The sequence below is a fragment of the Myroides gitamensis genome, assembly GCF_029894455.1.
In the GTDB taxonomy this organism is placed as follows: domain Bacteria; phylum Bacteroidota; class Bacteroidia; order Flavobacteriales; family Flavobacteriaceae; genus Flavobacterium; species Flavobacterium odoratum.
Window position 1 is genome coordinate 3,920,348 of the sequence record NZ_JARYHN010000001.1, and the last position, 57,671, is coordinate 3,978,018.

A 57,671-nucleotide genomic window follows, 5' to 3' on the forward strand; every position below is an offset into this window, starting at 1 on the left:
GTAATTATGCAGCACGAATACGATCACTTGAATGGTATTTTGTTCACAGATCGAATTGAAGAACAAGAACAGCGCAAGTATGAGGATGCAACTTTAGAAACACCTTTGGTGTATGAAGTATAGCTGGTACCAAATAGTTTGGTTGATTTGGTTAGTAGGACTAGGAGTGACGGGATTTGCTCAAGAAACTCCTACGCATACTGACGTAATACTGTCTTGTCCAACGGACAACCAAGAAGTTAATACCTTGTATGAAATGGGTTTTTCTGCTTTAGAAAAACCGGAATACTACAATACGGCAGGAAGGATATTCTTTCAGATTATTCAACTCGATAAAAGCTTGTGTGATGCTTATTATTACACAGGAGTATCCTTGACCAAACAGGACAAAGACGATGCCGCTTATACCTATTTGTACTATGCGGATAGTTTAGCTACTCAGCCTACCTTGCCGTTTAAAATAGCTTTAGCAGAATCAGCTTTGCGTATTGGAAACGTTGGGTTAGCCCGAAAAAAATACGAAGAAATTAAAAGCGACTTTCCCAATAGCCCAGAAGGATATTATGGATTAAGCTTAACTGCCACTTCTATTGGTGATCTCGTAGAAGGATTGGTCAATACAGATCGAACTTTATTAAAATACAAGAATGCAGGTGGTTTAACGCCAACAAGAGAGCAAGAAATCTACCTTATTAAAGCAATTCTACTGCGTATGAATACGCAGTACGACAAGGCCATTGAATATTTTGAAAAGAGCAAGGAGCATTTTGGTACTACAACCGATTATCTAGCCAATTATGCGTTGACTGCTTATGAATTATATAAACAAACAAAGGAAGATCAATGGAAACAAAAAAGCCAACAAGCCTTGCTTCAAATCCAAGATAAAACCACTTTAAAAGACGATTTCTTTCAACAGTTCAGCTACGATTAACGCGCTAAGTTAATTTTAAAACCCACTCCGCGGATACTGCTAATCTGTATATTATCATCATCTGATAAATATTTGCGCAGGCGCGTTACAAATACATCTAAACTTCTTCCATTAAAATAATCTGCCGTTTGCCAGAGTTGATTCAAAATGACTTCTCGTTCCAAAATAGATTGGTCATGTTGGATAAAGAGCAAAAGCAAATCTCTTTCTCTTTCTGTTAGTTGATAGACTTTCTTTGCATGTTCCAAACGCAATAGAGTCGGGTTAAAGCTATAGATTCCCAAGTGATAGACAGTTGACGTTTCAATGGGTGTATGGCGCATAATATTGTCAATACGCAGTTTTAGTTCTTCGGGATCACAAGTTTTTGCAATATAATCTGCTGCACCTAATTTTAAACCCAGTAGACGATCAATATTTTGGTTTTTAGCCGTCAGAAATAAAAAAGGAATATTGGGGTGATTTTGATGTATTTCCTTGGCTAAAGTAAAACCATCTTTAATCGGAAGCATAATATCCAAAATAGCCAAATGAAAATGATGTTGTTGCAATAATTCAGCTACCTCTGTCGAAGAGGGTGTCCAAATCACATTAAAACCGCTAATTTCTAGATACTGTTTCACTACAGTGCCATAGTCTATATCATCTTCAACAAGGAGAATATTATGCATAAGGAATACAAATAATAAAGGTTGTTCCTACTGTTAATTTACTATTTACTTGAATACTGCCTTGGTATTTTTCAACGATTTGTTTCACTTGATATAAACCAATACCTAAGCCCAATGTATTGTGTACATTGTTGTGTATAATGCGATAGAATTTTCGGAAAATAAGGTTTAGTTCCTTTTTTTCAATTCCAATCCCATTATCTGAAACTTCAATATACAACTTATTTTCTTTGTGTTGAATGGCACAAGTAAGCTGCGTACCACCATATTTAATTCCATTTTCGACAAGATTCAATATCATCGTTTCCATGGCTGTTTGAGGCAATTGAATTTCTTCATCTGCCTGCCATGAAATTTTAAAATCAATCGCTTGATTTCTCAGTTTTAAATCTTCAATGAGCTGGGTGAAATTTGCATGAGTAAAAGGAAGTTCATCCGTGTCAGATACCACGCCCAATTGATTTTGTAAACGCTCTAGGCGATCAATTTGTCTTTGGATTAATGCTACAGTAGGAGAATCATACTCTTGTTTGAGGTTGTTGCATCCGTATTTTAAAGTAGCAATCGGTAGTTTAAATTCATGGGAAACATTGTCTACCATATTGTGTAAACTTAGCACTTCTTGTTCCTTCTTCTTAATTGTTTTATACGTAATGAAGTATAGAATTAAAATAAACATGCAGATGAAAAATGAGGCTAGTAATAGCGGAGCGAGTTCACGCAATGCAATACTATTGAAATTAAGTACTTCAATATACTTTTCTTGCTTTACAATAAAGTGATTGGAGTAATCTTCAGGGCAATCTACACAAGGTTCATCGGATTTATTTTTGCTGCTTTCTTCCACTTCCCATTCAGAAGAATTCACGCGATGCGCATGGCCAATTTTTTGCTCTGTTTCTAAGATTGTGACTGGAGCATTTAGAACATTTTCTTTGGTTGAATTAAGAATGACATGTGTCAAGTCAATTCGATAAGCCATCTTATAGCCCAAATCAGCAAAAGCACTATCTATTTTATGTGTAGCATCTTTGCTTGTCGATACAAAATAAGAAGCATGTTGTTCTTTAATTTCTTCTATAGTGGCTTTTTTCTGTAATAAGTCTAATACAGCATGATAAAGTACATTATCCTTTTTCTTTGTTTTTTTCTCAAAAGCAAGAAGGCTTTCTATTTCGTCAATTTTATCATGCGCAATTTTGTGCACTTCTTTTCTCTTCAAATCCAATACTTGAAGAAAATAGAAGACCATTATTCCAATCAAAAAGAGATAGAATAAACTAAAAGCGATGAGATAATACTTTGGTTTAGAATACTTCATACGTACAAATTTAGGTTAAAAATGTGGATAACAATTGCTCTAATTGCCATTAACCGTTCGTTAACCGTTCATTAACCCGCATCCAATTCCTTTTCCCTCATCTTTGCTTGAAAATAAAAAGTATATGATACGTATTGTTGTATTGTTTTTCTTATTGATGATGAGTATACTCGTTCAAGGACAGTCATCTACAGTTGTGAGAAAAGGTAAAGTAGTCGATGCTAAACAAGAGGAATTAGCTTTTGTTACTGTGTTATTAAAAGATGAGGAAGGACGTGTTGTTACTTCTTTTTATACCGATGACAAAGGAGAGTATCAAGTTGATTCAAAAGAAAATTTTAGTGTAATTGAATTTCAGTATGTTGGTTTTCAATCTCAAGTATTCCCTTTGACGGAAGGATTGCCTGCAATTGTCCATTTAGTTGAAGATAATGCCCTTTTAGAGGAAGTCGTTATCACAGCAAAAAGACCAACAATCAAACGCGAAATCGATCGTTTAGTGTTTAATGTACAAGATACGCCTTTGGCGACCACAAATGCGTGGGATATTGTCAAACAAACCCCAGGCGTCAATGCAATTGGAGATAACTTGAGTATCAGAGGAAGTCAAAGTATTTTGGTTACAATTAATGACAAGAAAGTAATGCTTTCAGGAGATCAATTGAAATCACTATTGGAGGGAACTGATGGTACACAAGTAGAAGCAATCGAAGTAATTACCAATCCACCAGCGAAATACGAAGCTCAAGGAAATGCAGTGCTTAATATTAAGCTAAAAAAGAATAATCTATTCGGATATAAAGGGAGTATTGGCGAACGTTTCAAGCAAACGACGTATGCCTATAATACGCTGAGTACACAACATACCTATACAGGAGAAAAAATTAATGTTTCGGGGAGCTACTCTTTTGGCAATGGTACTGGAGTGCGTTACAATGAAGATAATGTGTTTTATGAAAATGGAGAGCGATGGAGTAGTGTGATGACACGTAAAAACAAAATAAATGGACAACATAGTTTTCAAGCGGAAATGGATATCAAAGTGGATACCACATTTACACTTACATTTGGAGGAAATGGCTATATCAATGAAAAAAGCAAAGGCGATTATGAGATTCCTACCTCAATTTATAACCCAGAAAATATAATCGAATCATCATATACCACGCTCAATAAGAAACGATCAAATATGGATACCTATACAGGATATGCATTAGTGGAAAAGAAATTCAGTCCTTCAAAAAATTTGCTATGGTCCTCTTATTTTACGTATGATAATGAGAAAGACAATCAAGATGTACTGACAAAATTAAATTTCAAAGATCAACCTGAAGATCAGCGTTTCTTTGGTACCAAAGACAGACAACGTACGCGTTTGGCAGTTTCAGGTCTTGACTATAGTGTAGATAAGGAATCAACAAAATGGGAGTTAGGAGGAAAGTACAGCATTGTAAAAGCAACGTATTTATTAGACTTTTTTGATGGAGAAGTAGACGATTTTTCCCATAACCCAGAGAAAAGTAATGTTTTTGATTACCAAGAAATTAATTGGGCGGGCTATACCTCTGTAACAAAACAGTGGAAGAAATGGCAAGCAAAAGTGGGGTTGAGAGGAGAATATACGGGTATCCAAACCAGAAGTACAGGAATGGGAGCCAATAATCAATCGTATTTTAAATTATTTCCTACCGCTTATGTAAAATATGACCTCACAGATCAACAGCAATTGAGTTTGTCGTATAGTAAGCGCATTGATCGCCCTTCTTATTCGTGGATGAACCCAGCAAAAAGCTACTATAATTTATTCTCTTACTTTCAGGGAGATCCTGATTTGAAAGCAGCGATTAGCCATAACTTTAGTTTGAATTATACCTTTGATCAATTGAATATTGAGTTCTTTTACAACAAAGAGATTCATCCATCCATGGAAATTTCATATCAAGAAGATGCAACAAATATGTTGATTTATCACTATACAAATATTGATAAACGCCAATTAATGGGGATGGTTGCCAACTATTCCTATCAGATTTTACCCCGTTGGTCCGTTAGTTCTTTTCTCTATTTACAACAACAAGAAGATTATTTCTATGGAGTAGATAAAGAGTTACATAAAAATGATGCCTTTGTTTTTGGAGGTCGATTGAATACAACGGTAAATCTGGATAAAGAAAACAATTGGAAGGCGATGTTGACCTATAATTTTTACACGCCTACGGTACAAGGTTCTTTCAAAATTAGCGGTTATCAACGCACTGATTTTATTATGAGTCGAGAGTTTAATCAGAAGAAATGGTCCGCGAATTTATATGTCTATAATATATTTGGAAGTGACCGACAGATTATAAAAACACAATATGCTAATCAGTATAATTATTTCAAAGATTATATGGATACACAAGGAGTTGCCATTGGATTGCGCTATAATTTGGGGAATCAAAAGGTAAAATACAGCAGTAAAGAACTAGATATGCAAGAAAAAGATCGCTTGTAAATTGAATTAGTAAGGGAAGAAGGAAAGTCGTAAAGACTTTCCTTTTTTTATGTTGTTTTATTCGGGTTGATTTATGAAAAATATAAAGAACTTTATTTGTGTAATTGTTAAAATAAATTTCAGTTAGTTATTTCGTAGCTTTGTAAGGAAAATTGAACGCTATGGAATTTGATTACTTTGACCAGATTCGAAAAATACGAACTGGGATTCGCTTTTATAGTGAATTGTTAATAGAGGCCTCTTGGAATGTATGGAATATCAAAACACGTGTTGGTATTTTTTTCTTTTCCTTGCTCCTTGCTTTTCTTGGTACTTATTTCTTGACGCCAGATGTTTTTTCTGAGGCACAGAAGTATACCTTTTTTATTCTGATATTCTCGATTTTACTATGGGCTACTGAGGCGATTCCACCTTTTGCTGTGGGAATTATGATTATTGGTTTCTTAGTCTATACAATGGGAAATATAGAAGGAGCCACCATCTCTCCACAAGAGATTTCCTCTACCTGGTCTGATAGTGTAATCTGGATTTTCTTAGGAGGGTTTTTCCTCAGTGAAGGAATGCGAAAAACCAACCTCGATTTATCCTTATTTAAAAAAACGATCGCCTTATTTGGTTCGAATCCCAATAAATTAGTCCTCGGAATTATCTTAGTTACTTCGGTATTATCACTTATTATTTCAAATACTGCTACGGCAGCGATGGTTTTGGCTTCAGTTATGCCTTTAATTGAAAGAGAAGGAAAAGATTCGCCTATGTCTAAAGCCATTTTAATTAGTATTCCCGCCGCTGCAACTTTTGCAGGAATGATCAGTATGGTTTCTACTCCTCCTAATTTAATCGTTGTAGATGTGTTGAAAACCAAAGGCTTTACTGTAAACTTTACGCAATGGTTATTTTTAGGATTGGTTCCTGCAGTAATCTTATTAGCTGGGTTTTGGTGGGCAGTAGTGAAAAAGTACACTTCAAAAGTGAAAGGTTTAGACGTGTCTTTTGTCAATCAAGCGTTGGAAATGACGAATAGTATGCGCTTACAGCGTTTAGCTGTCATTGTAATTTTGGTGATAACTGTTGGTATGTGGATGTTTGGAACAAAGTACCATATTCCTACAGCAGGGGCAGCCATGATACCTATTATGTTCTTGCCGATGTTGGGAATCATCACAGCAGAAGATGTCCGTAAATTACCGTGGGATACCTTGATGCTTGTAGCAGGTGGTTTATCCCTGGGGATTGCAATTAAAGAGTTATTGGCTCCTTATTACTCCCAGTTTTTAGCAGGTGCAGAATTTAATGTGGTAATGATGATGATTGTTTTTGCAGTTATTACAGTTTTATTTTCCAATATTATGAGTAGTACCGCAACGGCAACGATTTTAATTAATATTGCTGCCATTGTATTACCTGCTGATCAATTATTACCTGTAGGGTTAGTTGTGGGACTTTGTGCATCTTGTGGATTGTTTTTACCCGTTTCTACTCCGCCAAATGCTATTGTATTTGGTACCGGTATGTTGAAACAAAAAGATTTTAGGTTAGGAGGTATGTTCGGCGCTTTTGTCGGAACGATTGTTATTATTCTATGGGTGCTGTTCCTACAAGAATTTACTAATTTTTTTGAGTATTTAAAGTAAATAGGAAATTCCTATTTTTTTAGTAGATAAGAACTAAAGCGCAAGGGATTCTATTCCTTGCGCTTTTTTTTTGAATAAAATCAATAATCCTGAAATAGATAGCTTTCAAGGAAACAAGACTTATTTCTATCAATAATCGAAGAAAGTAGTGTAATTACATATTCAAATCAAATATAGATCGCTTTTCCTCTACATTACGGTTTACTTTTTGATACTAAGATGAATACATACGTTTGGATTATGGTATGCTAGTTATACCCTTTTGGGCTTTTAAAATAAGAAAGTTATCCTTGTTTTTTTTAAACAGAATAAGGGCTCTTGCTTAGGTGATTTCAGATTTTATCGTGTAGCGTTATTAACTAAGTTCGTCAAATTGAATCACCAATAAGAGAATAAAAAGATCATTGCAATTGAGGTTTTAGGGTATCAAAGTCATTTTATCCATTCGTGTTATTTTATTAATCATTCAACACATAATACGCAATGAAGGATATGTTTTCAACATATACGGAATCGACAGAAGATTCTTTGTTTTCGACTAAACCCCTCAATAATAATAGTAATGCAACAGCAATTGCCAAACACTATATACCTGGGATACATCAATTAGTAGAGGTCAAATTTATAGTAGAAGGGAAAGAGCTGATTAACTATAAAAACTTTGAACTTACACAAAGTACACAGACACATCATGCGTTTACAGTATCGTTTAGTTCTGATTGCTTGGGAAACAAAGAAACGTATCAGATGGAAGAAGCCCAAGAATTATTAGGTAAAAATCTTTTGGTTTCTATTTGCTACAAGCATTTGGTAGACAAACCTGAGCGCTTTTTTTCGGGGGTTATTATGCAAGTAAGCTTTGACCAAGACCATGGAAATGAAGGATATTTGATTCTCAAAGGCAATAGTCCGACTATTCTTTTGGATCAAGCTCCCCATATGCAGAGTTTTGGAGGAATAACTCCTGTTTCATTGGATGATATTATCAATGAGATTCTCAATCAAGGGTATCATCAGAATCGATTTTTTCAGTCTGAAATAAAATTATCTAGGGGGATTCGTACGGCCTATAGTTGTCAGTATAATGAAACGGCCTATAATTATTTGGTGCGTTTAGCTGCTATGTATGGGGAACAGTTTTTTTATGATGGAGAAATTCTTCATTTTGGGGAGTTACCTCATGGAGGAAAACCTATTTCTCTAATTTATGGACGTGATGTTAGTCAGGTCGAAATACGCATGCAAGCTCGTCATGTCAATCGTGATTTTTATGGATATAACAGTTTTAATGATGAACACTTACATGCTGAAACTGAAACAGATTTAGACGTAAAAGGCACATTGGCTAAGTCGTCTTATGCGAGATCTAAAGAAATTTTTAAAGCTCCTTCATTACAACAAGCTCCATTGAAAGCTTCTACAGATCAAGATGTTTTATACGCACAACGAGGGGCAATTGGCAGTGAAGGAATTCAGGTATTTGTCACGACGGGAGTTACGACGATTCCTTTTTTATTTCCTGGGTGTGTAGTGGAATTAAACATGTTGCACCCCAATAAAAAAGTGAGTCGCCATTTCACAACTTTAGTTATTACGGATATTGAACATACCGTAGATGCTTTAGGGCAATATACTGGAAAGTTTAAAGCAGTAGATGCACAAACAGGGTATATTCCACAGGCTTTTTTTACTATGCCAATCACGGAGTAACAAATAGGTACCGTAGTTAGCAATGATGATCCCGAAGGGAAGGGACGGGTACAAGTGCAGTTTAACTGGCAAGACGCTAGTCAACAAACCGATTTCATTCGAGTAATGAGTGGAGATGCGGGGAGTAGTACTGCAGTCAAAAGAAATCGCGGTATGGTTTTTATTCCAGAAAAGGGTGATCAAGTCATGGTTGGTTTTGTCAATAATCACCCGAATCGTCCTTTTGTTCTAGGAAGTTTATTTCACGGTGGAACTGCTGCTGGCGGTGGACCAAATAACCAGATCAAGAGTATTCAAACGCGTAGTGGTCATACAGTAAAGTTTACAGAAGAGGAATCCATCGAAATTTTCGATGCCAGTGGAAATTGTATCGTACTTGATACTACTGGAAAAAGCATTACAGTATCCGCACCAGAAAATATCCTCCTTACGGCAAAAAATATTCAATTGCATGCCAGTGACAATATCTCAGCTACTGCAGGTGAGAATATTGTTTTACAAGCAGAACACAATATAGAACAGACCGCTGGTAGTGGGTTTAGTCTAACGGCTAAAGATAGTTATACCCAGATCAGTGCTCGCACAAGTTTAGAAACCAAAGAGTATTTCGTAACAAGTAAAGTAGGTCGCATAGAGGCAACCGCTGATAATTTACAACTATCCTCCAGTTTTGAAGTAGAAGTGCTCAGTACTAAAAAAGTAAAAATGTTTTAATGGCTACGGATAGGAATGTACAGGTGTATTTTTCTTTTTTAGATAAGGAGATAAAATATGAAGTTTTGAATCAGATTGTCCAAGGTAATAAACGACAAGCGATTCGCTATACTACAGCAATCAAAAAAGTAGAAGGATGGTTTGATACCCATTATATCATTACGCGAACGCCTCAAGTTCTCTCACCAATAGTAGATAATCCTTATATGGAAGCTATCATGTTGACGAGTTCATTATGGGATGAGTTAAAGCTCTCCATAAATAGGGATGGAGAAATAAAGAAAATTGTCAACCTTCAAGCAATACAAGATTATTGGACTACGGTATTAAAGTTTAAGCTTCTACAGATGTATACAGGTACCCGTATTTTGGGGTTAGTTGCCCAATTAGAGCAAGTTCTTATGAATGAAGAGCTGTTTCGTGCAAAAATTAATCAAGATTCCTTTTTTTATTATTGGATCAAGCACAATATAGGTGAGTACGTAAAAAATTACAATACGGGAAAATACACAAAAGTGGGAAAAACTAATCATCAGTATCAGATTGAACAAACAGAAAAAGGCAGAACGATACAAGGTAAAGGCAAGAAAACAGCTGCTGAACTAGACGAAATAAAGAGGAAATGGAAGTTGAATATAGAGGAAGAACTCGACTATGAAGAACAATGTGACAGTGTGTATGATTGCAATCAAGCGCTTGTTCAACTTGTCCAAAAAGAAAGATATACACAGGGAAGTAGTGTGCTATATGAGTCAACCATAATAATCACCAAAGTATAACGTAAGGAAATCTACAGCTAGAAGAAAAGAAAATAACCATGAAAAATGACAATAGAATTACTGTAGGGAAATCCGATCAAGATGGCCCAATGCAGCCTATTCCCTCCGATGACGGTGTACAAGCACAATATGTGGTTTGTAAAGGTGCTACTTGTAGCTGTGATGGGAATCCCTCCGCCAAGGGAACCTTGATGGTAACTTCTCAAAAGAAGTACAGCATCAATGATAAGGGAGCTGACAAGGTAGTCGCTACGGTTGAAGATACTGCGTTTGAAGAAGGTGTTTCTCCTTTTATTACGTGTAGTTATAAAAAAGGCACGGATAAAACTTGTACCTATGCTGCTCAAGGGAATTGGATGGTGCCTAATAATACCAAATTTCCAGAAGTAGCAGGTAAAGCTATCCTTACGGAAACTGGAACGTTGTGCTGTACCCTTGGCGGAACGTTGACTTTTATGACCCATGGTCAAACTGTCGATGTAGATGGTGATGAGGTACAAGAAGTAGAAGATGCTTTTGTTGATATGCGTGTGATTAATGTTTTGCTGAGTTATGAGGAACTACCATTAGAAGAACAAAAATACCCCGAAGAATATGTCAGTGATGTAGCTCAACTAGAATACATACCTAGTGAGGATGTTGTACTAACCCCAATGAGCGAAGGGAATACTCGCGCTTTCTATGTATTGAAAGGACAATTTGTCGAGTTTAGCGCTACAACAAAGGTCAACACAGCGGATCCACACAAGCGAAGAGGAGAAAATATCAGCTGGGGACTTACCGAAATACTAGAGGATGGAGTGTTTGCAGCAAGACAAAGTTCAATTTCGAAGACCTATAAGCTCCCTCCAACAGATCAAGAGAAGGTATTTTATCAAGGGTATAAACGCGTGGCTAACCCCTTTGGTTTTGTCTTTACCAAAAGTGGTCACTATATTATTGATGCGAGCTCCCGAGAGAAAATTGCAGGCACAACCTGGTCTTATTATAAAGATCAATACTGTTATATTCAGGTCGTAGATCAAGCGAGTATCCTAGCCCTTCGTTTAAGCATTGTTGATCAAGCTATTCTTGTTGGAGAGGAGGTTATACTTACCGTGACTAGTGATCTTCCTTTATCACCTGCAGTGCTAAGCACCCTGACTATAGTGGTGTGTTCTGTCTCTAAAACAGGTGAAGAATCTATAGAGTATATCTATCGCCATGCTGCAATTGAACCCATCAATAGCAGTAAACGCTATACCCAAACGGCCAATAAATTAGAAGCAAAGTTCAAGTGTGTAAATTCAGGATTATTTCGAATTAAAGTGTTACAAGACGGACAGGAATTAACAGCGTTCACGCAAACGATTGAAGTAGTGGAGTACAAAATTTTAGCGATTGAATCCGTAGAGAACCGTATTCGCCGAGGAAGTATCGCTGTGTTTCGAGCTATTCTAAAGCGTGGAGGTCGGTTAGATACAGCTAAAATAAATTGGAGACTACGCAGTCCCCAAGGAAGAACCTATGAAGTGAGCGAAGTTGGCGTTACCCATGAATTTGAATTTAAAGAAGTAGGCACTTATACCTTACAGTGTTTTTATGGGAATCAAATTGAGAAGGTGGAGAAAAAGATTGAAGTACTAGACAATGAAATAGAAGGTGTCACACTCAGGAATGCTGTAGTAAAAGAAGAAGGGGAAAATTATGCTGTTTTTGTCAATCAGGGTATTGTAATTAATATAAACATGCCTTTAGATTATAGCTATGAGGCTGTAATACCTGATATTTCAGCTTGGAGTAGTGTATTGAATTTCCATACATCCAAAGAAGAAGCTTTCGCTTATATCGCTCAGAGTAAAAGTAAAAAAGATCCTTTGTTGCTCTATGGTATCTCTTATATGAGCAAAGGCGCTAATCAAATCAAAGGAACCATAAAAATAGGAAATAGGATAACAAAGATAATAGGTGCTACGCCTGTTTACTTTACAGGTAGTACCGCAGAGTTGTCGCTCGTTTTAGCTGATGAAGGAATGTGTTTTTTGAGCATTCAGCTGGGGCAAAGTGCTCCTGTTGAGGTGGTTTTAAACAGCTGTAAAGGCAAAATAAAACAGTGGTCTTTTCACGATGGCAAACACAAAACAACGCGGATAGGCTATAAGCAAATTTTTGGCATCGCTGCAACAGTAGAGGGATGGGCAAATAAGAAGGGCAAACTCCACATCTGGTGGGACAACCGCACCAATGGAGGAACCATCTTAAAGTACTTTCAGACAGATGCAACCATCGAAAAGGAGCGACACCACTTAATCTATAGCCAAGATGTTACTTTTGATCGCAATGGTGTACTAAATAAAACGATTGAAGTTGACTCAGCCTTTTGGAAGAATTTGCAGCAGGTAGTTGACCAACAACAAGCCAAAGATAAAATCTTTAATTTTTACTTTACTCTCTCTGAGGTAGAAGTACCTTGTGAGAATCAAAATGAAGCAGTATACCACACTGAATTTCGAAAGGATCATGTATTTCCCAATCAAAGTATGTCTTCGGGGAGCTATGCTATTTTAGTAGATCAGCCGTATTGTGTTGGGCATTTTGTCGATAAGGACAAGAAAGAGTTAGAAGCAATTGTTCAGTATACGGATCAGACTTCTATTGCGCTTCATCTCTATAAAGGTTTTGAACGGGAAACAGATCAGACCATCTATGAAATCCATCTCTACGAGAATCAAACTGGAGAGGACAAATTCATTGAGTGCTATAATGTAGTGGGACATGAAACGGAAATTGTCAATTACATTCAACTTACTACCTCAAGTGCTGTGTATGGATCATCTACGCATGAGCAAGACAAAGGCAATAAGAAAAATCCTCGTTTGTTTTACTTTATTCTCTACCAATGGAGAGGAGAGCACCACGAGGAGTTCAATCAACTAAAGGGACAACCGCCGAAAAGGAGAAGTACGTATAGCGCTGGTAGTTTACTCGCTCCAATTAGGATGTATCCTGAGAATTTAGGAGTTAAGCACAAGAATGACGATAGTATAATTGAACTAGAGGATGAAGATGAAGGGAAGTATATCACAGCGTTGAAGAACAAGAAAGTTGCTAAGAAGCAGAAACAAGTTCTCAATCAAGAACGCATGGGAACCGCTTTAAAAGGAATAACTCCAGGAAGTAAATCTTTCAATGAAACAGTGGATCCCTTTGTACAAATCCACGAACAACTTGAACAAAAAATCAAGGCGATCGATCGCGAAATAAAAACGTTATCCGAATACAAGGCCCGAATAAAATGCAATAATGCTAAGATCAGTGCGGAAAAAAATGGAGTAAAAAACTACTTTAAACAGCTCAAGTTAGCTATTGACCCGATCTTTAATGAGGTACAGAATAGGAATAAAAAGAGGGTACCGGTGAAGGTGGAGGGGGAAATTGCTCAAGGGAAAACAACTGGAAATTATACTACTTGTCCGAGGTGTAACGCAGCTGTCAGAGGACTAATTAAAGATAAAAAGAGTGAGCATGAAACAGCATTAGAGGAGATATTTCCAAAATCAAAGAAAGAAGTACTAACTCAAGTAGCAGATGCCTATACAAAGTATATGAATGAATTTAAAATGAATACTTGTTGGAATAAAGCACATTTCTTTGCTCAAACATTTGTTGAGACAGGAGAAATACTGAATTTAAAAGAAGAAAATTTAGCTGGTTCAGTATGGATTAAGGGAGATGTTGAAGGGAAAGAAAGTGGCTATTATATAGATGAAACAGATATGCATAAAAGGAAGAAACAGAGGCAAAGAAGTATTGTGTTTAAATATTTTATAGAAAATAAGGATGATGCATCTAAATATGGGAGAAAAGATTTAGAGAGTTGGGGAGATAATGGAATTCAAAAAGCAAATCAAAAGATGATAGCTAATTTGGCTTATGGCCCTACAACGGCTAAGGGAAAAGAATTAGGTAATAGTGAGGTAGAGGATGGATGGCGTTTTAAAGGTCGAGGTTTTATTCAGATAACGGGGAGAGTTAATTATCAATATAGTAATCACTTTACGGAGCGTCTAGCGGGCAAAAATATAATGACAGATGAGGGAGCTAAGCTATTAGCAACAGATATTGAGGTTGCTACTATCGCTTGTATGGCGTATTGGGCTCATCCTGATAGAAAGCTACAGTATCATTCTAATTTAGAAAGTGATACAGATAGAATCTCTAAGGGAATAGGAACAAATGTTGATTATAAAGGAAAGAAAACTGCCTTTACTGATACAACAGCTAAACTTTTTAAAACAGAGGGATGTACTTTCTCCTATTTCCCTGATTATGGAGATGGGGTATTGGAGAAAATGAAGCGATATGCAGAAGAGGGGAAAAAATACAAACAAGACAATAATCGAATAAGTTTAAAGTATAAGGATATCAATGAGGTTGATTGCTCCGAATTTGTTTGTATTTACCTTCATTTATTGGGTGTCACTAAAGATGTCGCCTGGTTAACTACTGTAGATATGGTTTCTGAAGGAGCTTTCATGAAAAATAGCAGTTATAAAAAATTACTAAACGATGAATGTAGTATTGAGCATGTCGATGGTAAAGATGATATTTTTGATTCAAATTTTGTACCTCAACAAGGGGATTTTTTTGTGTGGAGGAGAGATGTGTTAGAAGGAGGTGATGGGCATACGGGAATCGTATATGCCTATGATAAGGCTACGAAAATAGTTACTATACTAGAAGCAGTAGGGGCTTTGGGAAGCAGTGATATGGATACACATATCAATACTAAATTTAAAGATTTAAGCGATAAAGAAAGAATAAAAAAAAGGACTGATAAGTTAGAAAATAATAAAACGAGAGTATCATATTACAAATTAAAAGGAGAAGCCTTACATACACATGTCGGGTGGAAAGGATATTTCCGACCAAAAGGCTATAGTAAAACATTATAAAATATGAAAACTGGAAGAATTATCGTGTTATTAAGCTTGAGCCTAATAAGTTGTAAAGAAACAAATAAACAAATAGTTAAAGCAGAACAAGTAAAGTATCAAGAACAAAAAAAGTTGCATTGGAGAAATCTAGCACAGTATGTCGATCCAAAAGACGAAACGTATAAAGAAGTTATGAAAGGAAGAGAAGAAAAATATCAACAAGTAATGAGAAAGATTAGTGTAGCAGGATTAAACGCCCCACCTGCTTATGGATTTGCAGAGTCAGATTATAGTCTTAATGACATAAATCTTATGAATGAGTTATACTATGATGGATTAAAATCAAGGGGATTTCAATTTCCGAGTGAAGAAGTTTTTAATATGTGTATAAAAGAATTTTATGGAGTAGATCTTACACAAGATCAGTCTAACAACCCTAGAGTAAGGCAAGTAGGAGACTTTTTAATTTTAGTACCTAAGTTATATACAGAGGAGATATACAAAGAAGTTCCGATGCTAGTATTTTCCTATCCTTGTATAGTATTTGATGTTAAAAGAAGGTATTATATAGATAACTTAAAAATATCCTCAGAAGAACTAGATGATTACGATGAAACATATTATCGATTTGGGATGAGTTCGTTAGATTTAGCTTATAATAATTATATCTTTTATGAGAGTAAAGCTGCTTTTGCCGAACTAAATCCATATGCTGTTACTGATTTCACTGTGATAGCGGGTAATGATAACTTGCCTATTGATCTACTCAAAGATTATCAGAAGAAGGTATTAAAAGAGTATGAAAAATCTAGCGAACATACCCGCATAGGTTGGGACTATCGCATGTTTGATCGTTTGTTTTTTTCTCGCAGTTTTGATGGAAAGCTGATTGTGAAGAAAAAAATGCTGGCTGCTGCCATAGAATTAGCTCAAGAAAATGAAGATTATATCAGTGTTCCTTTAGATTACTACTTTATTCAAATGACAACGAAGTACATTCCCAATGAATATGCAGCAGATAATGGAGAGGTCGAAAACTACAGAACAATTTTAGAACCTTATTACACCCCGGAGGAACGCGCGATGATCTGGGTATATACTTCTTTGTTGGAGCTAAATGTATCCCCAAAAGTATCTAGTAGTATTCCTTATACGTTTATTTCTCTTGCTCATCAATTTCCAGAACTATATGAAGTTGCAGAGGCACATCATTTCTTTGGAGAAGATATGACAGCAGTTTTGGAATATCTAGAATAGTAGGGCTTTTTTGTATGATACTAAAACTTGTATATATAACGTCTTTTTTAGTATCACATCTGAGTTATTTCAGTCAGAAGATATATGATAAAAACCCAGATATAGCGGCATTATCTCCTGGACTAAGTCATTATAGCGCCTTGTATTCTCAGCTGTATTTAGAAGAAAGCAGATCGGAATTACTCACTTATTTGAAGAAGAATAACTACTTCGGGTATCCTGATTATCCTGCAATGATCGAAGAAATTCGTGCAGAACATGGTATGTGGTAAATAGAAGCCCAGTGTTTGCTGGAATATGAGTATCAGTATAAAACGATGCATATAGTATAATAAAGGCAGTTGTGTCAAAACACAACTGCCTTTATCCTATAAAGCAAATAATTGAAATTTAAATTCGTTCAGGAAAATTAGTGATAATACCATCTACCTTTAGTTTTTTCATGCGTTCAATATCTTTAGGATCATTCACAGTCCATGGAAATATTTTTAGCTTTTCTTTTTTAATCAAAGCTGTGTTTTCCTCATTGAGCATTTTGTGATAAGGATTAATAGCTTTGGCTTGAATACTTAACGCAAACTCAATAGCATCTTCTGGTTTTTTTTCTGTTAATACAGTGAGTGGTAAATTGGCATCTAAGTCATGTGCAATTTTCAACTCTTCCCATTTAAAACTAGAAAGAATAAAATCGTCATACGTCCATCCTCTTTGTAAGAAATTGTGAATAATTCGATGCGTATCTACCGCCGTATTATTTCCTTTTAGTTCAATATTTAGTACTGCCTTTTTTCCTATAACATCGATCACTTCTTCTAACGTTGGAATTTTGTATTTGCCTCCTACTAAAACATCTTCCAATTCCTCTAGGGTATAACTTTCAATATTCCCTTTCGCATTGGTGATGCGATCAAGTGTATCATCGTGAAAAACAACAAGTTCTCCACTTTTTACTTTGAATACGTCAATCTCAATCATATCACAGCGTAAATCGATGGCCTTTACAACAGATTCAACCGTGTTCTCAGTAATATGCCCCATAGCCCCTCGATGTCCAATACGCAGTGTTTTTGTTTCTTGCGCGATTGTGGTAGAAGTGATTACAGTACAAAGTAAGGATAACAATGGCGTTTTTAATTTCATAGTTCAAGTATTGATTAGTGAAAAACAAAAGTGTATCAATTCTAAGGAATAGCAATTATCTCTACATTATGTTATTGTAAATAAAAAGCGATTACATTTAAAATGATAAATTTCACCATTAATATATTGAAAAAGAACGAAAAAAGAGAACTTTTTCAGTAAAAAGTTCTCTTTTTGTTTATTTCTTTGGATTTAAATCCTGTAAAATTTCTTGTACAGCACGTTCTAACTGTGGATCTTTCTTTTGAAGTCGGTCCATGAACGTATTTTTGACATAAATATCAGGTGCAACCCCTGTTTTTTCTAAATTATCCCCTTCTAAGGTATACGTTCCCCAAGATGGTAAGCGATAAAATGAATTGTCGACTAACGATTTACCAGAAGTAAAAATAATCCAACGATAGGTTTCTTGACCAATGATTTTACCCAATTTTAAAGCTTTAAAACCAGCTGCCGTCATTTCCGCATCACTAAGTGAAAATTCGTTGATTAGTAAGACAATCGGTTTTCCACTTGGGCTGAAATTACTTTGCATCGTGAGTTTGCCTTCTCTATATTTCCATTGTAGGTAAGGGCGTTGTGCCAAGAAATTAAGTACTTTATCGTGTACATTTCCTCCTGTATTGAAACGAAGATCTAAGATGACACCTTCTTTGTGGTGTTCTTGCTCTACCATATCCAATAAGAAAGAATCTAACTCCGTAGATCCCATATTTTTCATGTAACTATAGGCAATTCTGTTAGTACTCCATTCGTTGACACGTTGTTTATTTTGGTAGATCCATTCATCGTATAATAAACCTTTTTGGGCAGTAAACGAGATGGGATGTAGTTTTACCGTAACTTCTTTTGCACCGCGTAAGAAAGTCAATGCAATTTCTTCTTGGGTAGGAGCAAACGTAAAATAAGCATCGCGGTTTTTTGTGGAATCTACTTTCTGCCCATTAACATGCGTTAGTATATCACCTTGTTGTAGTGTAATATCCTTTGTTGCTGCAGGAGATTTTCGTAGTACACGCGCTACTTCATAAGGATTTGAGGCCGAGAAAATGACCCCAGTCTCTACGGTATTGTATTGTAATCTCGTTTTTTCTTCTTCCCCCGTTGAGGTAAAGCCCAAGTGAGAAGACCCTAATTCACCTAACATATCATTTAGTAAGATGCGAAGATCGTTTCTACTATTTAGATAGGGAATATAGGAGGCAAAATATGTTTTTGTAGCTTTCCAATCTAAACCATGGAAGGTTTCATCGTAGAAGTTCTCTTCTACACCTGCCCAAGTTTCATCAAACATCTGACTAAATTCTTCCGCTAAGTTTTTAGTGAAGGAATAGGAGATGTTGATTTTCTCTGGAGTGCCCTTTTCTAAAGCAAATTTGTAGATATTACTACCGCTTAATGCGTAAAGTGTTTTGTCTTTTCGTTGCAGTTGACTCACGCTTTTATCCCATACTTTTTCTGTTTTAGCGTCTTCAAATTGCTCATAAATTTTGCGATATAATGTGTATTTGCCATTTTCTTGATTGGTAGAATAATACACATATTCTTTTTTATCCTCTTGGAAAACAGCAGGTGTATATTGATTGCCAAATTTGTCGCTAACGAGTTCAATACGATCGAGTACATCTTGTGTATTGATGCTGACTACAACGGCTGGTTTAGGTGTTTCTGCTGCTTTTGTTTTACCCTTCTTGCTTTCGACTTTTTCTTCTTTTTTGACCACAAATAATTGATCAAACTCATCTGATTTAAATGGTTCAGCATACCAATCCAATGCTAGTCGATAGATACTTGCATTTTGCATACCCATCGGATAAGAAGGATTTAAGCGATCACTAGTGAAGTAAATGTATTTTCCTGACGGAGACCAAACAGGATTCGTTTCTGAAACTCCTGTATTCGTCAAGTTGAGGGTTTCATTTTTTTTGATGTTATGAATAAAGATATCATCCTCAAAATTTCGTTTTGCAGTAAAGAGCACATACGCTCCATCTGGTGAAAAAGACGGTGGAGCACTTTGGAAAGCCCATATTTCATCCTTGACAATCGTTTTAGATGTAAACGTTTGTAGATCGAGTAAGCGAATTTCATCTCGACCGCTCGTATAAACTGCTTGGGTAAGCTCTTGATTAAACGTCAAATCCCTATTATTACGCGTGTCATGGGTTAACTGTTCTGCTTTTCCTTTGCCGTTCGCTGCAATTTTGAACCAGTTTTGATAACCGTTGTACGTTTGACTAAATAAAAGCGTTTGATTGTCTTTCAACCATTTTACTTCCATCACTCGTTCTGTACCCATAGTGATTGCTTGGATAAACTTACCTTCAATATCCGATACAAATAGCACTCCTCGACTAACGAAGGCTAGTTTTTTTCCATCAGGGGAAAGATCAAAGAAACTAATATTGTCTTCTACTTTAAAGGTTTGTTCTTTAGCAATCGATTTATTCGTGTTTAATGTAATATCAAGCGAACGAACTTGATTTAGCTTGGTGTCAAACACAAAAAGTTGGTAGTCTTTTTCAAAAATAACTTGACTTCCATCTGCAGATACAAAAGGTTTTTTGATGGAAGAAGTGAATTCAGTTAAGGCTGTCTTCTTGCCATTTCTGAAGGTGTATAGGTTGTAATGTCCATTATTTTCATCCGAAATAAAGTAAATATTACCTTGTCGATCAACTGTAGGATTAAAATCTTTACCGTTGTAATCTGTATAGGATTTGAAACTTTGATTCGTTGGATTATACCCTAAAATATCGGGGTTATTTTCACCCTTGTATCGTTTACGTGTTACTTGATTTGAACTTTCAGTTGAATTGGTAAACAAGTATTCACCCGCTGGTGTTTCAACTAATCCATTGGTGTTGTTGAAATAGTTGGTGAAGAGAGGCGTAGGAGTCCCTCCATTTTTACCGATGGAAAAAGAAGCATAGTTATTATATGCATTACTCGTAAAATAGATTGTTTCACTGTCCCAGCTCCAGCTTTCCATTTCATCTGCTGCTTGGTGATAGGTTAACTGTTGAATTGGACCACCAGTTAATGGCATCAGAAAAATATCCTTATTGCCATATTGATCTGAGCTAAAAGCTAGCCATTTACCATCTGGAGAAACACGCGGATTGGTTTCATTACCTGGTAGGGCAGTGAGTCTTAACGCTTCTCCACCTGATGTGGGCACTTGCCAAAGATCTCCATCAAAACTAAAGTAGGTGGTTTTTCCATCTGGACTTAGTGAAGGAGTAGAGGTAAAGTGCACTTTATTTTGACCCCAGGCCATGGAAGTCAAGGCTAAGGTTAGAAGAGAAATAGTCTGTTTAAGCATAATACTATATTTTTCCTAAACTTAAAACTATTTTGCGCAAGAGCCAAGTTGTTTTTTGTGCCGCTTGTTTTTTGTGAGGTGGTAAGAAGATGAGAGGATGAGAGAAGATGAGGTGATGAGCAAACCCATAACTTCATAGCCCATAACTTCCACCCCATACCCCATAACTTCCAACTCACAACCATAACCTCCAACCCATAACCTCATTACTTCCACCCCATACCCCATAACTTCCAACTCATAACCATCAACCAAAAAAAATCGCCATCTCTTGAGATGGCGATTTTTTATATTAGTTTGCAGGACTTCCGTATAAATCGAACTCTGTTGCTTCATCAATGGTGATGGTAGCAAATTCTCCAATTTTTAGGTAGTGCTTAGTTGCGTCAATTAAAACTTCGTTATCAACATCTGGGCTGTCAAATTCCGTACGACCAATGAAGTGATTTCCTTCTTTTCTGTCGATGATACAACGGTAAGTTTGTCCAATTTTTTCCTGGTTTAATTCCCACGAAATTTGAGCTTGAATCTCCATGATTTCGTTTGCTCTTTCTTGTTTTACTTCCTGAGGAACGTCATCTTCTAAAGAATAAGCATGGGTGTTTTCTTCATGAGAATAGGCAAAACAACCTAAACGCTCAAAACGCATTTCTTGTACCCAATCTTTCAAGATTTGGAAATCTTCTTCTGTTTCTCCAGGGTATCCAACAATTAAAGTTGTACGAATAGCCATTCCTGGTACAGCAGCTCTAAACTCATTTAATAATTTTGTTGTCTTTGCTTGTGTTGTTCCACGGCGCATCGATTTCAAGATATTATCTGAAATATGTTGTAATGGAATATCGATGTAATTACAAATTTTAGGCTCGCGCTTCATTAATTCCAATACATCCATAGGGAAACCTGTAGGGAAAGCATAGTGTAGACGAATCCATTCGATACCTTCTACTTTTGTTAAGTTTTCAAGTAACTCCGCTAAGTTTCTTTTTTTATATAAATCTAGTCCGTAATACGTTAAATCTTGAGCAATAAGAATTAATTCTTTTACACCATTTTTAGCTAGTCCTTCTGCTTCCTTTACCAATTTTTCAATAGGTTGAGAAATGTGTTTTCCACGCATAATAGGAATCGCACAGAAACTACAAGGACGGTCACATCCCTCTGCAATTTTTAAATAAGCATAATTCTTAGGTGTTGTTGTTAAACGCTCACCTAGAAGCTCATGACGGTAATCAGCACCTAAAGCTTTCAAAAGAAGAGGTAAATCTGTTGTTCCGAAGTATTGATCCACATTTGGAATTTCAGCTTCTAAATCAGGTCTGTATCGCTCAGATAAACATCCTGTTACAAAAACTTTATCTACAACACCTTGTTCTTTTTTATCTACGTATTCTAAAATAGTATTAACTGATTCTGCTTTTGCATTGTTGATAAAACCACAAGTGTTGATTACAATGATATTCGCTTCCTCGTTTGTCGCTTCGTGTGTAACGTCTTTACCGCTAGCTTTTAATTGTCCCATTAACACTTCACTGTCGTAAAGGTTTTTAGAGCAACCTAGGGTTACAACGTTTATCTTGTTCTTTTTTAAAGATTTAGTTCTCATTTGTTTGAAAAAAATTGGACTGCAAAAGTACATTTTTTTTCTATATAGCGAAGAAGCTTTGTGAGAATTATAAGAAGTGTTGAGGTTATCTAAAATGATTCCGTTTTAGATAAGAGGTGAATGCGTGAGACTTAAGGAAATAAAAAAAAGTGGCTAACTCCAAAGAGCAGCCACTTTATTGTGGTATAAAGAAGTGAATTTACAGTTTGAAAATTCCTCCAAATGCTATAATTGTCTCACCAAACCAGAAGTTGTGGAAAGCTTTGTCTTTTTTGCTAGCTGTTGTACGCACATCATACATATCGATATATCCTCCTTTTAACTCCGCTTGCACGAAGAAGTGTTTAAATAACGTTACGTTTAAACCCGCTTTTGCAGAAAAACCTAAACCAGAAACGTGAAATTCATCATATCGATCTTTACCCAACAAAGTTGTATTTGTTTTAGGATAGATGATACCAAATCCAAGACCTTCTGTAACATTCACCTGGATTTTATCTGTATTGTAAATGCGGAATAATTTCGAGATATCATCTACGCGGTTTACTTCAACATTCAAATAGTTTAATCCATCTGTATGCTCGAATTTCAAAAATTCTTCTGTTAATTTTACTTGATCCGGATGATCCGGTACTTGTTCTCCGTATGAACCTGCACCATAATATTCTCCTGAATAATTTACGGTTTGATTTTGACGCATCACATATTTCATGTGGTCAACACCAATAGAGATATTGTACTTATCCGTAATAAAGTATCCAATTCTCAAGTTCGTTTGAGGAATGGTCATACGTCCTGGATTGATGTAATCAACGTGCCATCCTTTCGGTTTATCATCTGCTTTTACATCTTTGATGGTGAAATCATAGTTTTCCCCTCTAAAACGGATGTCTGAATTGGTATAATATCCTCTGTTTCCTCCCCAGTATATGTAAAATTTACCTTTATTTGAGGCTGTATAACGTAAAGGCGTAGTTGCTGTTTCTTGTGCAAATCCCACTGTAGTTGCCAACAAGCATACACTTGCAAAAAGTTTAAAAAAGGCTTTCATTAGTTTGATTTTTTTAATTCCTTAAAATTTTGATGCAAAAATACAATAAAAAAATCTCTTTAAGAGTTTATCCTTAAAGAGATTCATAGTATTAAAAATTCTAAATACAATTAGAAATTGATGACATAAGATAAGGTTACCCAATTTTCTTTCATTTTCCAAGTCGCATTATCATATAAGTTATTTACCGTCATATCTAGTACATTGGTAGTATATGAACGAGCAGTGTGTGAGTACGCTAAGTCTAATCTTGAATCTCCAAATTCATAACCAATACCCGCAGAGAAACTGTTTAAGTCTCCCATATATTTGATGTTTTTATATGGGCTTTCCTCAAAGCGATATCCTCCACGAATACTTACTTGTTTGATTCTGTATTCTCCACCAATGCGGAATTCACTTGCTGTTTTCATTTCAGTGCTATAGAAGTCATTCATGATGCTATAACCACCGTCATTTTTAGGTCTGAATTGATTGTTGCTATAATCTTTAATACTATAGTCCACACTAATTAATCCTCTTTTATTGAAGACATAAGCTAAACTTCCAGTGTATTTTGCAGGAGTTTTTAAATTATATCGTTCAAAAATATTAGTCACTGCAGGATAAACAGCATAGGCTTTAGCATCCCCAACTACAGTTGTAGCAACTCCTTGTGTAATTTCATCACGCAGGCTATACCAAGTAGGAGATTCATAAGCAACCCCTGCTCTTAATTCATCCGTAATCTGACCAATTACCCCTAAGTTAAAAGAGAATCCAGTACCATAGGTGTAAAGTTGATTGGTATATGTAATGGACTTTACCATTCCAGCAGGTAAATTACTACGGTTGATTTCCACAGCATCTGAGGTTTGTTTGTAATCAAATAGGTGCAAATTTAAATTGGCTCCCACAAAGATACGATTCCCTAATTGTGCTGAAAAGTTACCTGAAAACTTACTGTTGTATCCGTCAGTACTTACATATTTTCCTTGAGTATAGGTATCTTGGTTTGTTCCGAAATTAGCCTCATATTCACCATCTTTACTTCCTTTATTCAAGATGAATGTTTCATGCGCTAAATAGGTCTGTTGTCCAGGATAGTTGGCAATATACCCCGCATTAATATAATCCTGATTCTGGTTGTTTCCAGGTACTAATACACGATGAGGAACCTGATATCCATTGGCTAATTGATAAAAGTACTCACCCAGAGAGTTTGTTTGCCCTGTTCCCATGATGCGGTAATCGTTGTTCAGGTTTTTAGTACTTTCATAGTTTACTCCAACAGCAAATTTTCTCATTGTTGCTTGAGCATCATTGGAATTAAAAACGAAAATAGCACCCAATTGACCTACATCAAGTCCTGTATAGTTTTTGGACTCGCTGTTGTTTAGGTAATTTGTTTTATTCTTCTTATTAGCTAATGATAGACTGAAAGAAGCTTGGTTATAGTTGAATATAGCACTTCCTGCAGGGTTAATCTTAAGGGCAGATAAGTCTCCTCCAACTGCACCGAATGCTCCACTCATTCCTTTGAAACGAGCTGTACCGTTCATGTCCGATTCCGAATATCTCGAAATATCTAATGGGTTTATTTCTTGTGCCTGTATCGCTCCAATTGTTAAAAGTGAAGCGCTTAATCCAAAAATAAATTTATTTATATACATAGGTATGATCAAATAGGTTAATGTAATTATCTGCGAGAACTACTACTGCTTCTGCTACTTCCTCCGCCGCTGTAGCTGCTTCTTGAAGCACCACTACTACCACTGCTATAGTTGCTTCTTGAACTACTACCGCTGTTGTAATTGCTTCGAGAACTGCCACTGTTGTAATTACTTCTTGAGCTACTATTGTTGTTATAACTTCTAGAACTGCTAGAAGAATTAGAACGGCTGTAGTTGCTATTCGATGAATTAGTGTTGTATGATCTGTTGTTATAATTGCTGTTTGAATTCCCTCTTGAATAGTAACTATTGTTGTAGTTTGTATTGCTGTTGCTATAGCTAGAACGACTTCTACTGTTTGTTGAGGTAGATGTTGGTCTAGTGCCCTGATAAGTAGATCGGCTGTAATAACTTCTTGAGTTACCACTACTATTTAAGTTGTTTGATCGACTATAGTAGCTATTGTTTCTTCCGTTATTTCCATTCGGATAGGATCTAGAATTCGAATACGAAGATCTAGAACCTCTTGGATAATAGTTGTTGGTATAATACCCATGAGAGTAGTAAGGAGAATAATATCCGCCATAATACGGTGAGCCCCAATAGTGATTATTGTACCAAGGTCTATAATAACTGTTCCAACCCCAACCAAATCCAATACTTAATCCCCATCCACCGCCATAGTAATATGGATCGTAGAACGGATCATAATAACCATAGCCCCAATAGGGTCTATAATTATTGTTATAATAGTTTACTTGAATGCTAGAAGGTTCTGTTCCCCATGATCCATAACTAACTGCCTTATTTGGTATATTATTCAATATACTGTCATTTACAGGTGAATTATAGGCATTGACATCCGTGAAATATTCCATATCTTGGTTAAGAGATGCAAAATAGTTCTCATAGTAATTACCCGAATCATTACCTGCATAGGGATCAGCTTGTGTGCTTTGTCCATAAATACCATCTTGATTATAAGAAGCATTATGGTATGAGCCACAAGAAATAGCGAATCCTCCTAGAAGTAAGAAAAGGCTGATTCTTCTCATGCTTATTGTTTTTTGAAGAATTGTAGTCATTTTCGATGGGAATTTAATTGTTGTTAAAAACAAATTTAGTTACTTTTGTGGAATTATTATAGTTAATTAAGAGTTAAACAACTTAACTGCTAATATATTAAAAATGAGCAAGAATATTACTAAGAGAAGTGAGGACTATTCGAAGTGGTACAATGAGCTTGTAGTAAAAGCTGATTTGGCCGAAAATTCGGGAGTTCGAGGATGTATGGTTATTAAGCCATATGGCTATGCTATTTGGGAGAAAATGCAAGCAGAGTTAGACAAGAAGTTCAAAGAGACTGGACATCAAAATGCGTATTTCCCCTTATTCATCCCCAAATCTTATTTTAGTAAGGAAGCTAGCCACGTAGATGGATTTGCAAAGGAATGTGCAGTAGTTACACATTATCGCTTAAAAACAGGAGAAGACGGAAAAACAATTGAAGTAGATCCAGAAGCAAAGTTAGAGGAAGAGTTAATCGTTCGTCCTACGTCAGAAACCATTATTTGGGATACGTATAGAAAGTGGATTGAATCATACCGTGACTTACCTATTTTAGTGAATCAATGGGCTAACGTTGTGCGTTGGGAGATGAGAACGCGTTTGTTCTTGAGAACGGCTGAGTTTTTATGGCAAGAAGGACATACTGCTCACGCAACAGAAAAAGAAGCAGTAGCAGAAGCAGAACAAATGCTAGATGTATATGCTGATTTTGCTGAGAATTTTATGGCTATTCCAGTTGTAAAAGGATTTAAAACAGAAAATGAGCGTTTTGCTGGTGCAATTGAAACATATTGTATTGAAGCGTTAATGCAAGATGGTAAAGCACTACAAGCAGGAACGTCACACTTTTTAGGGCAAAATTTTGCCAAAGCGTTTGATGTGAAATTTACAAACCAAGAAGGAAAACAGGAATATGTATGGGCAACTTCATGGGGGGTAAGTACAAGATTAATGGGAGCATTAGTCATGACGCATTCAGATGATAATGGATTGGTTTTACCTCCAAACTTAGCGCCGATTCAAGTTGTAATTGTTCCGATTCACAAAACCGATGAACAATTAGAAGAGATTCGCGAAGAAGTGAAGAAAGTAACGGATCAATTTAAAAAACTGAATATTTCATTTAAGTTTGATGATCGTACGACATTCAAACCAGGATGGAAGTTTAATGAATATGAGTTGAAAGGTGTGCCATTGCGTGTCGCTATTGGGCCGAAAGACTTAGAAAACGGTACATTTGAGGTAGCGCGTCGCGATACATTCACAAAAGAGATTGTAGCCAAAGACGATATCGTTACGTATGTACAGGATATGTTGGAAGAAATCCAATCGAATTTATTTAATAAAGCAAAGACTTATAGAGATTCGCATATCACAGAAGCGAATTCTTTTGAGGAGTTCAAAGATTTATTAGAAAATAAAGGAGGATTTATTTCTGCGCATTGGGATGGTACAATTGAGACAGAAGAAAAGATTAAAGACCTTACAAAGGCTACAATTCGCTGTATTCCAATTGATAGAAAAGAAGAGGATGGAATTTGCATCCTAACAGGAGCGCCTTCTAAAGGAAGAGTGTTGTTTGCAAAAGCGTATTAGAAATAAAAATTTTTGTTTTTTCTCTTGCGGGTTTAAAAATATATTGTACTTTTGCATCCGCGTTAGATAAACAAAATGGTCCGTTCGTCTAGGGGTTAGGACGCCAGGTTTTCATCCTGGTAACAGGGGTTCGATTCCCCTACGGACTACAATTCTTTTGAAACTAACGCATTTTGGTCCGTTCGTCTAGGGGTTAGGACGCCAGGTTTTCATCCTGGTAACAGGGGTTCGATTCCCCTACGGACTACACGTTCTTTTATAGAAATTATACCGCATTTTGGTCCGTTCGTCTAGGGGTTAGGACGCCAGGTTTTCATCCTGGTAACAGGGGTTCGATTCCCCTACGGACTACTGATTCTTTTAGAATTACAATATGCATTTTGGTCCGTTCGTCTAGGGGTTAGGACGCCAGGTTTTCATCCTGGTAACAGGGGTTCGATTCCCCTACGGACTACAAGATTCTTTCGAGAATCACAATATAATTTTTGGTCCGTTCGTCTAGGGGTTAGGACGCCAGGTTTTCATCCTGGTAACAGGGGTTCGATTCCCCTACGGACTACAAGATTCTTTCGAGAATCGCAATGGATTTTTTGGTCCGTTCGTCTAGGGGTTAGGACGCCAGGTTTTCATCCTGGTAACAGGGGTTCGATTCCCCTACGGACTACAGAAAAAAATAGTATAGACTTAATAAAATATTTAAAAAATGGCAAATCATAAGTCAGCTTTAAAAAGAATTAGAAGTAACGAAAAAAAGAGAGTATTAAACAGATATCAGCATAAAACTACACGTAACGCGATCAAAGCTTTACGTTTGATTGAAGATCAAAAAGATGCTGCTGATAAATTACCTGTAGTTGTTGCAATGATTGATAAATTAGCAAAGAAAAATATCATTCATGCAAACAAAGCTTCTAATTTAAAATCTAAATTAACAAAACACGTTGCTGCTTTATAAGAAGCAATAGGTTGTGTTTATAGAAGACATACACTAAGCTCTCAATTCCATGAGGGCTTTTTTTGTTTATACTATACATTTCAATGAATACTAATATAATTTTAAAATCCTTTTATGACACAAATTAGGAATATTGCAATTATCGCACACGTTGACCATGGTAAGACTACAATGGTAGACAAAATATTACACCACTGTCAGTTATTTCGTGAAAATGAAACTTCTGGAGAGTTGATTTTAGATAACGAGGATATCGAAAGAGAAAGAGGAATTACAATCGTTTCAAAAAACGTATCTGTAAGTTATAAAGGAACTAAAATTAATATTATCGATACTCCAGGACACGCGGATTTTGGTGGAGAAGTAGAGCGTGTATTGAATATGGCTGACGGTGTTCTTTTAATTGTAGATGCTTTTGAAGGACCAATGCCACAAACTCGATTTGTACTACAAAAAGCAATTAGCTTAGGGTTAAAACCATGTGTAGTTATCAATAAAGTAGATAAAGAAAACTGTACACCAGAAGAAGTACACGAAAAAGTATTCGACTTAATGTTCGAATTGGGTGCTGAAGAATGGCAAATGGATTTCCCAGCAGTTTATGGTTCTGCTAAAAACAACTGGATGTCTACAGATTGGAAACAACAAACAGACTCTTTAGAGCCATTATTAGACATGGTTTTAGAGCATATCCCTGCTGCTGAAGTAAGAGAAGGTACTGCTCAAATGTTGATTACATCATTGGATTACTCAACGTTTACAGGACGTATCGCTATCGGTCGTTTACACCGTGGAATCTTAAAAGAAGGAATGAATATTTCTTTGATTAAGAGAGATGGTAAAATCGTGAAATCTAAAATTAAAGAATTACATACATTCGAAGGTTTAGGACGTAAAAAAGTATCAGAAGTATACGCTGGTGATATTTGTGCGGTTGTAGGAATCGAAGGATTTGAGATTGGAGATGTTATTGCTGATTTCGAAAATCCAGAAGCATTGCCAACAATCACAATTGATGAGCCAACAATGAGTATGTTATTTACAATTAACGACTCACCATTCTTTGGTAAAGAAGGTAAATACGTTACTTCTCGTCACATTAAAGATCGTTTAAATAAAGAATTAGAGAAAAACTTAGCGTTGCGTGTGAACGAAACGGATAGTGCGGATAAATTTATGGTATTCGGACGTGGTGTATTACACTTATCTGTTTTGATTGAAACAATGCGTCGTGAAGGATATGAACTTCAAATTGGTCAACCACAAGTAATCATCAAAGAAATTGATGGTGTAAAATGTGAACCAATTGAGGAATTAACAATTGATATTCCAGAGAACTTATCAGGACGTGGAGTAGAATATGTGACGTTGAAAAAAGGAGAAATGTTAAGTATGGAACCAAAAGGGGACCGTATGATTATTAAATTCTTAGTGCCTTCTAGAGGTATTATTGGTTTGAGAAATCAATTATTAACAGCAACTGCTGGTGAGGCAATCATGTCACACCGTTTCTTAGAATATCAACCATACAAAGGAGAAATCGCTGGACGTATCAATGGTTCTTTAATCTCTATGGAAAATGGAAAAGCTATTCCTTATTCTATTGATAAATTACAAGATCGTGGTAAGTTTTTCGTTGATCCAAACGAGGATATCTACGAAGGACAAGTTATCGGTGAAAATTCTCGTGGAGATGATATGACAGTTAACGTTACGAAAACGAAAAAGTTAACAAACGTTCGTGCATCTGGATCAGATGATAAAGCAAAAATTGTTCCGGCAATTAAATTCTCATTAGAAGAAGCTTTAGAGTACATCCAAAAAGATGAGTACGTTGAGGTAACACCAAAATCACTTCGTTTGAGAAAAATCTTCTTAAAAGAAACGGATCGTAAGAGAAATAAAATCTAAGCGTTTAATCGTTTTTGATACTAGAATCCAGAGGAATTGTTCCTCTGGATTTTTTTTGCCTCATTATAAAGTAACAGTTCCAATAAAATCTTTTTTAAGTAAATGAATGTTTTATTGTATGTATATGTGATGAGTACTTGTCTTTTAGATTGGATAGTAGTGTGTTAATTAATAAAAAATTAATATTCAAGAAATATTGAAGTAACGTTAAAAAGCGTTATTTAGATATTATAAATTTTAGTTTCTTGAATAATCTAGTAAATCAAACGGGGGATTTGAATGTATTTTATATTGTTCAAGCCCATACCAATCCCGAGCAACTTAAACGATTAATAGACCGTTTATATGCACCTAATGTTCATTTTCTTATTCACATTGATTTGAAAAGTGATCTTGTTCCTTTTCAATCAATCTGTGTGGGAGAGCATATTCGATTTATTGAAAATCGTGTGAATTGCATATGGGGTGATTTTTCACAAGTGCAAGCTACTTTAAATCTTATTAAGGAGGTAGCTGAGTACCAACCTTCGCCTTTTGATCGTGTGGTACTTATTAGTGGGCAAGATTATCCACTTCAACCAGCCGCTACTATTCAAGACTTTTATGAAAAACATCGCGCTATCGATTTTGTTGAAAAGTTTGTAGCACAAGATGTACACCCTCGTCCATATCTCAATTTTAGAGGGTTTAAGGTGAATAAGAGTGATAAAAGAGGAGATTATGTCATCTTCAAAAAGAATAAAATATCCGGATTGTATAAATCCATTTTTAAAGGGTGTTTTAAGTTTTCGTATTTGAAGTATTTATTTATTCAAAAGGAATTAGATCCCTCAATTGTTTTTTATAAAGGATCTTCTTGGTGGGCTTTACGGTATGATACATTAGATAAAATCATGAACTTGTATCAAGAAAATTACGCGGAATACTATTATTTTTTTCAGACAAGTTTTTGTGCAGATGAATATTTTTTTCAAACATTATTAACTGAGGTAATGAAAAAGGACCTTAGTGTTCAGGTTGAAGGTGTTTTGACTTTTGTTGATTGGGATAGAAAGGGAGTGCCTTTACCTGTTACTTTTTCTATGGAGGATTGTGAACTTTTAAAACAAGCTGCATCTAAAGGTTATTTATATGCTAGAAAGTTCAATCCCCAACGTGATGGACAAATTCTAACCTGGCTAGATCAAGAATTATTGACTGATGAAAGGTAAATCTTAGAAGGAGACTTATGGAATAAGTGCTTAGAAAAAGGGAGATTCATGTTTTTGCCGTATCTTTGTAGCGTAATTTTACTTTCAAAAAGTAAAGGTTACTAGTAAAATAATTAGTATAATATGATACAGGAAAACCTAGAAAATAAAGCATTAACAGAAGGACGCGTATTGCCTTTGATGGAACAGTTTTACACTATTCAAGGAGAAGGTTTTTATTCGGGTCATGCGGCTTATTTTATTCGTTTAGGAGGATGTGATGTTGGTTGCCATTGGTGTGATGTAAAAGAAAGTTGGGATGCTGAATTACATCCATTAACAACAGTTGAAAAGATAGTTGCTGATGCATCAGCCGTTGCTAATTTAGCTGTTATTACAGGAGGGGAACCTTTGATGTATAACTTAGATTATCTAACGAAGAAATTAAAAGAAGCAGGTTTAAAAACCAATATAGAAACTTCAGGTGCTTATGCAATGTCAGGTGATTTTGACTGGGTTTGCTTGTCGCCAAAGAAAGCAAAACTTCCCACAGCTAGCGCTTATGCTGCTGCTAATGAATTAAAAGTAGTGATTTACAACAAACACGATTTTATTTTTGCAGAAGAGCAAGCCGCTAAAGTTAATAAAGATGCGTTATTATTGTTGCAAACAGAATGGAGTAAACGCGCTATAATGATGCCTTTGATTATTGAATATGTGAAGAAAAATCCACAGTGGAAAATTTCATTACAAACGCATAAATACTTGGATATTCCTTAACATAGCTTTATATTTACTCCTCCAAAAGAATAATAATTATGAAAAAAATTGTAATCGTAGCTGCATTTATGTTAGCGGGGCATTTCGGTTTTGCACAGGATGCTGCTTACAAAGCGGATGCTGAGAAATACATGGAAGTTAGTGGACAAATGAAAGCTTTTGACTATATGACAGAAGATATCATCCAAAACATTCCAGAAGCAAAAAGAGCGGAATTTAAAAAAGAATTCGATGTAAGCTTAAAAGAGTTCAAATCGAACATGGCTAATATTTACATTCAAGAGTTTACACATGATGAAATCAAAGAATTGATTAAATTATATGAAACGCCAGTTGGAAAAAAATTATACGAAAAAAATAAAGTTTTGTATGATAAAGGACAACAAGTTGGAATGGAATGGGGAGCTAGCATTCAATCAATCATGATGAAATACATGGAAATGTAAATCAAGATATAAAAAAAAGCCTAAGCATATTGCTTAGGCTTTTTTTATTAACGGTTAACCGTTAATCGAGCGAGGTAATCAAAATTTTCTCCCTCGTATAGTATTTCGCAATGCAAACCACAGCCATGTGCTGCGTTTTGAAGCGTGTTGTAGTCTAAATAAAGCCAAGGAAAGGCATCTTCTGTTTCGCCTTTGTATTCCACGCTAAAAACTAATTCTCCATAGTAGTCTTTGTTGTCCATCGGAATCCATTTTCCACCGTCTTCATCCTCGTCAAACATATAAATTAAATCAGAACTATCGATTAAGATTTGTCCACCAGTGGCTAGTAAGCTTTTTAGATGTTCTAAATAGGTAGTAATGTGAATCAATCTTCCAAAAATTCCCGTTCCATTCATCAAGAGTAGGATTGTATCGTATTGTTCATTCTTAATGTCAAGGATATTGGCGGTTTTTGTGTTTTTTACGCCTCTCAATTGACAGGCTTCAACGGCTTTTGGAGATATATCAATAGCCGTAACATCGAGGTTTTTTTCTTGTAAATAAAGCGCATGTGAACCTGCTCCACAACCTACATCTAGAATTTTCCCCTTACTTTTTTTCAAGGCAATTTGCTCCAATTCAGGCATGTCCTTACAGGAACGAAACCAATAAGAAACTTCCATTTCCTCTGCTTCGGATATGTCGGTTTCGGTGAGAATTACCGCTGGTTTTTTAGTGACTTGATACTCTAATATTGCTTGGCCAATAAGGTCTTTCATTTTTTTGATGATTTTTGATCTATAAAAAAGGGAGTTGTTGTAATTTTGTCCTTCAAAATATAAAGGAATGAATAAAATACTGCAACAGCTTCCAAAGTTAGCCAAAGATAAGCATAATGAGAATAAAAAATATTTGGCAAAGCTACAAAAGAAAGCGCCTAAAGATCTGGATTATCAAATGCAAGAAATCCACAATGCAGTATTTAAAAAGACAGACTGCTTATCTTGTGCCAATTGTTGCAAAACAACAGGGCCTTTATTTACTAGTGCAGATATTGAGCGAATCAGCAAGCATTTGCGTCTAAAATCCCAACAATTTATCGATCAATATTTGAGAATTGACGAAGATAATGACTATGTTTTACAACAAGTACCTTGTACCTTTTTGGATGCAGAAAACTACTGTATGATCTACGATGTACGCCCTAAGGCATGTAGAGAGTATCCTCATACCGATCGCAAGAAATTTCAACAAATTGCCAATCTTACGTTACAGAATGTAGCAATCTGTCCAGCTGCTTATGAAGTAGTGGAACAAATGAAAAAGAAAATTGTGGTAAAATAAAGAATGACTAAATAAAGAAATACTCCTCGTCTGTATCTTCAAAAAGAGCAGAAGCTTCTTCTGTAAGATCTTCAATTTTAGCTGAGAAATAGTCGAGAATATCTAAAACGACTTCTTTTATTTTTTCAAAAATACTCAAGGTATCATCTAAATAATCTTTGATTAATTGAAAGAAGTCAAGAATTCCATCGATTAAATTCACTATATATTCTCCTAGATTCATAACGCAGTTTGTTTTAGTTTTACTCAAATGTAAGTAAAAAAAATAAGGTGAAGTGCGATGAATTGCAATTTAACTCAACCAATCTTTCAATAAAGGAATGTGTGCTTTGCTAACGAAAATAGGGTATTGGTCGTCGCTTTGAACGTTTAAAACCAGTTCTATTTTCTGACTTGTATGGCGAATAACTTCTTTAATTGCATGAATATTGACAATAAAACTACGGTTAATTTTAAAAAACGTTTTGGCGTCTAGTTTGTCAATAACATCCTTGATAGTATCATCATAAATGAAGCGTTCGTCTTGAAAAGTATGCAAGAATAAATGCTTTCCTGAAGCAAATAAATAAGCTATTTCTGGGGTTTCTATTGATTTTAAGCGGTGACCATCGTGAATTAAAAAACGATCTTTAAGCTTGTTATTTGACGCTTCTTCGTTTTCCTGTTTCGGAAGTTGTTCCTCTTGTAAGCGTTTGGTAATAGTCACATATTTGAGGAGTACCTCGTCTAATGCATATTTGTCAAAAGGCTTGAGAATATACCCTATGGCAAATTGTTTGAAGGCTTCAATCGCATAGTTGTCATAAGCTGTAATAAAAACAACTGGGCTTTTAACTGCAATTTTATCGAAAATTTCTAAACTTTTTCCATCGCCTAAGTGAATGTCCATGAAGATGAGATCAACGGTATGTTGAAAAAAGAAAGTCGTAGCTTCTTTGATAGAAGAAAGCATGACAATATCACTAACCACAACGGGAAGGATGTCTTGGGTAAGTAATAATTTCTTTAGATAATTTGCTGCTAGAGCTTCATCTTCAACTATGGCTATACGCACCTTTTTTTTGTAAAAGTACTAAAAAGTTAGCCGTTCTAAAAATGAGATTTTTTTCTGGGATGATAAGCCATAAAAAAAGCTACCATTTCTGGTAGCTTTTTGCAGTGTCACCGGCTATAAATTTGGGTTGTTTTCTCTTGCTTTTCTTGGGAAAGGCAAGGTATAACGCGGATCGTTTTGTTGTAGTGTAAATTCTTCGTTACCTAGTTTGTGAACAATTTTCTTTTGATCTAATCTTCTCAAGTCAAACCAACGTTGACCTTCAAATGCAAACTCTCTGAAACGCTCTTCTAGGATATATTTTTTGTATGCTGTTTGGTCGAACGATTTTAGTTGTTCTACCCTAGCAGTTACAGCTTCCGCTTTATAACGATTTTCGATAATCGGCTCAAGGGTTGCTGTTGCTTGATCTAATTGATTTAAGAAGATATAAGCTTCCGCTTTGATGAAGTATAATTCAGCTGTTCGGAAGGAAATTTTAGTATCTCCATTTCCTGTTTTAACCAAAACTAGATTTCCGTTTAAATCATCAAAAGAAGAAGTATAACGAAGATCGTTTGTTTGATCATAACTGGTTTTTAATTCTTCAGAAGCAAAAACAAAAGATTTATAAGATGTTTTGAATACATCTTCTAAATTCATAATTGATTCTACCGATTTGAAGTGAGCCACAGATTCTTTTGTATCTGCATTTAAGTTTTGTAGTGTATTTTTGATTGCTAATGCACTTTCAGCACTCACAATTGCCGCTTCAAATTTCTTTTGGTATAGATTTACACGCGCTTCTAAAGCAAAAAGAGCCAACTTAGAAAAACGGTAATTCATTCCCGCGTCATAAGTAGTTACTTTCAACTTGCTTTTCGCTGCGTCAATATCAGCATGAATTTGGTTGTATACTTCTGCTACGGTTGATTTAGGTCTTTTATTATCTAAATCTACTTCGTTTAAGATGACAATACCTGGTTCTGTCGCAGCTGTAGCTGGATCATATGGCTTAGCAAAGAAGTTTACTAAGTCGAAATAAGCCATAGCACGTAGCGCATGTGCTTCACCTAAAAGTTGCTCTTTTGTATCTCCCGTTTGCATTGTTCCAGTACCATCGTTAATGGTTTGATTAGCATAGAAAATAACTTTGTATAAGTCTTGGTATCCATACTCTCTTGTTCCATCACTTGGGCTTTGATCGTTGTATACAAATACATCACGAATTTCAGCGAAGTCACTGTTGTCCATTACAGGAACTTGAACTTCATCTGTACGTATAGTCGTTAGCGCCTTGTGACGAGGGTACGCAAAGTAAGCAGTTGTGATTAATTTTCTATAATCATCCGTTGATTTTGGAATAATTTTTCCTTCTGGTTCAATGTCTAAGTACTTATCACAACTTGCAGTGTATAAACCTAAGCTTAGACATCCGATAAATAAAAATAGTCTTTTCATAATATGCAAAGGGTTAGAAGGTTATGTTTAATCCTAAAGAGAATGATCTTTGGATTGGTTGTGCGTAAATATTTCCATACGTTTCTGGATCAAAGTACCCTTTGTAATCAGTTCCAAATACAAATAAGTTTCTTCCTTCAACAGTAAAACGCACATTTTCTAAACGCAATTTATCTAGTACTGCTCTTGGTAAAGTATAGCCTAAACGCAAGCTACTAATACGAATATAACTAGTTTCTTTTGTCCAAATATCTAGATAGTTGTAATAGTTAATAGGTGCTCCACCGTAATCAAACCATTTTGTTAACATCCAGTTGTCTGTTCCATCATACGCGTCATTTCCAGTTAATCCTGGTAAAGTTCCGCCAGTATTGATTGGAGTCCACATGTCTAGCACTTCTTTCGTGTAGTTTCTTCCTGGGTCAACTAAAGCTGAATTATAAGAAGGCGTACGTGTTACCATCTGTTTTAAGTTGAACGCAGCAGAAATAGTGAAGTCAAAATTGTTGATTTTGAATGTATTGATGATACCTCCAGTAAATTTAGGATCTCTATCTCCAGCATATGTAAACAATTCTCTTGATTGTTCAGGTGTCAATTTAGAGTCAACCATATAACCTGGCATGATTTCTTCCCAAGAATCGTATAGTTGGAAAAATTCTTTAGCAGATACTTTTTCTCCACCTTGCCAGAATAAGATATTTCCTTTGTCATCTAACCCTGCTGTTTTCAAGACAAAAGCAGAATTTACAGCATGTCCTTCTCTTGATGGTAAATATTCACCATCGTTTACTTGAATACGATCTACTCTACTCTTATTATGTGCAAAGTTGAATGTTGTACTCCAAGAGAAATTAGGACGTGCGATATTTCTCGTTGTCAATGAAATTTCATACCCTTTGTTAGATACTTGTGCCCAGTTCATATTGGTAAACTCAAAACCTGTTTCAAAAGGCAAAGCACGTAAACCAATTAAATCCGTACTTTTTCTGTTGTACGCATCAAATTCAACGGCAATTCTATTATTGAATAAACCTAAGTCAAAACCAAAGTTTGTATTCGTTGTTTTCTCCCATCTCAATGTACCATTTGGCAAGTTATTCACCTGAATGGTACTTTCTGGATAACCTGGTAGGATAGAAGAAGTACTGTATTCTCCAATTACGAAAGGAGAAGTTGTACGGTCCACATTTCCTTGTAAACCATAAGAAGCACGTAGACGTAAATTGCTGATAAAATCAAGATTTTCCATGAACTTCTCATTGGATGCTAACCATGATCCTGAAATAGCCCATAAAGGTAAATATCTATATTTTGGATCTACACCAAATAGGTTGGAACCATCGTAACGTACACTTCCAAATATGGTATATTTTCTGTCATACGTATAAGAAGCTGTTGCGAAGAAAGAGGCATAGGCATCTTCTCCTTTTGTTCTTCTATATGTCTCGTATTTTTTTTGTGTTGCTTCAGAGTTTCCTTGAGGAAATAAGATCGGTTTTGTTGTTAAGGTTAATGGGTCATAACCAAAACCTTTTGATTTGATTTGTTTTCTTTCTTCTTTTCTGATTTCCATCCCCGCCATTACATCAATTTCGTGTATGTCATTGATGATGGTGTTGTACATTGCTTGGGTTTTCCAATTGTATTGGAAGTATTTATCCGAAAAGTTTTCAATAATTCCTCCTTCTGGTAAGAAGTATTTGAATTCTTTTGCAGAACTGTCATAGTATCTCGTACCTTCTCTAAATTTACGCGTGTTGTACGTTTCTTGACCTAGGTATTTTTCCGTATCACTATTGTCAATTTGTAACCCCAATTGAGAAGTGAATTTCAAGTCATCTAAGATTTGATAGTTAATATCAAAAATAGCTTTCAATGACTGGTTTTTCAATTCGTAGCTTGTATTTTGTCTTTCTTCTATGAAGTTGAACGGAATATAGGCGTCTCCAAAACCATTGATATCTGGATCATATTGAAAGCTTCCATCCTCATTGTAAGGCTTTAAATAAGGATTGGCATTTCTTGAGTAGTTTGCTGGATTCACACTTGCATCAGCATCAGCAATGAAATTGGTTTTATTGGATTGTGTTCCAAATAACGCTATACCAGCAGTTAGTTTGTCTGTCAAGTGAAAGTTGTTTTTCAACGTAATATTATAACGTTCAAAACCAGTTCCAATCGTTGATCCTTCTTCATCGTAGTATCCTAGGGAGAAGTAGTAATCTGAAAGATCACTCCCACCAGATAAACTCAAACCATATTGTTTGTTGAAAGTAGGACGATATAATTCTTTACCCCAATCAGTATCTACTAATCTCAAGCGATTAATAGCATTTTGACTTTCTTGAGATAAGGAACCGAATCCACCATTTCTATAAGCGTCTAATTCGTTGTTTCTATTTAAAATTCTCGCAACTTCACCTTGGCGTGAACGAGCATTATCAATATCTGAACGTCCTGCAAGCATCAATTCTAAATCTACTTTGTCAGAAGAATTCATCAAGTTTAATTTAGAGAATTGTGGGCGCTCATTCACGAAAGTATTTGCTGTAAAGTTTACTTTCATGGCCCCTTTCTTCCCTTTTTTCGTTGTAATTACAATTACTCCATTCGCTGCTCTTGCTCCGTAAATAGCAGTAGCAGACGCATCTTTAAGGATGGTAATGTCCAAGATATCATCTGGGTTTAAACCAGCGATAGAAAAGTTTTGTAATTGATCGATATTATCTTTATCGTTAAAGTTAGGAACATTGTTCCCTTCCAACGGCATTCCATCAATCACCCATAATGGATCTTGAGGTCCGTTTAAAGAAGCCGTACCACGAATTCTAATTTTAGCCGGCCCACCTGGTGCTCCTGTTGGTGTAGTAACAGCAACCCCTGCAATTTGACCTGCTAACATTTGATCCACACTGGCAACCCCTGTTTGTTCAATATCAGCCATGCTAATTTGCGCAACAGAAGAAGTTAATTTTCGTTTTTCAATCGTTTGATAACCTGTGATGACAACCTCATTTAAGATGTTCTCATCTGTTCCTAAAGCAACATTATAATGTGTTTTAGTAGTTAAATTGATTAATTTAGAAGCATAGCCAATAAAGCTTACGCGAATGGCTTTTGTTTCTTTTGGAATATCAAGGGTAAAATTACCATCGAAATCGGTCATTGTTCCAATACTTGTACTTTCAATGATTCCCTTCTGACCCGTTTCTGTTGATACACTTTGTGTTTCAACAATAACAGATGCCCCTGGTAATCCCGATTTGTCGCTTGCATCTTGAACAAAACCTGTAATCGTTCTTTTCTCTTGTGCTAGAGCAAGAGTTAGGGTAAAGAACGAAAATAAAAGAAATAGTTTTTTCATTTTCTTGAATATGTAAGGCTGTTAGTTTAAATACCTAATGCTTGATTAATTCTGTTTGCTAAATCAGCATAGTGTGCTCTTGTCGCTGCATCACCTGATTTTGCTTTTTTGCTAACAAGTTTTTGAATAGCGAATAATTCACCTTTCTTGTAACTTGTAACCTCTGAAACGCGTTTCATTACAGTATAGTTGATGTTGCGCAACTGATCGTCGTTCAACGAAACTCTACACAATGTTGGCATTTGTAAAGATTGCTCAAGGATTAATCCTTTTTTGTTTGTTTTTTCAAATAGTTTGTTCACATCAATAATCAACGCATCTACGTAATTCTTCTGTGTCATTCGTTCTAAAATTGATAGTGATTTCCCTTTTTTAGTAGGAGCAAAGATCTCACTTCTCAATTGATTGAATAGCTCTTGAACAGTATATACTTTTTCCCCTTGCGTTTGCGTTTGTAAGGCTTCTCCTTCTAACAAACGAAGTAGACGTTCATCCATTAACATATGGTAAATCGCCGTATACTGTAATTCTCTTGCCAAAGAGTATGGTGAATATTCGTATGGACCAACCGGAGAATCTTTTAAGCTGTACGTTTTTTCATTAATGTCATTGAAAAATAACCAGTTTGGAATGGTAAGAACATGTTTGCTCAAATATTCAACGGCTCTTTTCTGTGTTTCGTAAGGCACGGGTTGATATGCTTTTTTGTTGTTTCCGTATACAGCATGATCTAAATAAACACCACCAATGTTCGACAAAACATGTTGATTATACATTTGCCATTGTCCAATAGCGCCCATGTATAATTTTCCAGCTTCATAATAATCTTCTCCTTGGTCGTAGGTCCATGGAATAATATTATCTACTACTATTTTTAAATTCTTTAAACCATATTCACTTGCTTTCATTGCATCGTTTCCTAAATCTTCTGATTGCGATCTCGGGTCTACAATGTTCAAGTAACTTTGTTGTTCTCCGTAAAAGTACATCGGATCATCTTGGTGATCTTCAATCATTTTACGCAACGATTTTTTCTCTTCTTCTTGTGTTGGATACCAACGGTATCCCCATTCAATCGCATATTTATCGTATAAGCCAATTTGAGGAGTAATTGCCGTTACCTTATCTTCAGGTTGTGCTACATAATTATAACGAGCATAATCCATAATAGAAGGAGCAGTTCCACCCATTTGATCCGTAAATGTCTTAGAACGTAGTGAATCCACAGGAAAAGCAAACGAAGCTCCCATATTGTGTTTCAATCCGAAGGTATGTCCAACTTCGTGCGAAGAAACAAAGCGAATTGCGTCTCCCATATGGTCATCGCTGAATTTATTTGCTCTTGCTTTTGCATCTATAGGCCCAGTCTGAATACGCATCCAGCTATGAACCGAGGTCATTACGTTGTGCCACCAAATAATATCCGATTCAATAATCTCTCCACTACGTGGATCAATAACTGATGGTCCCATCGCATTTGATTTTGGAGATGCTGCATAAGTAATTACAGAGTAACGCACATCATCTACATCAAAATCCTTGTCTTCTGCTGTTGGTTCTTTTGCAAGAATTGCATTTTTGAATCCTGCTTGCTCAAAAGCAACCTGCCAATCGTGAACACCTGCAATAATTTTGTCTCTCCACTGAGGAGGAGTTGCTGGATCGATATAATATACAATCGGTTTTTTAGGCTCTACTAATTCTCCACGAAGGTATCGCTCGATATCTTCTTCTTTAGGCTCCATTCTCCATTTGGTAATGAATTCCTTTTCGTCCATTTTATGTTGAGCATCGCTGAAATACCAATGTTTTTCTGTAAAGAATCCTACGCGTTTATCTGCAATTCTCGGTTGCATCGGTTCTTTAGACAAAAGTACGATATTCGTCGTAACTCCCATAGAAACAGGTACATCACCCGAGCCTTCATTGACAGTCGTTGTCATCATTGACTTCACCACAATATTCTCCGGAAATGTCTTGATTCCTTCGATATACGATAAATTCGTTTTGATCGAAGTTGGTAAGCTTAATCCAGATAAAACATCATTAAAACTCTTTTGATTTCCATCAAAAACTTTGTTTACCTTAATTACGGTAGCAGTAGAATCTGGATTCTGTGTTTCGATATCAAAAACCTCTAAAACAGATTCAATAAAGTTATCTGTAACAGAGCGCGTGATAGCATCTTCTTTTGGAGAAGATACACGAGGTGTTTCTGTCTTTACCCAAATTTTATTGGCTAATGTGTCTTTGTGAAATGTGATTAATTTATTCTCATAGTTCATCCCCTTATTCGCCCCAGCATCATTAATTTCTAATGGCACTTGTGAAAGTTTGTTTACCAACAAAAACTGACGGTTTAATAAACTATCCGGTATTTCAAAATAAACATCCGTTTTGACTTGAATAACATTAAATAGCCCTTTGGTGTAAGTTCCCTTTTTTATTAAATCAGCGTAATTGTTCTCTTTCGTATCAGTAGAGTCTTTTTCTTTGTCTTTTCCCTTCTCTGCTTTCTTTTCAGTCTTCTTCTCTTTGGCATATAACAAGCCTGTTGGCGTTTGTGTCAAACAACCCAGTAATGCTAAAGTACTGATACTTAGTTTAACCGTGTTTCGATTCATTACAATGTTAAGTTTAAGTTAAGTAAGGGATAAAGCTAAAGCAGTTCTAGTTAAACTTAAAATTTTCAGGAGTGAGTGGATTTATTTCGGGAGTGAATGGATATTTTAACAATTGAGCAAAGGAAATACACAAATAAAAGTCTCATTTTGTGAATAGGCTTGGTGCGTATCTACTTGATAATATTGGTAAATCGAAGCAATATAAAATAACCCAAATCCTTCGCTTTCTTCTTTTTGCTCTTTGAGTTGAATATTATTCACAACCGTTGCCGATTCGTTGGTCAATATAATTTGAATAGATAGAGGAGCGTCCAAAGTCGCAATATTGTGCTTCATTGCATTTTCTACTGCAATTTGTAGCGCGAGATAAGGAAGTTTCGTCTTTGTTGGTGCTTGTCGTTCATCGAGTACTTCAAAGTGAAGCTCTTTGGGAAAACGAATACTTTGTAAGGCAATATATTGTTCAATGAATTTTAGCTCTTGATCCAATTCAACTAAATTACTTGCAGGAGATTGAATGAGGTAACGATACGTATTACTCAAATTTAAAGTGAATTTTTGTGCTAGCTCACTATCAAGCATAATGAGCATATAGAGTGAATTAAGTGAATTGAAAAGAAAATGAGGGTTGATTTGATTTTTCAATTGCTTTAACTGCATCAAGGCCTTTTCTTTATTTAATTTCTCTTGCTCTACTGCCAGTTTTTCTTTCTCTCTATAGGCACGTTTACTTTCTTCATTGAAAAAATAAAGCAAGAGTAAAATGATAGAAATCGAACTGATAAAAATTAAATAAGTATTGCGCTTTAAGGGAATTACATTTTCATCGACATTGACTTTTGGAAAGTTAATGCTGATGTATCCTTTAAATGTTTCCGAAGTAAAAGCAGTGAAAAAGCGATATACTTCGAGTTGTAAAAATTCGGATTGAACTACTTTAGGTGTAGATTTATTATTCTTATTTGCCGTAGTGTCTTGACTCGTCGTAGAAGAAAATTCAAAGATGTTTTTTCCAACTAAATTCAATTCAGGGTGATAAATACAAGTGCCGTCTGTCGCAAAAATATAAGCGTAGTTAGGTGTTGTAATATCTATTGTAGTCAAGTGTTTGTGTAATTCCTTTAAATCAAAGATAAATCCCGTTAAGATTCGCTTACCTTCTCGTTGTATACTATTCCAACAAATCCAATATAAATTGCCATTGATCCGAACGAAATGATTGACTTTCGTTTCGTTTTTGTTTTGAATCAGTTTTTGTACAAGAAGATTGTCAATAGGTAATAAGGTCGAAGAGGTAAGGTTGTGCTCTTCGATATGTTGAGCAGAATCTACAACGATATACCAATTATAACTGGGGATGTTGTGATAATGCTGTAATTCGTTGATGACCTTGTATTTGGAGTCGAGTTGATCAAAAGGAGTTTGTTGTACAACATCCGTTAGCATAGTCAGCTGTGTATCAATCATTTTAAACTCTTCTTCTAAGGCATTTTTACGATGGTTGAAGCTTTTTTTGATGATATCTTGATATGTTTCTTCATAGCTGCTGTTGATGGAAATACTTAGAAATAACATTGCGATTGAAGTAATACTTACAATGGCTATAGCTATACTAAGAAGTGTTCTACGAGAAAACAGCAGTTGTTTCATAAGAAGAGGAGATTAATTTGAATATAAGAGGTAAGGTGCTCGCGTATGCTCGAAAGCACGTAATCCCGATTGCCAAGTTTGACGTATTTCATCTTCTGTTTTTCCTGCGATGATTTGCTGTTTTAATGCATCCGTTCCGGCTAATTTAATAAAGAAATTAGTAAAGAATTTGTCCTTATTTTTCGATTGATGATAAGCTTTTAAAAGCCAAGTTAATTCCAATCGAGTTACCGGATTGATTTGCGATAAGTTTTCACCATAGCACAACTTGCCATTATTCATCGGATCCTTTGCACCAGCATTGGGTTTTGGAGTGAAGCTATAAGGCATTTGCTGTAAAAATGGAGAACCGTAAACCTGAAATTGCAAATTCGTTCCACGTCCAGAACTAACATTTGTTCCTTCAAAAAAGCACAAGCTCGCATATAAATTAATCGCTTGATCATTGGGTAAATTAGGAGAAGGAGATACAGGTAGACTATAGCTCATTTGTCTGTTGTAATTCAAGTTGGGAATAACCGTTAAGTCTGCTTTGGATTCCATTATTTAACCATTTTTCACCGTTAATCATCAAGGCGTATTCTCCTATTGTCATTCCATGTAGGGTAGGGATAGGGTGCATACCCACAAAACTTTTGTTTTGCATCTCCAATATCGGTCCATCAACAATAGAGATATTCGGATTCGGACGATCCAATAGAACAATAGGGATATTATTTTCAGCACAAGCTTCCATAACGTAATGCAAGGAAGAAATATAGGTGTAAAATCTAGCTCCTACATCTTGTAAGTCAAATACCAAGACATCAATACCAGCCAGTTGCTCTTTGGATGGCTTTTTACTGTTGCCATAAAGAGAAATAATCGGAAGTCCCGTTTGGGTATCTTTCCCATCCTTGATTAATTCCCCCGCATCTGCTGTACCTCTGAAACCATGTTCAGGGGCGTAGATCTTCGTTACTTTGATTTTATTTTGTATTAAAAAATCAACAGTTGAGGTATAGGTGTTAACTGAAATATCGGAACGGACAACACCAGTTTGGTTGGTGAGAACTCCTACTTTCTTATTTTGTAGCAAATTAAAATAAGCAACTGTATTCTCTGCTCCCACGATAATTGTAGAAATGGAACCTTCACCAATTGCTTTTTTCTCAACGGAAAAAGAATAAGAATTTACACTATAAATCAATAGCGTTACTAAGAATAATAATGTATTTTTGACTGTTGAATTTGATATCATAACAAAGTTGAAATTAGAATATTTTATAGCTAAACGGTTAGTAACTACAAAGAACCATAAAAGTAGTGTATCTGCGCCAATTATTAAAATCGCTATCACAGCAATTGCGTTAGGGATTATAATGATGTTGGTGTCTGTGGCTACGGGTTTAGGTTTAAAACACAAAATTAGAGATAAAATTTCAGCTTTCAGCAGTCATATTGTAATTACTAAATATGATTCTAATATAACGGATATTACGCTTAAACCCATTGAATTAAATCAAAAGTTTTATCCTCAATTTGATAATATTGATGGAGTTAATAAAGTACAGCCTTTTGCTTCTAAAGCAGGAATTATTCGTACAGAAAATGCATTTGAAGGAATTGTATATAAAGGAGTAACACCAGAGTATCAATTTGATGAAATCGCAGAGTACATCGAACAAGGTCGTTTGCCTGTCTTTGACAAAGAAGGTATGAGCAATGAAATCTTAATGTCTACTTATGTTGCCAATCGACTAGGATTCAAATTAGGGGATAAGGTTAATACCTACTTTATGAAAGATTGGGGAAATAAAGTGCCTAATATTCGTCAATTTGAAATTGTAGGATTGTATAATTCCGGATTACAGCAGTTTGATGAGAATATCATTTTAGGTGATTTACGCCATGTACAACGTTTAAATCGTTGGACTGAAAATGAGGTTGGAGGTTTTGAAGTACTGTTGAAGAATTTTGATGACATAGAAGAAAAAGGAAGTGAGATTTATCTGAATTTACCTTCAACTGTTGATAGCAAAACCATCGTAGAAAAGTATGAGAATATTTTTGGATGGTTGGATATGTTTGATTTCAATATTAAAGTCATCATCATTATCATGATTGCCGTGGCGTCAATTAATATGATTGTAGCGTTGTTGGTATTGATTTTAGAACGCACCCAAATGATCGGTATGTTGAAAGCATTAGGAGCAACAAATTGGAGTGTGAGAAAAATATTTTTATACAATGCTTTTTACCTTATCGGAAAAGGATTGCTATATGGTAATGGAATTGGTTTAGGATTGCTTTTCCTTCAAAAATATACTGGAATTATCAAACTAGATCCAACGTCTTATTATGTTCGAGAAGCACCTGTCTTGATTCGCTTGACTGATGTACTATTACTGAATGCAGGAGTCATTGTTATAGCCATGCTAGTGTTGTTGATTCCTTCGTATTTAATTACAAAAATATCGCCTGTAAAGGCTATTCGATATGATTAAAAAAGTCGCCATTAGGCGACTTTTTTTATGCTTTTTCGTCTTCAAACGTCAATTCAATATCAATAAATTGAACGATGATTTCACAAACGTCATTGTTCTCATCATAACCATAGTAAACAGGATAAGCTCCATCACCGTAGCCACTTTGAATCATCGGAATCGTTAAGTCTGTTCCAGGAATTTCAAAGTTGATCCAATCTCCTCCTGGTCTTTGGTATTGGGGATGATTCTCATAGCTCTTTTTAAATTCGGCAGCCAGATAATCATCGTATATATTACCTCCTGGATTGGCTGCTAACCATTGCTGCTCAAAAGCGCAATAAGCATCTTTCGTTTTTTCATCTACAATAGTTGCCAATCCAGCATCTACATTAAATCCAAAATATTCACCTTCATTTAAATTGTCAATATTTTCATGACCCAATAAAGCTTCTAAATGTTGAACTGCAGGTCGATCTCTTAGCTTTACTCGAAAAGCAACATAGCGATAATGATCTACATCTACTTCCATTACTAATATAGTAAGCGGGTGTTTCCCCGCAGCTACTGGAATAAAATAAGGTTGTTCATCTCCTTTTAAATAAACTAAGGGATCTCGAACAAGAATATGACCTGTTGGAAAGTTAATAGCTCCTAGAGAAAGGTGGAAAAGTTTTCTGTTGCAAATTTCTGAAGCACTAAAGTAGTGATTGAAATTCGTTGGAGAAACTAATAAACCTTTCTTTTGCTCATAGGTTGCGAGCCATTCTGGTGTGGGTACTGTTTTCATAGTTGTTTTATTAAAAGCTTGACTCTACTTGTTTGAGTGCTTGCTGATATATTTTTTGAATGCTTTTCTTTTCTTCTCTTTCAATTTGTTGTTGGAATAAAGATACCAAAGAAATAGTGGATGGAGTATTCATTTTTAGAATTTCCCCCAAAGCAAAAGCAATGCTCCATCGGACAACCGTACCTTCATCATTTATATTTGCTATCAGCTGTTGTAGGGCATAATCTACCTGATTAGGATAGCTGGAAATAGTATAACCAATCGCTCGGGCTGATTCCCATTTTACTCGTGCTGTTTTACTCAATAAGCAGTCAATGAGTAATACCAAAGCTTCTTCGGTTATAAGCTGAGGATTTTTTTCTGCTACATGAGCTAAAGCTTCAATACAAGTTGCTTTTGCAGGGTCTTTGACAAGCTGTATTTCCGCAATAAAATCAGATAAGTATAGCGTATTATCTAAAAGACCATCAGACAAGTGTTGTGTTTTTTCTTTGGCTTTAGATGCTTTGTTGTTTAAGATAGCATGAACGGACATAGGTTTACATTTAGTTGTATACGAGTAAAAGACAAATATCAAGTATTAATAGAAATAGAAAAAGAGGAGGCATCAATTTTTTATAAGAAAATAGCAAGTGACTTTTACAGCCACTTGCTATGTCTTGTTAAGCTTTAGGATACTCGAAAAGTTGCTGAATCGTTTGGCTAATTTCTGCATCAAGGTGTTTACTCACTAGATATAAGGCTCCATCAATTCCTGCCGTGATTCCTGCTGTAGTCAGTACTCGATCTTGATCTACAAAACGAACCCCTCGTTTAACTTGCGCTTTTGGGCAGCGTTCTTGTAACATATCCAATCCTAAGAAGTGTGTCGTGATGGATAAGTCATCAAAAAGAGCAGTATTACTTAAGAGTAAACTACCTGTACAAACTGTAAATAACAAAGCTCCTTGTTGATGCTGTGCTGTAATCCACGCAGTATATGTTTGCTGAAATTGTTCGTCTTGTAAATAAGCGAGTACAATATCGGGATTGGCACCAGGCACCACCACAATATCTGGTTTTGGGCAATCAGCAAAACTGTATTGTGGCATAATTTGCATGGTGTTGCTCTCCGTGTTTACAATAGCTTTACTAGCCGAAACTAAATAAGGAATATAAGTGTTAGGCTTTAATACATTGGCTTTGACAAATACATCTAATGGGCCATTCAGATCCAATACTTCGACTTGATCATAAATTAGAAAAGCAACATGTAAAGGCTGGTTTTGAGGTGTCATAGGCTGTTAATTTTAGGCAATAAAGGTGTAATCGAAATTTTTTCGATAGCTGTATTGCACGTTATAGAATGAATTAAATTGTTTTTATGCGTTGTTAATTCCCGTTGATTGGAAACTAGTTCTGTATTGGGTTGGGGTTGCTTGTACTAATTTGATGAACGCTTTGCGAAAAATAGTATCGGAAGAAAACCCGGAGATCTCGGCTATTGTCGCAATAGGTAAATCACTAGATTCAAGAAGCCTTTTTGCATATTCAATGCGCAAACGATCGTAAAACATACCTGCTGTCATACCTGCTTCCTTTTTGAAAACCCGAGCAAAGTTTCGTTCACTCATACAAACAAACTCAGCTATTTCTACTTGACGAATGCCTTGCGTTTTGAAATGCGCTGTGAGATACTGTTTTACTTTTAGAACCAAAGGTGTTAGCTCACTATCCAGCGGAAGAAGTGTGCTGTATGTGGTTTGCGGATTATTGCGCTTTAAATGAACAACTAAATAGCGAGATACATCAGCAGCAACGAGCTGACCGTGGTCTTCTTCTACTAAAGCCAAGGCTAAGTCAATACCAGAGGTAATTCCTCCTGAAGTGTACCTATTGCCATCCTTGGTATAAATTTGATGATAATCGAGTTTCACGGTGGGATATAGCTGTCGGAATGCGGAAGCAAATTGCCAATGAGTTGTTGCTTTTTTATTATACAGCAGCCCTGTTTGAGCGAGTAAAAAAGCGCCAATACAAATCGATCCTATCCTTTGTAAGGTTGGATAAATCCCCTTAATCCAATGCAATAAAGCAGGATCATAGGTTTGTGAAAGATCCGATTTAGACCCTGTAAGTAATAAGGTGTCTAAGGGAATATTTAGGTCGTAAATCGTATAATCACACTGTACTTCAATCCCTGCACTAGTTTTTATTTTTAGCTCCTTTGTACTCGAAATCAAATGAATTTGATACTGTTCTCCAGTCGAATTTAAATGAGCCGTGGCTACTTGATTGGCTGTGTGAAATACGTCACTTGGACCAGCAAAATCCATTAGCTGGGTTTGCGGTAGAAGTAAAAAGCCAATATGGTGTAGTATTGCGTCCATCTTATTTTAAATTGCTGATACAAAGATAAAAAGAGCAATTGAGGTATAAAGGACAGTAAACATGCTTTTTCTGCCAATTTGCTGAAAAGGATAAAATAAGAGACTAAAACACATAGCAAAAGGACGTGAAAAAGACGAAAAGTAGTTGGTTTTTGATAAAATAGAGGTTCTTTTTTTATCAAAATATAAAAAAGAAGGGTAAAATTTAATAAATATACATTTTGTGCTTTTTTTCTATTTTACTGTTTTTAGATATAAAAAATAGTACGCTATTATTTTAATAAAGTTGTTGTGAAAATGAACTTGATTTTTTGGAATTTAGTAGGATTTTAGAAATTAACATTTTGTTGTTTCGATTTAGTCTAAATAAGTTGGTTGAGAGGTGAATACAAAATACATTTGCATAACAAAAGTTTAAATCACTTGGTGATGCATAGTATGAATAAGCGCTTTACATTCATGAAAGCAAACTTAATTATTTTCTTTTTTTGTTTTACAACGATTGTTTTAGCACAAAATTCAGTTGAGGTTCAAGTTACTGTTACAGATGAACAACAACAAGGAATTGCTGAAGTAACAGTTTCTATCAAAAATAATCTACACAATTATATTGGTTTAACGGATGAAAAGGGGATTGCCTATTTTCAGGTTGTGCCGGATCAGTATCAAATCCAGTATTTTCATATTGGCTACCAAAGTCAGCAATACACGAAAGACTTACGAGCAAAACAGATGATTGGCGTAGTTCTTACCCCTCTAGTCAAGGAGTTGCAAGAAGTAATTATAACCGCAGAAGAAGGTAAAGGACTTTCTTCTACATCGGTGATTAATCGAAAGGCCATGGAGCATTTACAGCCTTCTAGCTTTGCTGATTTAATGGAGTTATTACCTGGAGGATTGGCTAAGACACCGAATTTAACCAAAACGAATGTTATCCGTATCCGTGAATTTGGTCCAAGTATTTCAGGGTATGCTACAAGCGCTTTAGGGGTACAGTTTGTCATGGATGGCAACGTACTTAACTCCAATATGGATATGCTACAAGCGGTAAAAGATAACCAGAGTGGGGCCAGTTCAAGAAGTACGAATGGATATGGCATGGATATGCGTATGCTATCAACAAACGATATTGAAAGCGTAGAAATTATACGTGGTATTCCAACAGTAAGTTATGGAGATTTAACGTCTGGTTTAGTTTTGATTCACCGAAAAAGTGGTTATACAAAATGGCAGGCTCGAGTTAAGGCGGATGAGTTCAGTAAATCCTACTATATAGCGAAAGGATTTACAGTTACGCCAACCTGGAGTTTAAATGCGAGTTTAGATTATTTGGATGCCTTATCTGATCCAAGAGATGTTTATGAAACATACAAACGTGTTAATGGATCTATTCGCTCAAAGAAAACGTTCGAATGGTTTGGAAATACAGTGGAATGGCGTTCTAATTTAGATTACAGCATCAATATTGATGATGTAAAAGTAGACCCAGATACAGATTATTTAGCAACAGACTCGTATCAAAATCGCCGTCAAAAAATTAGCTTTTCCAATAATTTCGATTATAAATTCCAACCAGGTGGATTGTTTAAGCACATGAAGCTAACTACGAATGTAAATCAAGGAATTGAAGATATCAAACAAAGTGTTTTTGTACAATATAATGGCCCTACTTCTGTATCAATTGCCACAGAAGAAGGGGTAAATGATGGATTTTTTCCCGATTTAAGTTTTGTATCGCATACCAAAACAGAAGGACGTCCACTAAATATAAACGGAAAACTAGAAACTGCTTTGGAATTCCAATCAGGTATCTTGAAGCATAACCTTGAACTAGGAGTAGATTACAAGTATTCTCATAATTATGGACGAGGAGAAATGTATGATTTATTGACTCCACCTTCCACGAAATCGTCTACTAGACCTCGTGCCTATAAGGATATTCCAGCCTATCAAAATATTGCTTTTTTTGCTGGGGATAGAGTGAGTTGGTCTTTAGGAGAAAACAATTTTGGATTGTATGGAGGGCTTCGTGTTTCAAAAATGTTGGGACTAAATCACAACTTTGATTTGAGCAAGAAAGTTTATTTCGAACCTCGTTTTATGCTGCAATGGGGATTACCTAAACTTGCACTAGGAGAGCATATATTGAAAGCAGATGTAACCTTAGGATATGGAGAGTTGTATAAATTGCCTACAGGTTTAATGCTATACCCAGATAAAACATATAATGATTTTACGCAATTGAATTTTAAACCTGAGAATACAGCGTATCAAGCGGTCAATTATATGACCTATGTAGACGATTTGACTAACTATCAATTGGTGGCAGCAAAAAATACCAAAAAAGAAATTCGATTAGATCTTAGTTATGCGAAGCACGAATTTTTCATCAACTATTTTGACGAAAAAATGCCCAATGGATTTAGAAGTGTAAGTGAATACAAAACCTACAGTTATAAACGCTATGATACTTCGGGGATTGATTTAGAACATTTGACAGAAAAACCAAAGATTGAAAATCTTCCTTATAAGGAACGAAAAGTACTTCAAGGGAATGGTCGAAGAGAAAATGGAAGTAGTACCTATAAAAGAGGAATCGAATTTGGTTATGCTTCTCCTAGATTTGAAGGGATTAATACTCGATTTACACTTAGCGGTGCTTGGTTTGAGACGCTATATACCAATACGATTCCAGTTCAAGAAAAACCAAGTACTTCATTGGCTGGAAAAGACTATGCGCTTATCGGTATTTATAAAAATGCAGATGGGAATAAGATAAGTGGGATGAATTACAACCTAGTTGTCGATACGTATCTTCCAGCGCTAGATATGAATATTTCAGCTTCTTTTCAAGGGGTGTTGTTTAAGGATGATACGAGAGAATGGAAGCAAGATCAACCCATGAGTTATTTTGGAGTTGATGGAGTCATCCATGAATTTACAGATGCAGATCGAAAAGATGCATATTTACAATGGTTGGTGCGCAATGTATCTTCTACGGATAATTTGAATAGGCATTACACTTTTGACCTTCAAGTGAATTTAAAAGTATCCAAGCGAATCTACAAAGAAATTAAAGCTTCTTTATTTGTCAATAAGCTTTATGCCTATATGAGTCCTTATACTTTTAATAAGACCAAAATATATCGAAAAAATACGACAAACCCGTATTTCGGAATGGAACTTACATATAATTTTTAATACATACATCAAAATGAAGAAAAGTTTACTTACCCTGTGTTTAGCTATGTTGAGCTTAACATTTGTTACAACAGCATGTAGTAGTGATGATAGTAGCAGTGAAAATACACAGCAACAAAAAAGTACGTTGAATATCTCATTTCAGGGAGTGGATATTGAATCCGTACCAGGATTAACCATCGAATTTTTAGAAACGAACTCTGGAACAAAAGGAGATAAAATAATCACAGCACCAACAACTTCTATTGTTTTAGATAAAGGATCATACAAAATTTCAGTGAATGGAAAAGTAGTATTGAAAAATGGAGAAGAAGTTGAGGTTGGAGGAAATACAGCTGTTGACTTGGTGCAAAATGAGCAAACGCTTGCTATTGATTTAATTATTAAAGCGTTTAGTGAAGACTTTATTATTGAAGAAGTATTCTTTACTGGAGTAAAAACAGTAGAAGGAAAACCATACAATAATGGACGTTATTTTAAATTGACCAACAATACAGATAAAGTTTTAAAAACAGGTGGATTATTAATTTGTCAATCAGAATTTAATACCACATTGAATCACAATGTTACACCTGATATTAAGAGTGAAGCATTTGCTGTACAAGCGGTATTGATGATTCCTGAAGAATACTCGAAAGAGGTGCAACCAGGAGATTTTATTGTGATTGCTGACATTGCTCAAAATCACAAACAACCGAACATCCCTGCTTTTGATTTAACTGGAGCAGATTATGAATTTCCAAATTTAGATAACCCACATTTAGGACAAGTAGATAATCCTGCAGTTCCCAATGCTGTAGTAATCTATACGAAAATGAATTTCAATATGTTTTTCTTACATAGCCAAGGAGCAGAAAGTTATGCAATTGCTCGTTTCCCTGAAGGGGTAACAGTAGACAATTGGATTGCAGATTATATGTATGAGTATGAGTATTTAAATAAAGCCGGAAATATTACTAAAAAGAAAACTTTAAAAATACTAAATACGTGGATCTTAGATGGAGTAAATTCAGCTATTACTGAAAAATGGATACACAATACTTTAGATGCTTCTATCGATAGTGGTTGGACAGGTTGTGGTAAGATTGAGTCTGATCCTAGTCGTTTTGGAAAAACAATTCGTCGTAAAGTAGTTGGAAAAATGGAGAATGGAAAGAATATGTACAAAGACACGAACAATTCTACCATAGATTTTATACGTGATGCTGAGGCAAGTTTTAAAAACGGAATTGTACATTAATAAAAGATCATCTTGAATAAGTACGCTATTTTTTGGATGTTGTGTTTCGTTAGCGGGATAAGCACAGTACAGGCACAAGATCAATTGTCTGCCTATGATCGCATTGTGATACAACAACAATCCGAACAAATATTTAAAAAAGACTATTACTATAATCCAGTACACCAGCTGGATTATAGTAATTTTTCATTTTCTGATATTCTAGTGGGATATCAAAAATCTCAAAAAGACCTGTATCAATTGCAAGAAGGATCTGGAGTAGAGGGAATTCAAATTGCAGCTTCGTCGTATAAAAAACTAAGCAATAACCGCAGTATCTGGGGAACTGTTGTATATAAAAAAAATACACAGAAAGAATTGCAATGGAATAATAATCTCGACGTAGAACTTCTTGGCCCTTATGTCCTTGCTGACTCTACAAGTAACAGCATGAAATATGAAGCTTATGAGTTTGCTGGGGGCTATGCTAAAAAGATACAGCGATTTTCGCTGGGTTTAGAAGCTAGTTATCAAGCACATTTAGGCTATAAAAGTAGAGATCCACGCCCAAGGAGTATTTCTTCTCACATCAAAATAAAAGGAGGTATAGGATATGATATAACTGATAATTGGACGGTTAGTGCCCTTGGATTATTTACTAATTATACACAAAATACAGAAATTTCATTTGCTAATCAAGCGCAGAAAGCAGCCTTGTATCAAATGAATGGACTTGGAACTTGGAGTAGATATTTCAGTGGAAAAAGTACGGGAACAATTATAGAACGAAGTGGGTACGAATATGGAATAGATGTAGAGAATAAAGCGTTCGATTTTATTATTGGAGCAACGAAAGGGAGTACCAAGCTTAAAAGATTTAGTACAGGTGTATCTCTGAAAAATTCGGATAATGATGCAGAAACAAACCGATTAGAAGAAGACTATTACAACCTCTATTTTATGAAGTTTTTTACGTTGGATGAAGATCAAATTGGGAATCAAGTATAAGTTTTCAAAAGGAGAAAAGACAGGAATTGAAGTATATTATACAGATAATGATACCAAGGGGTTAGAGAAACTATTAGAAAAAAAACTGTATTCGTATACGGATACAAGCCATTTAATTGAAGGAATGTATGAAGTGAATTTTGCACAAAGTCAATTGATAGTTCAACCTTTTTGGAAGTATCAAAAAACCACAGAATTACTTCGTGAAGTGAATTCAAAACAAAATTTCACCTATGCCTATTATGGCGTAAATTTAGCTTATACACAAACTTTGACTGCAACGACAACATTAGCAGTTGAACCTACATTCTCCTATAGAAAAACAAGTCAAGCTAATAATCAATTGAATTTTGCTACAACGAAAGAGTCGATGAAAGATTGGTTACTGAATGATTTTGAATACCTCTCTTCTGATTATATTTATTGGGGAACTACAGTCAAATATGCTATTGAAAAAGTAAAAAAAGCACCGATGTTTGTAGCAATTACGTACAATCAGTTAGATTTTAAAAAAAATAAACAAAACAACTATTTTGGCGTAACCTTAGGGGTAACGTTTTAATTGAGAAAGACAAGACATGAATAGAAAGTTAATAATTGCCTTTTTTTTGAGTATTGGTGGACTTTTGAGTTTTACGAATGCTCCTAAAATATTAAATTCAAGCGACCCAGAATACAAGGCAATCATTGAAAGCTATAAACAATCAATAGCACTTTGGCCTAAACCAACAATAGACGAAGGGGTTGATTGGAAAGAATTTGCAAGTATTCAACGGGATACAGCTTTTTTTACGACGCAAGATTTACCTGAAGTAATCTTGGGGAAAATGCTTTTCTTTGATCCAAAATTATCAAAATCGAGTCAAATTTCATGTAGTACATGTCATGATCCTGCCATGGGATGGACGGATCGTCGATCCGTTGCACTTGGACATGATCATTTAGAAGGTATGCGAAATACGCCAAGTTTATATAATATGGCTAATCGCGAAATTTTCTTTTGGGATGGAAGAGCTATGAGTTTGGAAGAACAAGCAAGTGGTCCTTTGAGTGCACATAATGAAATGGCGATGGATGTGGATTTATTGCCAGCAAAATTAAAAGAAGTAAAAGGATATAAACCTTTGTTCAAAGCTGCGTATGGAGATGAGGGTATCACCTATGAACGAATTGTAGGAGCTTTGGCAACTTTTCAGCGTACAATAAAAAGCCAACCAAGTCGTGTCGATCTTTTTGTGGATGGTAAATTTGATGCCATGACGGATCAAGAAATTTATGGCATGCATCTATTCAGAACCAAAGGGAGATGTATGAATTGCCATCATGGGCCTGATTTAACAGATGATCAATTTCACAATATTGGTTTGACCTATTACAAGAGAAAATTTCAGGATTTAGGACGCTATAATATAACAAAAGACCCCAATCATGTCGGACAATTTAAAACACCTTCTTTGCGTGATTTACTTTTAACCCGTCCGTGGATGCACAATGGCTTTTTTGATAATCTAGAAGGAATTGTCAATATATACAATAGTGGAATGCATATGATTGACCCAACTCCTGAACAAAAAATTGCGGACCCATTATATCCTGTTACGGATTCATTAATGCAGCCACTGAAACTAAATCGCGAAGAGGTACAAGCAATTGTTGCCTTTTTGGAATCCTTATCAGGGAGTAGATATAAAATGAGAAGACCTGATTTTCCAAGAGAATAAATTGAATAGAATAAGGAATTTGTCTAGTTCAGTCTGGATAATCCAAAATATGATAAAAAAAAGAGCCGTTCCAAAAGGAGCGGCTCTTTTGCTTCAAAGCTTTGTTGACTTGGTGCATCCTTACTATAGAAGGATGTTTTGAAATTTGGTGAAGAATTACAGCGATGCACACAAGTAAGACCTGGATATCATTTTCTTCGTAATTGTTTTGGAGAATATCCAGTATACTTTTTAACAAAGCTTGAAAAATAGGTAGCATATTCAAATCCAAGTGTAAAAGCTATTTC

At 35.6% G+C, this 57,671-nt stretch carries 43 protein-coding genes, 6 tRNA genes and 1 pseudogene (2 of these 50 running past the window's edge); 29 read left to right on the forward strand and 21 right to left on the reverse strand.

Annotated features, from left to right (window positions below):
* A protein-coding gene (gene def / locus M2306_RS17455; protein ID WP_002987451.1) for a peptide deformylase crosses the window boundary here: on the forward strand, nucleotides 1–123 show its 3' portion. It extends 468 nt beyond the left edge of the window; only the last 123 of its 591 coding nucleotides appear in the window; its start codon lies off the left edge, out of view; it ends in the stop codon at nucleotides 121–123.
* Nucleotides 113–934 (forward strand): tetratricopeptide repeat protein, encoded by an 822-nt coding sequence (locus M2306_RS17460; RefSeq protein ID WP_259190749.1) that lies wholly within the window; start codon nucleotides 113–115, stop codon nucleotides 932–934. Before def ends, M2306_RS17460 begins: the two co-directional genes overlap by 11 nt.
* On the opposite strand, the gene M2306_RS17465 is transcribed toward M2306_RS17460, so the two are convergent.
* Nucleotides 931–1,605, reverse strand: a complete 675-nt coding sequence (locus M2306_RS17465; RefSeq protein ID WP_115091578.1) for a response regulator transcription factor — start codon at nucleotides 1,603–1,605, stop codon at nucleotides 931–933. The two genes, M2306_RS17460 and M2306_RS17465, sit on opposite strands and share 4 nt — an antisense overlap.
* Complete coding sequence (locus M2306_RS17470) at nucleotides 1,598–2,926, reverse strand: sensor histidine kinase (protein WP_259190747.1); 1,329 nt, start codon at nucleotides 2,924–2,926, stop codon at nucleotides 1,598–1,600. Before M2306_RS17470 ends, M2306_RS17465 begins: the two co-directional genes overlap by 8 nt.
* Nucleotides 2,927–3,050: 124 nt before the next feature.
* Between M2306_RS17470 and M2306_RS17475 the strand changes: the two genes are divergently transcribed.
* The 8 genes from M2306_RS17475 (at nucleotide 3,051) to M2306_RS17510 (ending at nucleotide 16,702) form a co-directional block, all read left to right on the forward strand.
* A complete protein-coding gene (locus M2306_RS17475) occupies nucleotides 3,051–5,420 on the forward strand; it encodes an outer membrane beta-barrel family protein (RefSeq protein WP_259190746.1) in 2,370 nt (789 codons plus the stop codon).
* A gap of 161 nt (nucleotides 5,421–5,581) precedes the next feature.
* The gene (locus M2306_RS17480; RefSeq protein ID WP_115091575.1) at nucleotides 5,582–7,054 is read left to right on the forward strand and encodes an SLC13 family permease; all 1,473 of its coding nucleotides are present in this window, start codon (nucleotides 5,582–5,584) and stop codon (nucleotides 7,052–7,054) included.
* 483 nt (nucleotides 7,055–7,537) lie between these two features.
* On the forward strand, nucleotides 7,538–8,764 hold the full coding sequence (locus M2306_RS17485) for a contractile injection system protein, VgrG/Pvc8 family (RefSeq protein WP_259190745.1): 1,227 nt from the start codon (nucleotides 7,538–7,540) through the stop codon (nucleotides 8,762–8,764).
* Between the two features lie 3 nt (nucleotides 8,765–8,767).
* Nucleotides 8,768–9,478, forward strand: a complete 711-nt coding sequence (locus M2306_RS17490; protein WP_259190751.1) for a phage baseplate assembly protein V — start codon at nucleotides 8,768–8,770, stop codon at nucleotides 9,476–9,478.
* Nucleotides 9,478–10,257 (forward strand): hypothetical protein, encoded by a 780-nt coding sequence (locus M2306_RS17495; protein ID WP_259190744.1) that lies wholly within the window; start codon nucleotides 9,478–9,480, stop codon nucleotides 10,255–10,257. Before M2306_RS17490 ends, M2306_RS17495 begins: the two co-directional genes overlap by 1 nt.
* 38 nt (nucleotides 10,258–10,295) lie before the next feature.
* Nucleotides 10,296–15,191: a PAAR-like protein gene (locus M2306_RS17500; protein ID WP_259190743.1), complete on the forward strand. Its 4,896-nt coding sequence runs from the start codon at nucleotides 10,296–10,298 to the stop codon at nucleotides 15,189–15,191.
* Nucleotides 15,192–15,194: 3 nt separating this feature from the next.
* Nucleotides 15,195–16,430, forward strand: a complete 1,236-nt coding sequence (locus M2306_RS17505) for a hypothetical protein (protein WP_115091572.1) — start codon at nucleotides 15,195–15,197, stop codon at nucleotides 16,428–16,430.
* 14 nt (nucleotides 16,431–16,444) lie between these two features.
* Complete coding sequence (locus tag M2306_RS17510) at nucleotides 16,445–16,702, forward strand: hypothetical protein (protein WP_236594101.1); 258 nt, start codon at nucleotides 16,445–16,447, stop codon at nucleotides 16,700–16,702.
* 118 nt (nucleotides 16,703–16,820) lie between these two features.
* Here the strand turns inward: M2306_RS17510 and M2306_RS17515 are convergent, their stop codons facing one another.
* The 6 genes from M2306_RS17515 to M2306_RS17540 all read right to left on the reverse strand — a co-directional run bounded on the left by M2306_RS17515 (nucleotide 16,821) and on the right by M2306_RS17540 (nucleotide 26,259).
* Nucleotides 16,821–17,570 (reverse strand): glycerophosphodiester phosphodiesterase, encoded by a 750-nt coding sequence (locus tag M2306_RS17515; protein ID WP_259190742.1) that lies wholly within the window; start codon nucleotides 17,568–17,570, stop codon nucleotides 16,821–16,823.
* Nucleotides 17,571–17,748: 178 nt separating this feature from the next.
* Nucleotides 17,749–20,895, reverse strand: a complete 3,147-nt coding sequence (locus M2306_RS17520; protein ID WP_115091570.1) for a S41 family peptidase — start codon at nucleotides 20,893–20,895, stop codon at nucleotides 17,749–17,751.
* A 292-nt stretch (nucleotides 20,896–21,187) separates the two neighbouring features.
* The gene (gene rimO, locus M2306_RS17525) at nucleotides 21,188–22,501 is read right to left on the reverse strand and encodes a 30S ribosomal protein S12 methylthiotransferase RimO (RefSeq protein WP_002987420.1); all 1,314 of its coding nucleotides are present in this window, start codon (nucleotides 22,499–22,501) and stop codon (nucleotides 21,188–21,190) included.
* Between the two features lie 199 nt (nucleotides 22,502–22,700).
* Nucleotides 22,701–23,552, reverse strand: coding sequence for a hypothetical protein (locus tag M2306_RS17530; protein WP_259190741.1), 852 nt, complete (start codon nucleotides 23,550–23,552; stop codon nucleotides 22,701–22,703).
* 110 nt (nucleotides 23,553–23,662) lie between these two features.
* A complete protein-coding gene (locus tag M2306_RS17535) occupies nucleotides 23,663–25,204 on the reverse strand; it encodes an OmpP1/FadL family transporter (RefSeq protein ID WP_259190739.1) in 1,542 nt (513 codons plus the stop codon).
* A 26-nt stretch (nucleotides 25,205–25,230) separates the two neighbouring features.
* Entirely contained in the window at nucleotides 25,231–26,259 is a 1,029-nt protein-coding gene (locus M2306_RS17540; RefSeq protein ID WP_259190738.1) for a hypothetical protein, read from the reverse strand.
* A 133-nt stretch (nucleotides 26,260–26,392) separates the two neighbouring features.
* On the opposite strand from M2306_RS17540, the gene proS reads away from it, so the two are divergent.
* The 12 genes from proS to M2306_RS17600 all read left to right on the forward strand — a co-directional run bounded on the left by proS (nucleotide 26,393) and on the right by M2306_RS17600 (nucleotide 33,150).
* Nucleotides 26,393–27,868 carry a proline--tRNA ligase gene (gene proS, locus M2306_RS17545; RefSeq protein ID WP_115091565.1) on the forward strand — a complete coding sequence of 492 codons (1,476 nt, stop codon included), beginning with the start codon at nucleotides 26,393–26,395 and terminating at the stop codon, nucleotides 27,866–27,868.
* Between the two features lie 77 nt (nucleotides 27,869–27,945).
* Nucleotides 27,946–28,017: transfer RNA gene (locus tag M2306_RS17550), tRNA-Glu, on the forward strand.
* 26 nt (nucleotides 28,018–28,043) lie between these two features.
* A tRNA-Glu gene (locus M2306_RS17555) sits at nucleotides 28,044–28,115 on the forward strand.
* A gap of 32 nt (nucleotides 28,116–28,147) precedes the next feature.
* A tRNA-Glu gene (locus M2306_RS17560) sits at nucleotides 28,148–28,219 on the forward strand.
* Between the two features lie 31 nt (nucleotides 28,220–28,250).
* A tRNA-Glu gene (locus M2306_RS17565) sits at nucleotides 28,251–28,322 on the forward strand.
* A gap of 33 nt (nucleotides 28,323–28,355) precedes the next feature.
* Nucleotides 28,356–28,427, forward strand: a tRNA-Glu gene (locus M2306_RS17570).
* A gap of 33 nt (nucleotides 28,428–28,460) precedes the next feature.
* Nucleotides 28,461–28,532: transfer RNA gene (locus M2306_RS17575), tRNA-Glu, on the forward strand.
* A gap of 39 nt (nucleotides 28,533–28,571) precedes the next feature.
* Nucleotides 28,572–28,823 carry a 30S ribosomal protein S20 gene (rpsT, locus tag M2306_RS17580; RefSeq protein ID WP_002987410.1) on the forward strand — a complete coding sequence of 84 codons (252 nt, stop codon included), beginning with the start codon at nucleotides 28,572–28,574 and terminating at the stop codon, nucleotides 28,821–28,823.
* 114 nt (nucleotides 28,824–28,937) lie between these two features.
* Entirely contained in the window at nucleotides 28,938–30,734 is a 1,797-nt protein-coding gene (gene typA, locus M2306_RS17585; protein WP_259190737.1) for a translational GTPase TypA, read from the forward strand.
* Nucleotides 30,735–30,979: 245 nt separating this feature from the next.
* Nucleotides 30,980–31,945 (forward strand): beta-1,6-N-acetylglucosaminyltransferase, encoded by a 966-nt coding sequence (locus tag M2306_RS17590; protein WP_115091563.1) that lies wholly within the window; start codon nucleotides 30,980–30,982, stop codon nucleotides 31,943–31,945.
* 123 nt (nucleotides 31,946–32,068) lie between these two features.
* Complete coding sequence (locus M2306_RS17595) at nucleotides 32,069–32,704, forward strand: 7-carboxy-7-deazaguanine synthase QueE (protein ID WP_115091562.1); 636 nt, start codon at nucleotides 32,069–32,071, stop codon at nucleotides 32,702–32,704.
* Nucleotides 32,705–32,742: 38 nt separating this feature from the next.
* Nucleotides 32,743–33,150, forward strand: coding sequence for a DUF2059 domain-containing protein (locus M2306_RS17600; RefSeq protein ID WP_002987402.1), 408 nt, complete (start codon nucleotides 32,743–32,745; stop codon nucleotides 33,148–33,150).
* A 47-nt stretch (nucleotides 33,151–33,197) separates the two neighbouring features.
* On the opposite strand, the gene M2306_RS17605 is transcribed toward M2306_RS17600, so the two are convergent.
* Nucleotides 33,198–33,911 (reverse strand): class I SAM-dependent methyltransferase, encoded by a 714-nt coding sequence (locus M2306_RS17605; RefSeq protein ID WP_259190735.1) that lies wholly within the window; start codon nucleotides 33,909–33,911, stop codon nucleotides 33,198–33,200.
* Nucleotides 33,912–33,978: 67 nt separating this feature from the next.
* On the opposite strand from M2306_RS17605, the gene M2306_RS17610 reads away from it, so the two are divergent.
* Nucleotides 33,979–34,476, forward strand: coding sequence for a YkgJ family cysteine cluster protein (locus M2306_RS17610; protein ID WP_115091561.1), 498 nt, complete (start codon nucleotides 33,979–33,981; stop codon nucleotides 34,474–34,476).
* Nucleotides 34,477–34,483: 7 nt separating this feature from the next.
* Here M2306_RS17610 and M2306_RS17615 read toward each other — a convergent pair whose 3' ends face one another.
* The 7 genes and pseudogenes from M2306_RS17615 to M2306_RS17645 form a co-directional block, all read right to left on the reverse strand.
* The gene (locus tag M2306_RS17615) at nucleotides 34,484–34,699 is read right to left on the reverse strand and encodes a hypothetical protein (protein WP_259190733.1); all 216 of its coding nucleotides are present in this window, start codon (nucleotides 34,697–34,699) and stop codon (nucleotides 34,484–34,486) included.
* A gap of 69 nt (nucleotides 34,700–34,768) precedes the next feature.
* A complete protein-coding gene (locus tag M2306_RS17620; RefSeq protein WP_115091559.1) occupies nucleotides 34,769–35,530 on the reverse strand; it encodes a LytR/AlgR family response regulator transcription factor in 762 nt (253 codons plus the stop codon).
* Nucleotides 35,531–35,644: 114 nt separating this feature from the next.
* A complete protein-coding gene (locus M2306_RS17625; protein WP_115091558.1) occupies nucleotides 35,645–36,970 on the reverse strand; it encodes a RagB/SusD family nutrient uptake outer membrane protein in 1,326 nt (441 codons plus the stop codon).
* Between the two features lie 13 nt (nucleotides 36,971–36,983).
* Nucleotides 36,984–40,337, reverse strand: coding sequence for a SusC/RagA family TonB-linked outer membrane protein (locus M2306_RS17630; RefSeq protein ID WP_259190732.1), 3,354 nt, complete (start codon nucleotides 40,335–40,337; stop codon nucleotides 36,984–36,986).
* 26 nt (nucleotides 40,338–40,363) lie between these two features.
* Nucleotides 40,364–42,961, reverse strand: coding sequence for a zinc-dependent metalloprotease (locus M2306_RS17635; RefSeq protein ID WP_259190731.1), 2,598 nt, complete (start codon nucleotides 42,959–42,961; stop codon nucleotides 40,364–40,366).
* A 105-nt stretch (nucleotides 42,962–43,066) separates the two neighbouring features.
* Nucleotides 43,067–44,611, reverse strand: a complete 1,545-nt coding sequence (locus M2306_RS17640) for a sensor histidine kinase (RefSeq protein WP_259190730.1) — start codon at nucleotides 44,609–44,611, stop codon at nucleotides 43,067–43,069.
* A 12-nt stretch (nucleotides 44,612–44,623) separates the two neighbouring features.
* Nucleotides 44,624–45,851 (reverse strand): annotated as a pseudogene (locus M2306_RS17645) (exo-beta-N-acetylmuramidase NamZ family protein).
* Between the two features lie 7 nt (nucleotides 45,852–45,858).
* Between M2306_RS17645 and M2306_RS17650 the strand changes: the two are divergent.
* On the forward strand, nucleotides 45,859–47,097 hold the full coding sequence (locus tag M2306_RS17650) for an ABC transporter permease (protein ID WP_115091683.1): 1,239 nt from the start codon (nucleotides 45,859–45,861) through the stop codon (nucleotides 47,095–47,097).
* A gap of 25 nt (nucleotides 47,098–47,122) precedes the next feature.
* On the opposite strand, the gene M2306_RS17655 is transcribed toward M2306_RS17650, so the two are convergent.
* From M2306_RS17655 to M2306_RS17670, 4 genes are all read right to left on the reverse strand, one after another.
* Complete coding sequence (locus M2306_RS17655) at nucleotides 47,123–47,866, reverse strand: DUF4241 domain-containing protein (protein ID WP_259190728.1); 744 nt, start codon at nucleotides 47,864–47,866, stop codon at nucleotides 47,123–47,125.
* Between the two features lie 10 nt (nucleotides 47,867–47,876).
* Nucleotides 47,877–48,401, reverse strand: coding sequence for a HEAT repeat domain-containing protein (locus M2306_RS17660; RefSeq protein ID WP_115091552.1), 525 nt, complete (start codon nucleotides 48,399–48,401; stop codon nucleotides 47,877–47,879).
* A 127-nt stretch (nucleotides 48,402–48,528) separates the two neighbouring features.
* Complete coding sequence (locus M2306_RS17665) at nucleotides 48,529–49,143, reverse strand: DJ-1/PfpI family protein (protein ID WP_259190727.1); 615 nt, start codon at nucleotides 49,141–49,143, stop codon at nucleotides 48,529–48,531.
* A gap of 84 nt (nucleotides 49,144–49,227) precedes the next feature.
* On the reverse strand, nucleotides 49,228–50,235 hold the full coding sequence (locus M2306_RS17670) for a GlxA family transcriptional regulator (protein WP_115091550.1): 1,008 nt from the start codon (nucleotides 50,233–50,235) through the stop codon (nucleotides 49,228–49,230).
* A gap of 429 nt (nucleotides 50,236–50,664) precedes the next feature.
* Here M2306_RS17670 and M2306_RS17675 point away from each other — a divergent pair, with 429 nt between their 5' ends.
* The 5 genes from M2306_RS17675 to M2306_RS17695 are packed head-to-tail and all read left to right on the forward strand — an operon-like array spanning nucleotide 50,665 to nucleotide 57,384.
* Nucleotides 50,665–53,436: a TonB-dependent receptor gene (locus M2306_RS17675; RefSeq protein ID WP_259190726.1), complete on the forward strand. Its 2,772-nt coding sequence runs from the start codon at nucleotides 50,665–50,667 to the stop codon at nucleotides 53,434–53,436.
* Between the two features lie 13 nt (nucleotides 53,437–53,449).
* Nucleotides 53,450–54,676, forward strand: a complete 1,227-nt coding sequence (locus M2306_RS17680) for a DUF4876 domain-containing protein (protein WP_115091548.1) — start codon at nucleotides 53,450–53,452, stop codon at nucleotides 54,674–54,676.
* Between the two features lie 12 nt (nucleotides 54,677–54,688).
* Nucleotides 54,689–55,663 (forward strand): DUF6850 family outer membrane beta-barrel protein, encoded by a 975-nt coding sequence (locus M2306_RS17685; RefSeq protein WP_498882905.1) that lies wholly within the window; start codon nucleotides 54,689–54,691, stop codon nucleotides 55,661–55,663.
* A complete protein-coding gene (locus M2306_RS17690; protein ID WP_498882906.1) occupies nucleotides 55,635–56,225 on the forward strand; it encodes a DUF6850 family outer membrane beta-barrel protein in 591 nt (196 codons plus the stop codon). Before M2306_RS17685 ends, M2306_RS17690 begins: the two co-directional genes overlap by 29 nt.
* Nucleotides 56,226–56,241: 16 nt before the next feature.
* Nucleotides 56,242–57,384 (forward strand): cytochrome-c peroxidase, encoded by a 1,143-nt coding sequence (locus M2306_RS17695; RefSeq protein WP_181816713.1) that lies wholly within the window; start codon nucleotides 56,242–56,244, stop codon nucleotides 57,382–57,384.
* Nucleotides 57,385–57,572: 188 nt separating this feature from the next.
* On the opposite strand, the gene M2306_RS17700 is transcribed toward M2306_RS17695, so the two are convergent.
* Nucleotides 57,573–57,671, reverse strand: the 3' end of a protein-coding gene (locus M2306_RS17700; protein ID WP_115091546.1) for a helix-turn-helix domain-containing protein. 786 nt of this gene lie beyond the right edge of the window; 99 of the gene's 885 nt are visible here — the last part of the coding sequence; its start codon lies beyond the right edge, outside the window — the gene reads right to left on this strand; it ends in the stop codon at nucleotides 57,573–57,575.

Coding starts and splice junctions, on each gene's coding strand:
- M2306_RS17460 (WP_259190749.1), top strand. CDS start 113: ATGAAGTATAGCTGGTACCAAATAGTTTGGTTGATTTGGTTAGTAGGA.
- M2306_RS17465 (WP_115091578.1), bottom strand. CDS start 1,605: ATGCATAATATTCTCCTTGTTGAAGATGATATAGACTATGGCACTGTA.
- M2306_RS17470 (WP_259190747.1), bottom strand. CDS start 2,926: ATGAAGTATTCTAAACCAAAGTATTATCTCATCGCTTTTAGTTTATTC.
- M2306_RS17475 (WP_259190746.1), top strand. CDS start 3,051: ATGATACGTATTGTTGTATTGTTTTTCTTATTGATGATGAGTATACTC.
- M2306_RS17480 (WP_115091575.1), top strand. CDS start 5,582: ATGGAATTTGATTACTTTGACCAGATTCGAAAAATACGAACTGGGATT.
- M2306_RS17485 (WP_259190745.1), top strand. CDS start 7,538: ATGAAGGATATGTTTTCAACATATACGGAATCGACAGAAGATTCTTTG.
- M2306_RS17495 (WP_259190744.1), top strand. CDS start 9,478: ATGGCTACGGATAGGAATGTACAGGTGTATTTTTCTTTTTTAGATAAG.
- M2306_RS17500 (WP_259190743.1), top strand. CDS start 10,296: ATGAAAAATGACAATAGAATTACTGTAGGGAAATCCGATCAAGATGGC.
- M2306_RS17505 (WP_115091572.1), top strand. CDS start 15,195: ATGAAAACTGGAAGAATTATCGTGTTATTAAGCTTGAGCCTAATAAGT.
- M2306_RS17510 (WP_236594101.1), top strand. CDS start 16,445: ATGATACTAAAACTTGTATATATAACGTCTTTTTTAGTATCACATCTG.
- M2306_RS17515 (WP_259190742.1), bottom strand. CDS start 17,570: ATGAAATTAAAAACGCCATTGTTATCCTTACTTTGTACTGTAATCACT.
- M2306_RS17520 (WP_115091570.1), bottom strand. CDS start 20,895: ATGCTTAAACAGACTATTTCTCTTCTAACCTTAGCCTTGACTTCCATG.
- rimO (WP_002987420.1), bottom strand. CDS start 22,501: ATGAGAACTAAATCTTTAAAAAAGAACAAGATAAACGTTGTAACCCTA.
- M2306_RS17530 (WP_259190741.1), bottom strand. CDS start 23,552: ATGAAAGCCTTTTTTAAACTTTTTGCAAGTGTATGCTTGTTGGCAACT.
- M2306_RS17535 (WP_259190739.1), bottom strand. CDS start 25,204: ATGTATATAAATAAATTTATTTTTGGATTAAGCGCTTCACTTTTAACA.
- M2306_RS17540 (WP_259190738.1), bottom strand. CDS start 26,259: ATGAGAAGAATCAGCCTTTTCTTACTTCTAGGAGGATTCGCTATTTCT.
- proS (WP_115091565.1), top strand. CDS start 26,393: ATGAGCAAGAATATTACTAAGAGAAGTGAGGACTATTCGAAGTGGTAC.
- rpsT (WP_002987410.1), top strand. CDS start 28,572: ATGGCAAATCATAAGTCAGCTTTAAAAAGAATTAGAAGTAACGAAAAA.
- typA (WP_259190737.1), top strand. CDS start 28,938: ATGACACAAATTAGGAATATTGCAATTATCGCACACGTTGACCATGGT.
- M2306_RS17595 (WP_115091562.1), top strand. CDS start 32,069: ATGATACAGGAAAACCTAGAAAATAAAGCATTAACAGAAGGACGCGTA.
- M2306_RS17600 (WP_002987402.1), top strand. CDS start 32,743: ATGAAAAAAATTGTAATCGTAGCTGCATTTATGTTAGCGGGGCATTTC.
- M2306_RS17605 (WP_259190735.1), bottom strand. CDS start 33,911: ATGAAAGACCTTATTGGCCAAGCAATATTAGAGTATCAAGTCACTAAA.
- M2306_RS17610 (WP_115091561.1), top strand. CDS start 33,979: ATGAATAAAATACTGCAACAGCTTCCAAAGTTAGCCAAAGATAAGCAT.
- M2306_RS17615 (WP_259190733.1), bottom strand. CDS start 34,699: ATGAATCTAGGAGAATATATAGTGAATTTAATCGATGGAATTCTTGAC.
- M2306_RS17625 (WP_115091558.1), bottom strand. CDS start 36,970: ATGAAAAGACTATTTTTATTTATCGGATGTCTAAGCTTAGGTTTATAC.
- M2306_RS17630 (WP_259190732.1), bottom strand. CDS start 40,337: ATGAAAAAACTATTTCTTTTATTTTCGTTCTTTACCCTAACTCTTGCT.
- M2306_RS17635 (WP_259190731.1), bottom strand. CDS start 42,961: ATGAATCGAAACACGGTTAAACTAAGTATCAGTACTTTAGCATTACTG.
- M2306_RS17640 (WP_259190730.1), bottom strand. CDS start 44,611: ATGAAACAACTGCTGTTTTCTCGTAGAACACTTCTTAGTATAGCTATA.
- M2306_RS17655 (WP_259190728.1), bottom strand. CDS start 47,866: ATGAAAACAGTACCCACACCAGAATGGCTCGCAACCTATGAGCAAAAG.
- M2306_RS17660 (WP_115091552.1), bottom strand. CDS start 48,401: ATGTCCGTTCATGCTATCTTAAACAACAAAGCATCTAAAGCCAAAGAA.
- M2306_RS17665 (WP_259190727.1), bottom strand. CDS start 49,143: ATGACACCTCAAAACCAGCCTTTACATGTTGCTTTTCTAATTTATGAT.
- M2306_RS17670 (WP_115091550.1), bottom strand. CDS start 50,235: ATGGACGCAATACTACACCATATTGGCTTTTTACTTCTACCGCAAACC.
- M2306_RS17675 (WP_259190726.1), top strand. CDS start 50,665: ATGCATAGTATGAATAAGCGCTTTACATTCATGAAAGCAAACTTAATT.
- M2306_RS17680 (WP_115091548.1), top strand. CDS start 53,450: ATGAAGAAAAGTTTACTTACCCTGTGTTTAGCTATGTTGAGCTTAACA.
- M2306_RS17690 (WP_498882906.1), top strand. CDS start 55,635: ATGAAGATCAAATTGGGAATCAAGTATAAGTTTTCAAAAGGAGAAAAG.
- M2306_RS17695 (WP_181816713.1), top strand. CDS start 56,242: ATGAATAGAAAGTTAATAATTGCCTTTTTTTTGAGTATTGGTGGACTT.